General features: G+C 59.2%; 46 protein-coding genes and 9 pseudogenes (1 of these 55 running past the window's edge). 17 read left to right on the forward strand and 38 right to left on the reverse strand.

From position 1 onward, the window contains the following. Window positions 1-575: 575 nt before the first annotated feature. Window positions 576-1,620, reverse strand: a pseudogene (locus AC1DZU_RS27195) (IS110 family RNA-guided transposase). Between the two features lie 223 nt (window positions 1,621-1,843). On the opposite strand from AC1DZU_RS27195, the pseudogene AC1DZU_RS27200 reads away from it, so the two are divergent. Continuing rightward, window positions 1,844-1,942, forward strand: a pseudogene (locus tag AC1DZU_RS27200) (ATP-binding protein); the annotation flags it as partial. 81 nt (window positions 1,943-2,023) lie between these two features. Here the strand turns inward: AC1DZU_RS27200 and AC1DZU_RS27205 are convergent. The 3 genes from AC1DZU_RS27205 to AC1DZU_RS27215 form a co-directional block, all read right to left on the reverse strand. Then, window positions 2,024-3,067, reverse strand: coding sequence for a C45 family autoproteolytic acyltransferase/hydolase (locus tag AC1DZU_RS27205; RefSeq protein WP_477289741.1), 1,044 nt, complete (start codon window positions 3,065-3,067; stop codon window positions 2,024-2,026). A gap of 449 nt (window positions 3,068-3,516) precedes the next feature. After that, the gene (locus AC1DZU_RS27210) at window positions 3,517-5,127 is read right to left on the reverse strand and encodes an acetolactate synthase large subunit (protein WP_477289742.1); all 1,611 of its coding nucleotides are present in this window, start codon (window positions 5,125-5,127) and stop codon (window positions 3,517-3,519) included. A 747-nt stretch (window positions 5,128-5,874) separates the two neighbouring features. After that, complete coding sequence (locus AC1DZU_RS27215) at window positions 5,875-6,129, reverse strand: hypothetical protein (RefSeq protein WP_477289743.1); 255 nt, start codon at window positions 6,127-6,129, stop codon at window positions 5,875-5,877. 336 nt (window positions 6,130-6,465) lie between these two features. On the opposite strand from AC1DZU_RS27215, the gene AC1DZU_RS27220 reads away from it, so the two are divergent. Both AC1DZU_RS27220 and AC1DZU_RS27225 read left to right on the forward strand, forming a co-directional pair. After that, window positions 6,466-6,660, forward strand: a complete 195-nt coding sequence (locus AC1DZU_RS27220) for an MmgE/PrpD family protein (protein WP_477289744.1) — start codon at window positions 6,466-6,468, stop codon at window positions 6,658-6,660. A 346-nt stretch (window positions 6,661-7,006) separates the two neighbouring features. Then, window positions 7,007-7,283: pseudogene (locus AC1DZU_RS27225) on the forward strand (IS110 family transposase); the annotation flags it as partial. Between the two features lie 217 nt (window positions 7,284-7,500). On the opposite strand, the gene AC1DZU_RS27230 reads toward AC1DZU_RS27225, so the two are convergent. From AC1DZU_RS27230 to AC1DZU_RS27240, 3 genes are all read right to left on the reverse strand, one after another. After that, window positions 7,501-7,968, reverse strand: coding sequence for a recombinase family protein (locus AC1DZU_RS27230; protein ID WP_477289745.1), 468 nt, complete (start codon window positions 7,966-7,968; stop codon window positions 7,501-7,503). Next, window positions 7,958-8,155, reverse strand: coding sequence for a hypothetical protein (locus tag AC1DZU_RS27235; protein WP_477289746.1), 198 nt, complete (start codon window positions 8,153-8,155; stop codon window positions 7,958-7,960). The genes AC1DZU_RS27230 and AC1DZU_RS27235 overlap by 11 nt, the downstream gene beginning before the upstream one ends. Before the next feature lie 261 nt (window positions 8,156-8,416). Beyond that, window positions 8,417-8,653, reverse strand: a complete 237-nt coding sequence (locus AC1DZU_RS27240; RefSeq protein ID WP_477289747.1) for a hypothetical protein — start codon at window positions 8,651-8,653, stop codon at window positions 8,417-8,419. A 216-nt stretch (window positions 8,654-8,869) separates the two neighbouring features. On the opposite strand from AC1DZU_RS27240, the pseudogene AC1DZU_RS27245 reads away from it, so the two are divergent. Both AC1DZU_RS27245 and AC1DZU_RS27250 read left to right on the forward strand, forming a co-directional pair. Beyond that, a pseudogene (locus AC1DZU_RS27245) lies at window positions 8,870-9,706 on the forward strand (IS110 family RNA-guided transposase); the annotation flags it as partial. A 314-nt stretch (window positions 9,707-10,020) separates the two neighbouring features. Further along, window positions 10,021-10,631, forward strand: a pseudogene (locus tag AC1DZU_RS27250) (ISNCY family transposase); the annotation flags it as partial. A 214-nt stretch (window positions 10,632-10,845) separates the two neighbouring features. Here the strand turns inward: AC1DZU_RS27250 and ltrA are convergent. After that, a pseudogene (gene ltrA / locus AC1DZU_RS27255) lies at window positions 10,846-12,036 on the reverse strand (group II intron reverse transcriptase/maturase). Between the two features lie 752 nt (window positions 12,037-12,788). Continuing rightward, window positions 12,789-13,922 carry a hypothetical protein gene (locus AC1DZU_RS27260; RefSeq protein ID WP_477289748.1) on the reverse strand — a complete coding sequence of 378 codons (1,134 nt, stop codon included), beginning with the start codon at window positions 13,920-13,922 and terminating at the stop codon, window positions 12,789-12,791. Window positions 13,923-14,231: 309 nt separating this feature from the next. Here AC1DZU_RS27260 and alr point away from each other — a divergent pair, with 309 nt between their 5' ends. Continuing rightward, the gene (alr, locus tag AC1DZU_RS27265) at window positions 14,232-15,326 is read left to right on the forward strand and encodes an alanine racemase (protein WP_477289749.1); all 1,095 of its coding nucleotides are present in this window, start codon (window positions 14,232-14,234) and stop codon (window positions 15,324-15,326) included. Window positions 15,327-15,862: 536 nt separating this feature from the next. Here alr and AC1DZU_RS27270 read toward each other — a convergent pair. Further along, a pseudogene (locus AC1DZU_RS27270) lies at window positions 15,863-15,955 on the reverse strand (Mu transposase domain-containing protein); the annotation flags it as partial. 214 nt (window positions 15,956-16,169) lie between these two features. On the opposite strand from AC1DZU_RS27270, the pseudogene istB reads away from it, so the two are divergent. Continuing rightward, window positions 16,170-16,955, forward strand: a pseudogene (istB, locus tag AC1DZU_RS27275) (IS21-like element helper ATPase IstB); the annotation flags it as partial. A gap of 274 nt (window positions 16,956-17,229) precedes the next feature. Next, window positions 17,230-17,391, forward strand: a complete 162-nt coding sequence (locus AC1DZU_RS27280) for a hypothetical protein (RefSeq protein WP_477289750.1) — start codon at window positions 17,230-17,232, stop codon at window positions 17,389-17,391. A gap of 35 nt (window positions 17,392-17,426) precedes the next feature. Here AC1DZU_RS27280 and AC1DZU_RS27285 read toward each other — a convergent pair. The 3 genes and pseudogenes from AC1DZU_RS27285 to ectB all read right to left on the reverse strand — a co-directional run. Then, window positions 17,427-18,059 (reverse strand): annotated as a pseudogene (locus AC1DZU_RS27285) (prephenate dehydrogenase/arogenate dehydrogenase family protein); the annotation flags it as partial. A 745-nt stretch (window positions 18,060-18,804) separates the two neighbouring features. Further along, complete coding sequence (locus tag AC1DZU_RS27290) at window positions 18,805-19,647, reverse strand: 2OG-Fe(II)-dependent halogenase WelO5 family protein (RefSeq protein WP_477289751.1); 843 nt, start codon at window positions 19,645-19,647, stop codon at window positions 18,805-18,807. Beyond that, complete coding sequence (ectB, locus tag AC1DZU_RS27295) at window positions 19,637-20,896, reverse strand: diaminobutyrate--2-oxoglutarate transaminase (RefSeq protein ID WP_477289809.1); 1,260 nt, start codon at window positions 20,894-20,896, stop codon at window positions 19,637-19,639. The genes AC1DZU_RS27290 and ectB overlap by 11 nt, the downstream gene beginning before the upstream one ends. A 1,008-nt stretch (window positions 20,897-21,904) precedes the next feature. On the opposite strand from ectB, the gene AC1DZU_RS27300 reads away from it, so the two are divergent. From AC1DZU_RS27300 to AC1DZU_RS27325, 6 genes are all read left to right on the forward strand, one after another. Beyond that, window positions 21,905-22,225, forward strand: a complete 321-nt coding sequence (locus tag AC1DZU_RS27300; protein ID WP_477289752.1) for a HesB/IscA family protein — start codon at window positions 21,905-21,907, stop codon at window positions 22,223-22,225. A 26-nt stretch (window positions 22,226-22,251) separates the two neighbouring features. Further along, window positions 22,252-22,686 carry an iron-sulfur cluster assembly scaffold protein gene (locus AC1DZU_RS27305; protein WP_477289753.1) on the forward strand — a complete coding sequence of 145 codons (435 nt, stop codon included), beginning with the start codon at window positions 22,252-22,254 and terminating at the stop codon, window positions 22,684-22,686. A 236-nt stretch (window positions 22,687-22,922) separates the two neighbouring features. After that, complete coding sequence (queE, locus tag AC1DZU_RS27310; RefSeq protein ID WP_477289754.1) at window positions 22,923-23,558, forward strand: 7-carboxy-7-deazaguanine synthase; 636 nt, start codon at window positions 22,923-22,925, stop codon at window positions 23,556-23,558. Continuing rightward, the gene (gene queD / locus AC1DZU_RS27315; protein ID WP_477289755.1) at window positions 23,555-23,908 is read left to right on the forward strand and encodes a 6-carboxytetrahydropterin synthase QueD; all 354 of its coding nucleotides are present in this window, start codon (window positions 23,555-23,557) and stop codon (window positions 23,906-23,908) included. Before queE ends, queD begins: the two co-directional genes overlap by 4 nt. A 4-nt stretch (window positions 23,909-23,912) precedes the next feature. Further along, window positions 23,913-24,650 (forward strand): 7-cyano-7-deazaguanine synthase QueC, encoded by a 738-nt coding sequence (queC, locus tag AC1DZU_RS27320; protein WP_477289756.1) that lies wholly within the window; start codon window positions 23,913-23,915, stop codon window positions 24,648-24,650. 365 nt (window positions 24,651-25,015) lie between these two features. Then, entirely contained in the window at window positions 25,016-25,291 is a 276-nt protein-coding gene (locus AC1DZU_RS27325; protein WP_477289757.1) for a hypothetical protein, read from the forward strand. An 83-nt stretch (window positions 25,292-25,374) separates the two neighbouring features. Here the strand turns inward: AC1DZU_RS27325 and AC1DZU_RS27330 are convergent, their stop codons facing one another. After that, window positions 25,375-25,578 carry a hypothetical protein gene (locus AC1DZU_RS27330; RefSeq protein ID WP_477289758.1) on the reverse strand — a complete coding sequence of 68 codons (204 nt, stop codon included), beginning with the start codon at window positions 25,576-25,578 and terminating at the stop codon, window positions 25,375-25,377. Between the two features lie 98 nt (window positions 25,579-25,676). Here AC1DZU_RS27330 and AC1DZU_RS27335 point away from each other — a divergent pair, with 98 nt between their 5' ends. Then, window positions 25,677-26,717, forward strand: a complete 1,041-nt coding sequence (locus AC1DZU_RS27335) for a LacI family DNA-binding transcriptional regulator (RefSeq protein ID WP_477289759.1) — start codon at window positions 25,677-25,679, stop codon at window positions 26,715-26,717. 350 nt (window positions 26,718-27,067) lie between these two features. Here AC1DZU_RS27335 and AC1DZU_RS27340 read toward each other — a convergent pair whose 3' ends face one another. The 19 genes from AC1DZU_RS27340 to nifH form a co-directional block, all read right to left on the reverse strand. After that, window positions 27,068-27,217, reverse strand: coding sequence for an XRE family transcriptional regulator (locus AC1DZU_RS27340; protein ID WP_477289760.1), 150 nt, complete (start codon window positions 27,215-27,217; stop codon window positions 27,068-27,070). 1,830 nt (window positions 27,218-29,047) lie between these two features. Continuing rightward, complete coding sequence (locus tag AC1DZU_RS27345; RefSeq protein WP_477289761.1) at window positions 29,048-30,061, reverse strand: 1-aminocyclopropane-1-carboxylate deaminase; 1,014 nt, start codon at window positions 30,059-30,061, stop codon at window positions 29,048-29,050. Between the two features lie 1,259 nt (window positions 30,062-31,320). Continuing rightward, window positions 31,321-31,635: an exopolysaccharide production repressor protein gene (locus AC1DZU_RS27350; RefSeq protein ID WP_477289810.1), complete on the reverse strand. Its 315-nt coding sequence runs from the start codon at window positions 31,633-31,635 to the stop codon at window positions 31,321-31,323. 46 nt (window positions 31,636-31,681) lie between these two features. After that, window positions 31,682-31,999, reverse strand: coding sequence for a ferredoxin III, nif-specific (gene fdxB, locus AC1DZU_RS27355; protein ID WP_436258105.1), 318 nt, complete (start codon window positions 31,997-31,999; stop codon window positions 31,682-31,684). Then, on the reverse strand, window positions 31,996-32,199 hold the full coding sequence (locus tag AC1DZU_RS27360; RefSeq protein WP_027033222.1) for a CCE_0567 family metalloprotein: 204 nt from the start codon (window positions 32,197-32,199) through the stop codon (window positions 31,996-31,998). The genes fdxB and AC1DZU_RS27360 overlap by 4 nt, the downstream gene beginning before the upstream one ends. 25 nt (window positions 32,200-32,224) lie before the next feature. Continuing rightward, window positions 32,225-32,494 carry a hypothetical protein gene (locus AC1DZU_RS27365; protein ID WP_436258104.1) on the reverse strand — a complete coding sequence of 90 codons (270 nt, stop codon included), beginning with the start codon at window positions 32,492-32,494 and terminating at the stop codon, window positions 32,225-32,227. Window positions 32,495-33,621: 1,127 nt separating this feature from the next. Then, on the reverse strand, window positions 33,622-35,622 hold the full coding sequence (locus AC1DZU_RS27370) for a class I tRNA ligase family protein (protein WP_477289762.1): 2,001 nt from the start codon (window positions 35,620-35,622) through the stop codon (window positions 33,622-33,624). A 311-nt stretch (window positions 35,623-35,933) separates the two neighbouring features. Further along, window positions 35,934-36,713, reverse strand: a complete 780-nt coding sequence (locus AC1DZU_RS27375; protein WP_477289763.1) for a phytanoyl-CoA dioxygenase family protein — start codon at window positions 36,711-36,713, stop codon at window positions 35,934-35,936. A 762-nt stretch (window positions 36,714-37,475) separates the two neighbouring features. Next, window positions 37,476-38,780: a lysine N(6)-hydroxylase/L-ornithine N(5)-oxygenase family protein gene (locus AC1DZU_RS27380; protein ID WP_477289811.1), complete on the reverse strand. Its 1,305-nt coding sequence runs from the start codon at window positions 38,778-38,780 to the stop codon at window positions 37,476-37,478. Window positions 38,781-39,379: 599 nt separating this feature from the next. Further along, window positions 39,380-40,222, reverse strand: coding sequence for a radical SAM/SPASM domain-containing protein (locus AC1DZU_RS27385; RefSeq protein WP_477289764.1), 843 nt, complete (start codon window positions 40,220-40,222; stop codon window positions 39,380-39,382). Window positions 40,223-41,285: 1,063 nt separating this feature from the next. Next, window positions 41,286-42,173: a universal stress protein gene (locus tag AC1DZU_RS27390; protein ID WP_477289765.1), complete on the reverse strand. Its 888-nt coding sequence runs from the start codon at window positions 42,171-42,173 to the stop codon at window positions 41,286-41,288. Between the two features lie 99 nt (window positions 42,174-42,272). Continuing rightward, window positions 42,273-43,058 carry a response regulator transcription factor gene (locus AC1DZU_RS27395; RefSeq protein WP_477289766.1) on the reverse strand — a complete coding sequence of 262 codons (786 nt, stop codon included), beginning with the start codon at window positions 43,056-43,058 and terminating at the stop codon, window positions 42,273-42,275. Window positions 43,059-43,082: 24 nt separating this feature from the next. After that, window positions 43,083-43,562 (reverse strand): NifX-associated nitrogen fixation protein, encoded by a 480-nt coding sequence (locus AC1DZU_RS27400; RefSeq protein WP_477289767.1) that lies wholly within the window; start codon window positions 43,560-43,562, stop codon window positions 43,083-43,085. Between the two features lie 17 nt (window positions 43,563-43,579). Next, the gene (nifX, locus tag AC1DZU_RS27405) at window positions 43,580-44,077 is read right to left on the reverse strand and encodes a nitrogen fixation protein NifX (RefSeq protein WP_214392458.1); all 498 of its coding nucleotides are present in this window, start codon (window positions 44,075-44,077) and stop codon (window positions 43,580-43,582) included. Continuing rightward, entirely contained in the window at window positions 44,043-45,425 is a 1,383-nt protein-coding gene (nifN, locus tag AC1DZU_RS27410) for a nitrogenase iron-molybdenum cofactor biosynthesis protein NifN (protein WP_477289768.1), read from the reverse strand. Before nifN ends, nifX begins: the two co-directional genes overlap by 35 nt. Window positions 45,426-45,434: 9 nt before the next feature. Further along, entirely contained in the window at window positions 45,435-46,925 is a 1,491-nt protein-coding gene (gene nifE, locus AC1DZU_RS27415; protein ID WP_477289769.1) for a nitrogenase iron-molybdenum cofactor biosynthesis protein NifE, read from the reverse strand. A gap of 60 nt (window positions 46,926-46,985) precedes the next feature. Continuing rightward, the gene (gene nifK / locus AC1DZU_RS27420) at window positions 46,986-48,527 is read right to left on the reverse strand and encodes a nitrogenase molybdenum-iron protein subunit beta (protein ID WP_477289770.1); all 1,542 of its coding nucleotides are present in this window, start codon (window positions 48,525-48,527) and stop codon (window positions 46,986-46,988) included. A 127-nt stretch (window positions 48,528-48,654) separates the two neighbouring features. Continuing rightward, window positions 48,655-50,160: a nitrogenase molybdenum-iron protein alpha chain gene (nifD, locus tag AC1DZU_RS27425; RefSeq protein WP_477289771.1), complete on the reverse strand. Its 1,506-nt coding sequence runs from the start codon at window positions 50,158-50,160 to the stop codon at window positions 48,655-48,657. Window positions 50,161-50,263: 103 nt separating this feature from the next. After that, window positions 50,264-51,157 carry a nitrogenase iron protein gene (gene nifH / locus AC1DZU_RS27430; protein ID WP_006331760.1) on the reverse strand — a complete coding sequence of 298 codons (894 nt, stop codon included), beginning with the start codon at window positions 51,155-51,157 and terminating at the stop codon, window positions 50,264-50,266. A gap of 592 nt (window positions 51,158-51,749) precedes the next feature. Between nifH and AC1DZU_RS27435 the strand changes: the two genes are divergently transcribed. Both AC1DZU_RS27435 and dgt read left to right on the forward strand, forming a co-directional pair. Further along, the gene (locus AC1DZU_RS27435; protein WP_214392454.1) at window positions 51,750-51,971 is read left to right on the forward strand and encodes a hypothetical protein; all 222 of its coding nucleotides are present in this window, start codon (window positions 51,750-51,752) and stop codon (window positions 51,969-51,971) included. Window positions 51,972-51,978: 7 nt separating this feature from the next. After that, complete coding sequence (gene dgt / locus AC1DZU_RS27440; protein ID WP_477289772.1) at window positions 51,979-53,277, forward strand: dGTP triphosphohydrolase; 1,299 nt, start codon at window positions 51,979-51,981, stop codon at window positions 53,275-53,277. A 75-nt stretch (window positions 53,278-53,352) separates the two neighbouring features. Here dgt and AC1DZU_RS27445 read toward each other — a convergent pair whose 3' ends face one another. The 5 genes in view from AC1DZU_RS27445 to AC1DZU_RS27465 are tightly spaced (at most 5 nt apart) and all read right to left on the reverse strand, a layout consistent with a single transcriptional unit that may run on beyond the window. Beyond that, entirely contained in the window at window positions 53,353-54,213 is an 861-nt protein-coding gene (locus tag AC1DZU_RS27445; RefSeq protein ID WP_136617674.1) for an ABC transporter permease, read from the reverse strand. Beyond that, the gene (locus AC1DZU_RS27450) at window positions 54,210-55,151 is read right to left on the reverse strand and encodes an ABC transporter permease (RefSeq protein ID WP_172352467.1); all 942 of its coding nucleotides are present in this window, start codon (window positions 55,149-55,151) and stop codon (window positions 54,210-54,212) included. The genes AC1DZU_RS27445 and AC1DZU_RS27450 overlap by 4 nt, the downstream gene beginning before the upstream one ends. Next, complete coding sequence (locus tag AC1DZU_RS27455) at window positions 55,151-56,110, reverse strand: ABC transporter ATP-binding protein (protein ID WP_477289773.1); 960 nt, start codon at window positions 56,108-56,110, stop codon at window positions 55,151-55,153. The genes AC1DZU_RS27450 and AC1DZU_RS27455 overlap by 1 nt, the downstream gene beginning before the upstream one ends. Beyond that, window positions 56,107-57,138 carry an ABC transporter ATP-binding protein gene (locus AC1DZU_RS27460; RefSeq protein WP_172352468.1) on the reverse strand — a complete coding sequence of 344 codons (1,032 nt, stop codon included), beginning with the start codon at window positions 57,136-57,138 and terminating at the stop codon, window positions 56,107-56,109. The genes AC1DZU_RS27455 and AC1DZU_RS27460 overlap by 4 nt, the downstream gene beginning before the upstream one ends. 5 nt (window positions 57,139-57,143) lie before the next feature. Next, window positions 57,144-57,671 carry the end of an ABC transporter substrate-binding protein gene (locus AC1DZU_RS27465; protein WP_172352469.1) on the reverse strand. The gene runs 1,035 nt beyond the window's last position, so the window shows 528 of its 1,563 coding nt (coding positions 1,036-1,563); the start codon falls outside the window, past its right edge; it ends in the stop codon at window positions 57,144-57,146.

The following is a 57,671-nucleotide window of genomic DNA, read 5'->3' on the forward strand; positions in this document are numbered from 1 at the left end:
TATGCCGAGGTCACCACTATGCCGAGGTCACCACCGCAACCGGCTCCGACGCTGCGCTGATCGAAGGCTCCGCGCCTCCGCCGGTTGCTCAACCCGCGCCAAGAGGCGTAACAGAAACGGCCAAGGCTCTAATCGCCGCTGGATGAATGTTCAGTGGCAGGTCAGACGGGCGTCGGGCGATTGGCTCCGCCACATAACTCTTATGACCGTGGTCAAGAATGATGGATGACATTTTTTCGCCCCATGTCTTTTGCCACAGATTTTGTTTGCCATTGATGAGGCAGCACGGAGACGGGATGGGGCCTTGAGACGACGGTTGATCCAGCTCTTATCCGCGGGTTGGTTACCGCACTTCCGTAATCCATCCTGGGCTATCCCTGTCTAGTGTCGGGCGTTGGGCTGATGCCGGCCACATAGTTAGGACGGGAGTTCCCCACCGTGGCCACATCCCGTCACCGTGCTGCCCGGTTTTTCCGCCGGGAGATCCGGCGCGGGCAGAGCCTTCAATCCGGCGGCGCCCGCGCCGGGGCGCGCTTGTCGGGATCCTGATCTTCGATGAAGAAGCGTACTGCATCTCAACGCACCGGTTCGACCTGGTGGCCGATGGCCCACAGGAACGCCGCCATCTCGCGCGCGATCGTTGCAACGACGATGAGTTTGTTCTTGCCCGCAGCCAGCAGGCGCCGGTAGCGGGCGCAAAGCCGAGTTTGCGCCCTCCAGGCGATCTCGCGCACCGCCTTCGGCAGACCCTCGCGCCTGACGCGAATGGGCTCCCTCACCCTGGCGGGATAGCGCTAGGCCTAGGCGCCTTCGATTAGGACGCGGCGGGCGCGGCGATTGCCGGCCAACGTCAGGCCGCCGCGCTTTACCGTGTCATCGGTCGAGCGCTCCGAGGGCACCAGGCCGAGAAAGGCCATCAGCTGCCGCGGAGTGTCGAACCGGCGGATATCGCCGACTTCGCTGACGAAAGTGACGGCGACGATGAAGGACACACCACGCAGCGCCTGATAGGCCGCCACCACCGGCGGCATCGACCAGCTCCAGTTGCGCATCCAGCCGCTCCAGCCGGTCCTGCGCGTCGGTGATCACGTCCGCCAGCCAGCGGGCATGGGTCCGGGTCCAGTTCTTGCGTCCGGTAAAGACCCGGCCATGACGCAGCAGGAACTACAGAAGCTGCTGGCACTTCTTGCGCAGATCCTCGCTCGCCGCGGAGGCACCCGCACCAGATCGCGCCACTTCATGCACCGCGTCTGGAACTCAGAGTCCCTTCAATTCTCCGGCCCGCAGCAGCCGCGCCAGACTGACCGCATCGCGCCGGTTCGTCTTGACGCGCTCGCCCGGGCGCTTGGGGATCAGCGAGGGCGCACGACATCGCAGCGCTGGCCGAACTCGACGACCTGCCGGTAGAGCCCGTAGCCGGTCGGGCCGGCTTCGTAACAGAAATGCAGGCGAGGATGCCTTTTTTCTCCAGCTTGCGCACGAAGCGCTCGACCGCCGCTGGCCTAGCCTCCATCTTTCCGAAATACCCGACCTCCTCATGCGGCCACCCTCGGCAACCGCATTGGCGTGCTTCGCCTGCGACACATCGATACCGACGTACAAAACGCTATCTTGCTTCATGGCCAGTCCTTTCTTCGCTTGGGGCTCGGCTCAGGCACTCCCCGAGCAATCCCCGTTTGCTTAACAGCTGCAAAGACTATGGGCGGGCCGCCGCTCAGACCTGGTCATAACGTCTATGGACGGCAGTTCAACCACCGGGGTCCCACCCCCCGGCCCTGTGCAGCGGGTGGGGTCTAGACTCGTCTATGACGGCGTGACCTCCCGGCCGATGCCCCACCGAATGGGGCACGGTCTTGGCGACCCTGTTGTCGCAACCGCACTCCTCGATCGCCTGCTTCATCACGCGGTCGACGTCCAGATCGAAGGATCGAGCTACCGGCTTCCGGGGCCAGAATCGTTCGCCGATCGCCCGGAGTTAGCAGCGCAACTGGGAACACATCGTGGCAACCAGTCCTTCAATATTTCAGGAAACTGTCGGCAGGACGATTTTCCGATAGCTATTGACGGAGGGCTTACCGGAGGCCAGATGCATTTCCCCTTGAGCGCAGTCCATAATAATTGAAAACGCTGTCTCGGTTGGTTCGTCCGCCGACGCAGTCTTGCAGATTGCATTGGGCGCTCCCGATTTGTCGCAGAGCACCCGCTTCAGCCCTCCCACACTCAACTCCTCACGAGCGAGGGCACGGTTGAGCGCCTCAAGTCGTGCAGCCGACGATGGATAGATGTGGTTCAGGGCGTTCTGATTTTCCTGACTCCGCACTTTGGGTAGCAACGAATTGTTGGTGTGCAGATAGGTATCTGCCGACGGGAGGAAGGTTGCACCGCTCTTCGCCGACACTTCCGCGGCGACGATCTTCCCCCTGCGGTCGCCGATCACGTAGGAGCGGCCACCCATATGCGGGAGAGCCGTGAGCACATCAGCGGCGGATTTGACGTCGGGCGTCGCCAACACTATTCGGCGGACCATTTGGCTTGGAATGCCGTCCCCGTACCCGTTGAGCACGAGGTCACTGTTGACCAGCGCAAGACCATGCCGGTTCATCCCAACCCAGCCAAGGCCACCGAATGAGGCGACAACGGCGAACTCGAAGCCGTTGAGGGAGAAATGCACAAAGAGGCCAAGTTCCGAGTGCTTCTGAACGGGCGAATCCCAGTTCTGAGCAGCAATCGCGCCCGTTTTCGTCTTCAGTGCGACAGTACTACATCCACTGTCACTGTTTCGCTTGAAGATTTCGAACCCACTACGCAGCACAAGATTGGACACAGTCTGACCAGAACCCTTGGCGATGCCTATTATCTCCTCGGCTGTGTTAGGCGATGCGGCCCGAACTGCCTCAAATGCCATGACGGCACCTCTACCCGCCGCGGCTCGCACGGGTGCCGGTAGCGTGCCGACGTCCCGCGCAAGGACACTAGCGATTTCATTTTGGAACCGCGCTCCATGGGCGACGCCTCGCTCATAGGGCGTGCCGACCAGGATCACTATTGGTATCTCCATTTTCTGCATCTCCAAACGTGATCCGCATGGACGACGCACAGGACACACAACAAGGTCCACGGTTGCCAGAGGACGACCAGACTGTCGTACGGCCTGAATTGATACTCAAACGAGTACATCGAGTGCTTAACGTCCGTCCAGTTTGGTCGTCGGTGGGCCCGTTGGTCCAGCGCCCACCACAACGACTGCAGCGTCGCAGCGAACCGCCACCTAAACAAGCATATTGCCATCGAACAATGTCTAACAGGCACGCACCCGCACATCGATTTCCTCCCTACACAGCGGACAGAAGCCGGGATGATAATCGTCGCCACATTCGAATTCACGCGTCCTTGTGGGCTTTGTCAGAGATGCAGTCAGACGAGTATCGCTGGCTAATGACATCGTGGAGTGAGCATCCACGTGCACCGAACAGTTGGCCGTACATCGTCCCTAGACACATTAGCCGTCTCGCATCGTCATCTAACATCTGTTTTGTCCGAATAGTGTACCGGTGTGCTAACGAGATGGACACCGCCGCTGGCGAATGCCGCTTCGAGTGTCGGCACGAGGTCGTCCGGGCACTCGATCCGCCTGCCTTCGATGCCGTAGGCCTTGGCATAGGTAACGAAGTCGGGATTGTCGAAGGTCGTGCCGAAATCATTGTACCCTTGTGCGGCCTGCTTACAACGGATCATCCCATAAGCATTGTCCTGCAGGATGAGCACGACCAGATTGAGACCGAGGCGGACCGCAGTCTCGAGTTCCTGCGAGTTCATCATAAACCCGCCATCGCCGCATACCGCGAGGACGCGGCGCTCCGGATAGAGCATTGCAGCCACAATCGCCGAGGGTAGCCCCGCGCCCATCGTGGCGAGTGCATTGTCGAGCAGCAACGTATTGGCGACGTGGGTGCGGTAGTGGCGGGCGAACCAGATCTTGTACATGCCGTTGTCGAGGCAGACGATGCCATCCTCGGGCATAACCTGACGCACATCATGGACGATCCGCTGTGGTGTGGGCGGGTAACGGCTTTCATCCGCCCGGTCGGCGATCTTGGCCAGAATCCCCTCGCCTAGTCCGAGAAGCGCATCAGCGTTGGGCAGCCTTCCTTCGATACGGTCGGCGATCAATCTCAGGCTCGGTCCGACATCGCCCACCACTTCGGCATGCGGGAAGAATACCTCCTCGACGGTCGCTGGCAGATAGCCCACATGGAGTACGACCGGCCCATTCGGCCCCATTAGGAAGGGCGGCTTTTCCATCGTGTCGTGACCGATCGAGACGATGAGGTCGGCGCGATCGATCGCTCGATGGACGTAATCCCGCTCCGACAGCGCGGCCGTGCCAATAAACAGTCCGGACCCTTCCGATACCGCGCCCTTTCCCATCTGTGTATTGAAGAATGGGATCTGTAGGCGCCTAACGAAATCTGACAGCACGTCGGTCAGGCGCGGCCGGCTCGCAGCCGCACCCAACATGACCAGTGGCCGCTCGGCCTTAAAGATCAGCTCGGCGGCGCGGTCTAGCGCTTCTTGGGGCGCCACCGGCAGATCGATCGGATGAGGCAATACTGTTGATGGAACCGCCGCCACAGGCTCGGCTGCGACATCCTTTGGAAGCTCGAGATAGATCGGGCCCGGCCGTTCCTGCTGCGCCACACGAAACGCTTCGCGCACGATCGTCGGGATTGTCGCGGGGCTGACGATCTGGCGCGCCATCTTGGTCAGCGGCGCCATTGTCGAGACCATGTCCACGATCTGGAATCGTCCCTCCTTCCTGCTTAGGATCGCCTTCTGCCCGGTGACCATGATCATGGGCGTTGCGCCGAGCAGGGCGTAACCTGCCCCCGTAGTGAGATTTAGCGCACCGGGACCGAGCGTAGACAAGCACACGCCGGGCCTGCCGGTAAGCCGTCCCTGCGTTGCCGCCATGAATGCTGCCGCTTGCTCGTGGCGCGTCACCACAAATTTGATTGAGGAACGCCGCAAGGCTTCAACGAAATCGAGAATGTCTTCTCCTGGCACCCCGAAGATCTGCTGTACGTTCTCGTTCTCCAATGAGGACACAAGCAGTTCGGCTCCGTTCATTGGTGTCGTCCTCTTTTGATGCTTACCATGCTCTCGATCAGGACTGCCGGAGTGGTTTGCGATTGTTGATGCGTACCGCTCTCGCATAACGACTTTTGCGTCCGCTACGACTGCTGGCTGTCGGTCAGCCTGCGTTTCAGAAGCCGATTGAAAGTACGCGCGGATCCAATTTGATGGCCGTCTCTTTCTCGAGCCAGAGAGGCCGAAGTGAGAAACGGTGACCGGTTTCTGCCGGCGGGTACGCTGACGTGCGGGAAGGGCCGATTACTGCCTCCGCGTCCTCGAAACGTGGCCCTAGGAGAGCGCCTTTGGCTGCTTCGCGACAAGGGCCAATGGAGCCTACCCGTCCATACTCCTCGCGTTTTTCCAGGCCACTATTGTGCCAACGCCTTTCGTCACCTCACGACAGTGTGCTGACCTCCCGCGGATGGCTCTGGTCGCCTGGAAGCAGACATTGTTCAGAGCAACTCCGGAGGCACAAGCAATCATAGGCATTTGCATTTGATTTCCTTCTGGTAATCGAAAAATTTACGCTGCTCCGCTCAGCTGCTCGTGTTCCATTCACGTTTGATATGACGCACATGATGAAGGACCTGGATTGTCATTCCGCCTTGTCACCGGATCCCAGTGCAAAAGTCCGCCTGCTGGCTACATACGCCTGGGTTGCGAATGCGGCTGCCTCAAAATTGGTCCCGAAGCGGATGAGCTAGTGCACCGAAGCGTGTGGGTGTCGCATCCTCCATCTCGCTAATTGCGGCGATGCTCATTGGTCCGTTTGTGCCGTCGGATAGGTTTCGGCCCGCTTGCCAGATCGCATCTGGACAACAACAACAGCTCCTCGACCGTCGCGTCGAGTTCGTTTGCGTTCGGCAGCATGCCCGCCACTTCCCGCGAATCGTACGAGACTGACGATTCGCTGAAGGCCGTGCCATGGCTTTTTGCTGAAGGCCGTGCCGTGGCTTTTGAAAACCTTCGACCGCTATCGTTCGTGTCATCAGACATTCCTCGTTTTCGCGCATTCGCCGTGGGGCGGGAAGCCCCGTTGCGTTTAGGCAACAAAGTCTGGTCTCGATACCTTCACCGGAGAAGCAAGGAGGAGGCCAAATCGCTAACCGTTGAAAAAAAAGAGGAAAATTCCTGCTGCTACGTGAAGCGTACCCGCTTTGGTGCAAATCAACATCGAGGTGGGTGAAATCGGCCCATCGGTGTCGCGGATGGTACAATGCCTCCCCTGCTTCCGCCCATTCGGCAGCCGATGGGAGAAATGTTCTGAAACGTAACCGATCTTGTCGGCGCCTCCTGAGCCCGCGCCGAGGTGGCTGCCGCAACTCGGGCAACATGCCGAAGTCTCTCCACGTCCCGCAACGGCGTTGTACCAGTGAACGGCTTACACCCGGTGCGGCGGCGTTCGCCAACAGCTCGGCTGCCGCAGCATTTGACATCGATAATGGACATCGGCGTGCGATCGGCCACTTGGCGCTTCCAAACATTCCGGCCATGATTGCTGAAGCGAAGGCCAGCGGTACTACGTAAGTTGGCCGGCTACTTCACCGTCCTGCTTGAAAAAACCGGCGATCCGCTGAAATGACCAGTCGCATGCTCGTGGCCGACGCGTCGCCTTCGCCGAAGAAGCGAACTTCTCCTCCCGACCCCGCAATCGCGTTTCTCCTTCGGAATATCGATTCCGACAAATGCTTCTCTAAAGTCTGCCACAGTTCGTCCTCCTTTGATGAGGATCGGCTCGGTCCATCCGAGCAATCCTCAGACGCGCAGTGGTCAAGCCGCCTCACCGACAGAGGGGGACATGCGGATAGCGACCTGCTCTGTGACAAAGTGAGGCCGCTGAATCAACACCTTGCCCTGAAGGCAAGCATGCCCGTTGCAACTCACCAATCCGAAGCGCCGACCGCTCCGTGCCGATCTTGGCGCAATCTTCGTCTCATTGGAACTGAGGCGAGAAATGGTGGATCACCTCGCTGTCGCGTGGTAGTGGTGAGAAGACGTCGAAGCATTCGGTGGTGGCCGGCGACGGCGCCGGACTGCTGGCGCGATTTGCCGAGCTCAAGAGGAAGGCGCAGGCGCGGACTAGGCAGTGCTTTCCGATCATCGTGATCAAGGAGGCCGGGCTCGATTGCTTCTGGATCCATCGCATGTTGTGTTTGGACTGGGGATATCGCGAACAGCGGTGCGAGGACATCGCGAACAGTTTTGCGCATTGTGCGCGAGGGGGTTCGGGATGCCGTTCAAGGACAGAAGCGCGATGGACCAGAAGTTGGAGTTCGTGAGGCTGGCCTCGGCGGAGGGGTCGAATGTGAGCGCGTTGTGTCGGCGCTTCGGCATCGGACGGACGTGCGGCCACAAGCTGCTTTCGCGCTACCGGAGCGAGGCGAGGCAGGACTGGCCGAGCAGTCGTGGCGGCCGAGATCGAGCCCGGCCTAGTGCGCGCCGGAGGTGGAAACGGCTGCGCTTTCGGTGCGTGCAGCGCATCCGGCTTGGGGTGGACGCAAGATCGCGCGCGTCATCGCCCGCGACGGCATCGGCACGCCCGCGGCCTCGACGGTGACCGGCATCCTGCGCCGCGACCGCACCGACCTTGCCGAGGCAGACTTCGGCTACCATTCGGTCGAATCCGGCACGTGTGACGCCGCCTGCGGCAGAGCGGCCGAGATCGTCATCGACCGTCTCGATGCAAGACCAGCCGAGTGCCACCAGGCGATCGCGCATCGCATACTGCAGGGCGCGGCTCTCACGATTGTGCAGAACCTGATGGGCCGAGGATTGCCGCACATACAGGATCGCCTTGCGCTCCAGATGGTGGGGCCGGATCTTCTCATGCATCATGGCGCGCCTCCTCCCGTGGAACGGCGCGCTCGCCGTCGACGTGGTCGAGGATCAGGCGCACCATCAGCGTTGTCAGCGTCAGGCGCGTCTCTTCCGGCAGCGCCTGCCATGGTGGCATCTGCGCGGTCGGCGCATCGTGCGGGTTGGAGAACAGATCGAACTGATATGTCGTGGGCTGGCGCGGCATGGACCTCTCCCCGATTCGCGTCGTGAGGACCCGATGCTGCACCCGAATCCTCCAATTGCGATGGGGTGTGGGAATTGGCCGTCGCGTCCTGCAGCAGTGTCACCAAGACGCCAAGCGTTCTGGGATCGACATGTGGGGCAGCGGCAATGCGCCACGCGGTGCAGACCGCGCGATCAAACATCCAGGCCGGAACCTCCAGCCACCGATCGGAGGCGTGGCCAGAGAGACTGCAGCGGAAAACCTCCCGGTCAACCTTCTCGATCACCTCATGAACGTGAACACGACGCCTGGCCCAGGGATGCCATGGATAAAGAAGCTCGCGTTCCTCGGTCCCGTGGGCGTTCTCTCGTCGTGTTGTTCAACACCGTGCGTCCGCACGACGCGCTTGGCGGCGCTGTGCCGCTCGACCGCTACCGCGTCTCGCAGCGCCAGTATCGCGAAACCGTCGAGCCGTTCGACTATGCCAAAGACGATCTCGTCCGCCGCGTTCAGCAGCATGGCTTCGTCTCCCTCCTGGCACACTATGCGCCTGTGCAGGGCCTTCGCCGGCAAATCCGGCGCCTTTCGCCCAACCGCTGCCGACGGCGTTTTCGACGCTTGGTTCAACCAGAAAATAGAACCATCGACCTCAATGCCCCTGGCTCGCTCGGATAGCAAACTGTTCGCGATGTCCCCAGTACAAACAATGTTGGAGACCGAAGGGATCGAAAGATAGTGGTCGATCCGGCGTCGATTGCGACTTCGCGCCGACGCCGCCGCGCAAAGACCGACAAGATCGACGGTGCGGCGCTGGTCCGCGCGTTGGCAGCCACGGGTGTGTGCGATGCTCCGGATGCCGGCGCCCGAGGAGGAGGAGGAGGAGGACCGTCGCCGCATCACGCGTGAGCGGATGGCCTTGACTAACGAGCGCGTGCGTCACGTCAACCGCATCAAAGGCCTGCCGTTCGCCTAGGCGTGTTCGGCTATGAGCCGCTGCGCCGCGACCGGCGCAAACGACTGGCGGCGCTCAAGACCGGCGACGGCCGACCCTTGCCGGCACATCTGCAGTCGGCCGGGAACTCGACAGGCTCGAACTGCTGCTGGAGCAGATCAAGGCTGTCGAGCTGCGCGCGATGCCCTGCTTGCTGCCCTGCCGGTCGTCTCGCCGGCACTGGCGATGCTGCTCGATCTGAGAGGGCATCGGGCCGGAGTGTGCCGCCGTCTTGTGAGTCGGAGGGGCTGTCGCGTCACTTCGGCAACGGACGACAGGTAGCCGCCTATGCGGGCCTCGCGCCGAGACCCTGGCAGAGCGGCTCGGTCGATCACGACCAGGGGGTAGCGGAAGCCGGCAATCCAAGGCTGGGAAACGACGCTGATCCGGACGGCCTGGCTGTGGCTGCGCCATCAACCGCGATCGGCGCTCACCTTGTGGTTCCAGGACCGGTCAAACACAACGGCGGCCGTCTGAAGAAGTCGACGATTGTTACGCTCGCCCGCAAGCTGCTCGTAGCGCTGTGGAAATACGTCAGCGCCGGCGTCATCATGGAGGGCGCAATCATGAAGACCGCCTGATGCGTTAGCCGAACTGAATTCTGCAAATCTTCCAGGACCCGATCAATCCTGGCCGATCCAGGTGGGACTAGCCGAGAATATGCATGGTCCTGAAATGGCCGCAAGCTAGAATGGTCTTGTCCTCCTGAGCCTTGCCCGCCGCAAGCGGGATGTTGGTGCCGCTGTCTCGAACAGCGACCGTATATAAGTTGGATCTGGTTTGGCAACGAGCCGCGTCTTGCAATCGGGCTCAGACCGTGGATGCCGCAACAGCCGAGGGAAAGCAAAGATGTCACCCTGACAACAGTTCCGAATTGACGCTCCTCATATAAGCGGATGAGCACCACGATCTGCCTGGCTTGGTAGCGCGAGACTTGGTTCGGTTCGGTGTCAAGGCTACCGGACGGCAAGGCTACCTGCCGACGCGGTCTTACGTTGCGCGCTTCTCTAGCAATACCGCCACTTGAGCTATCAGGATCCATATCGAGGTTCACCGTTATTTCGTGCCTTTGCGCGGTTGCCGTGGTCCTGGAGCCCACAGAAGTCGATGCTGCAAAAGACGATCAGCGCGAACCGGCCCGAGACCTGGGAGCAGATCAATCGGGTGTTGATGTCCGGCGCGCAGCAGGCGAAGCTCGAAGACGGCGCGGTCGTGCGGCTGGACAGCACCGTGACTTCGGCACTCATGCACGAGCCGAGCGACAGCAGCCTGCTTTGGGATCCGGTACGCGTCATGGTGCGCCTGCTGAAGCGAGCCGATGCCTTGGCCGGCGGCGCCGGCTTGGGGAATGGCGCGATCACCGCCGAGCGGCCAAAAAGCGCGCCCGCAAGATCCAGTTCACGGGCGATCGACCCAATCGGGTCCACTCTATCGTGAGTTGATCGCTATCACCCCGCGACCTTGGCCTATCTGAAGCAGGCGACTGAGCGCGTCGCACCGGCAACAGCCGGCTCGTGGGCGTGCGCGGGTTCGCGCCAACAAACACCTTTCCGACGAAACCACCGGCCAACGTCCTGCCCATACCGCTCGAACGCCCATCAACGGCCAACAAGCCATCGCAAACGCTCGCAAAAAGAAGCGGTTGGCGAGTAGCGGAGACGCTTGCGCGCCTCCGCTCTCTCAGAACCGTGCGTGAACCTCTCAGCTCACACGGCTCCCATCAGGCAAACGTGCCGATCAGACCGAGTTGCCAGTGCACGAAGAGATCGGTGCGCTGCTTGACGATCCGTTGTAAGAACCGACTTGCCCGAGCCTTACCCCTGCCAAAGCGTTTGAACTTCCGCCTTGCCCACGCAAGCACCCTGAGGAGCGGACTGATCAGCCGGGCGATGTCGTCCAACGAGAGCTGCGTCTGTCGGCGGATGTGCAAGTCCCTGATCTTTTCCCGCATCGCTTTCAGCGCCGAGGAACTGACCGCTGGTGTGAAGCCGCAAAACAGTCGCCCGCTTTGCGTTCCCCATACCGCGCGCGGTCGGAAACAATATCCGAGGAAGTCGAACGTCACGTTCGGATGTTGCCCTCTGCGTTTGGAGTCTCTGCAGTAGACGATCTTGGTCTTCGTCGGGTGCAGTTCCAGTTGGCATTCCGCCAACCTCGCCTGAAGCGCAGCCTTGACGGCTTCTGCCTCCTGCTCGGTCCGGCAGTGCACCAGCCCGTCATCCGCATACCGACACCATGGGAGGTCGGGATGTGTCCGTTTCATCCACAGATCAAACGCATAGTGCAGAAAAAGATTTGAAAGAATCGGCGAAACTACGCCCCCTTGCGGAGTCCCGCAGTTCCGTTCAATCCTCTGTCCATCCTTTTCCATGGGCGCTGTCAGCCATCTCTCGATGTATAGTAATGCCCATTTGCTCTTTACGTGCCTGCGAACTGCCGTGAGCAAAGCTCGTGCGAGGTGTTGTCAAACAGTCCTTTAATGTCGAATTCTAAAACCCAGTCATATTTCCAGCACCGCTGACGCGTCACCCCCACCGCATCCAGCGCCGATTTTGCCGGTCTGTAGCCGTAGGAATCTGGCAGGAATATCTGATCGAGCTCCGGTTCGATGAGCTGCTTGACCACCATCTGCGCGATCCTGTCGCTCACGGTGGGCATACCCAAAATCCGCTGGCCCCCACCACTCTTTTTCGGAACGGGGACGGCACGCACCCGGTGGCGGAAAGTAGCTTCCCGAGCTCATCCTGTTCCAAATCCTGTAGAGATTCCTCCCCAGGTCGGCTTCGAATGCCTCGATCGTTTGCCCGTCCACGCCAGCCGCACCACCATTGGATTTGACCGCTTTGTAGGCTTCGTACACCAACCGCTTATCGATCATAAACGGCTTGTCTGTCGCATCTGTCGTTGTCATCCTGTTGCCAGTTGCTTCGAAAATACGACCACCTGACCCGCCCCCTTCGCTCCGGCCCCATTACAGGGCTTTCAACGCTACTACGGGGCGATCCGTCCCAGTTCCCTGCATCGGTACTCTCGCCTCACGGTGGTGTGCCGCTTGTGCTTCTCCCTTGGCATCAGAAAGCTGGTTCCTGCAGTTCCGCACAAAAGCCTGCATCCGGCTCATGCCCCCTATACGCCGTCCACTGTCCGCCCAGTCATCAGGCTCCCGACGGACTTGTCCAGAGAGATCCACATGCCCTCGGTTTTAGTGGTATTAAAGAGTTCTAACGACGCGTCATCGAAGGGTTTGCTTGCGCTCATCTTCCGGATGCCTACCTGCCCCGGATCATGTCCGCGGCTTTTGACCCAACGCTAACCACCACGGCTCTTCTACCACAGCAGCTTGGGCTGGTTTGAGACCCGCTCCTGAAAGCCGATCCCGAGGGGCCTACCCTCATCTTTCACGCAGCTTCTCAGCATCTTGTCAGTTCACCATCGAACCTCCTTCTGCTTGCTGCAGCACACTGTGGATGGAAACTAGGCTAGTCGCGCAACACAGGCGCAATTGCCGCGATCACCTACTCGAAACCCACAATACCGGCAAGCCAAGTGTCAGATCGGAACAGAATCGAAACTGAATCAACACATCATCAGTCTCCACAGGCGCCAGCTCGCCACCGCGACCGCCTGGTTGTCTCACCAGTAAGATGCTTCGAAGGGTTCCGGTTACTCGAGGCGACGATGGTATTCGGCATATTTCCCTGCCAGTTCCTCCGCACGGTCCTCGCACTCCTCAAGCGTTACTGCGTCGCAATCGTAGCCCAGCAGCTTGCGCATGATTTCTGCCGATTCCGGCGTGAAGCGCACGGTCCCGTCGCTTTCGACGGCTTCAATTCCGTCGAATTTCTGACATCTCTTGTTGATCGCAACCGCTTCGTCCAATGATAGCCCTTCAGGCAAATCGATCGAAATGCCTGCTGGAGCAATCCTAACGGGATAGCCCCCTACGAGACCCAATGGGCCCGGCGCATGTACGACGCGCTCCACGCGATCGGCGAGCGCGCGCAGAACGGCTGTCGCCGACGATGCCGTAACCAATTGTCCCGTAAGGTCTCCCGTCCGGCGAAATTGTCCAGCAACATGGGCGAAAATCTCATCGTGGCCCAATTCCTCAGGCCTGATTCTCCGGCCTTCCCGATATATGGCCAGATGGTAGGGCGCTCCGTCCGTGGTTCCGGTGCTCGGCATACGATAGCTGACATAGTGTTGGGCAAAGAACCGCACGTCTACCGCTTTCACGTCGCAACCCAGAAGATGTGCGGCCGCCAACCGGATACCCGGCACGGCATTAGCGACGTTTCCGATGCCGATCGCTGGCGCGAGACCCTCGGCCGCAAGGGCTGCGTTTGTTACATCGGAGTAGGATGCGTTTACGACAAGGCTCTCAAGTCCGACCTCTCGCACAGCTTTCATCAGGCGTCTCACGAGAACGAGGTGCATCGGCGTCCATACCCCGCCGCGCGCTTGATCGATCTGCTGATAAGCATCGGGCGGCAATTGCCTTATGATCCACCATGAATGCAATGTCGTCGCATTGAAAATGATATCTGGACGGAGAGCCGCCAGCCGCTCTGCTGTAGCCGCAATATTCATTAGTTCCATAGGCACCACTTCGATGGTCGGATCATGGCCGAGGTTTAAGGCCGCGTATCTCGCCACATTGGCCCTCAAAGAGGCCTGCTGCACATTTCTTGCCCCAATGTGCAGATCGTACGGTCTGCCGCTTTGACTGAGAAGATCAAGGACGGCACCACCAAGCACGCCGTGCCCAATTATGAGAATCTTTACCCGTTCCTTCATCCGACATCTCCAAAACAGGAATAATAAGTTATCAAACAAAACCGTGCTCTCTGAGCAATCATGCCGAAATTACGCGGAAAGTGAAGGCTATAATTGTGAAATTCGACCTGCACATCTTAAGTTTTCATTGCAAAAAACTTACGAAATTTTTCACATTCAATAGTCAATAAGTTAGCTACTGTGTCGAACTTGGAACAATGCTTACAAAAATCTGCGACTCGCAACGGGCTGAGCTTTATCGCATGATGGCTTGCGGGCTGCGTAGCAAAGCTAGAGGACGGGCCTCCAGGCACTGTAGGAGCGCAGAAGATGTCGCCTGCCGACGTGGTTCTGGAAATAAATCTAGGGGCGATTCAGGCGAACTTCCGGACCATATCGGCCCTCGTTGGGCCACACGTAAGGGTAGCCGCTGTCATTAAAAGCGACGCCTACGGCCTTGGTCTTGTAGAGGTTGCAAGGGCGCTCATTGACGCCGGCTGCGATTTGCTTTTCGTCGCCAATCTGAGCGAGGCGCTGCTTCTGAGGTCTTCACATATAGAGGCTGCAGTAGCCGTCTTTTGCGATCAGTTTGCGAGGTATAGCCAATGCTATCGATCCAACAATCTCATTCCTGTTGTGAACAATTGCGCTGAGTTGGATTCCATTAGCGCGGCAGGTGAGCCGCAAACATATTTTCTCAACGTGGAAACGGGATTTTCCCGCCTTGGGCTCGATTTTGCCGATGTGCGGAGCAGGTATCTATATGGCACGTTCGAAAGGCATCCGCCGTCTGTCGTACTCAGCCACCTCGCGTGCAGCGAATGCGTTGCGGACGCGACAAATGTGCTGCAAAGGAACCGGTTTCGGGCAATCTACAATCTGCTTAAGCCCGCCCGCGGTAGCCTCGCGGCTTCCGCCGGTGTATGGCTTGGCAAATCCTACCACTTCGATATGGTGCGGGTGGGCTCAGCGCTGTACGGGCTCAACAACGCTGGCATTCAATCAACTCCGTTACAGCCCGTTACTCGACTCCGAGCGAAAATTCTCGACGTGCGCACTGTGCCGAGGCGGGAGGTTGTTGGATATGGCGCGACATTTCGTACGGTCAGAGCCAGCCGCGTAGCGATAGCCGGGATCGGCTACAGGCATGGTCTTCCCTGGAGCAGCGCGAACAAGATATCTGTTCGGATTGCTGGGCATTCGGCTCCGCTAATTGGAAAAATTTCCATGGAATACATAACGATAGATGTGACAGACCTTCCTAAGGCGCTTTGCGGTCAAGGTGCTTTTGTGGAACTGCTGAGCGAAGATTTCACCGTCGGTGATCTTGCAGCGACCGCTGGCGTTATTCCACAGGAGGTGCTGACGCGCCTTGGTGCTGGTTGCAACAGACAGTATCTGAATTCTCCGTCTCCATCGACCTGACCCGCTCGCTCTAGAGTAAGGATGCGATCAAAAAACTGCCTTTACGACGCCTCGGCTGCGGAGCCAAGGCCGTGTCGAATGTCGCCGCGAACGGCCGGTCCTTCTCTCCGCGTGTTCGCGCGACTAGCGAACGCCACTCGGTCCATGTGTTGATGCCGAGTTTTAGCTTTGACCGTAAGACCGTATGTCCGCCACGGCTGTGATCGGTTAAGGCGATACCGGTGGCATCGTCTACAACCGTGCTCTCGTCGATCTTGCCCGCCACTATGGTTTTCATCCCAAGGCGTGTCGGCCTTACCGCGCCAAAACGAAAGGCAGGGTCGAGCGGCCGTTCCGCTACATTCGCGAGGACTTCTTCCTGGCCCGGTCCTTTCGCAATCTCGAAGACCTGAACGCCTAGTTGCGTCACTGGCTGGACACGGTCGCAAACCCGAGGGTTCACGCCACCATAAGGCATGTCGTCAACGAAGCTTTCGCCGAGGAGCGGGCAGCGCTGCGGCCGCTGCCACTGGCTCCGTTCCGGTCGGTCCTGACGTGTGTACCTCAACGACACGGCGCGTGGTGGCGTCGGGCACGCTGTAGAAATTGCCGCCGACGTTGACCATGCCCTCCCGGCCGATGCGTCGCTCACGCTGGCCGAAGAGGTTCGCATCTTCGAGGACGGCGCGCTCATTGCCCACCCATCCCATCCTCGAAGGCCGACACCAGCGTCATGTCGAGCCGGGTCATCGCAACATCCACGTCCACAAGAGCCGACAAAGACTGAGGAACGATGAGGTCATCCTTCATGGCTCGGGCGACAGGGTCGCTCAGCGCCCGTTGGCCTTCTCCGACGCCGTCGCCCCGCGGGCGCTCGAAGCGCTCGATCATGTCGTACGCCGGCTCGAGCAAGGCGAGATCGCCGCCCTCGAAGCCATGAACATCCTCCTCTCGGAAGAGTTGACCCTGCGCGAGAACAGCCGGATCAAGACGGCACTGCGCATGGGGCGCCTGGCCACGATCAAGACGCTCGCCGGCTTCGACTTCTCCCTCCAGCCCTCGCTCGACCGCGATCGAATCATCACGCTCTCCCAACTCGGCTTCGTCGCCCTCTGCGAGGTCGTCCACTTCCTCGGCCCGCCGGGGCAGGCAAGAGCCATCTGGCCATTGCGCTTGCCGTCGAGGCCGCGAAGACTCGGAAGAGCGTCTATTTCTGCACCATCGCCGAACTCATCGCCGCGCTGGCAAGGGCCGAACGCGAAGGCCGCCTGCAGGAACGCATCCGCTTCTTCTGCCGGCCAGCTCTCCTCGTCGTCGACGAGATCGGCTATCTGCCCGTCATCCACGGTGGTGGCAATCTGTTCTTCCAATTCGTCAACGCCCGCTATGAAAAGGGCGCAATGATTCTCACCTCAAAGAATGGGCGAGGTCTTCGGCGACCCTGTCGTCGCAACCGCACTTCTCGATCGCCTGCTTCACGATGCGGTCGTCGTCCAGATCGAGGGATCGAACTATCGGCTCCGTCAGCACGCCGAAATCATGCCCGAACACCTGCGATTAAAAACCTCCATCACTCCGCCGACACTAAATGCACCATCGCGGCCGCGAGGCCGGCCACCGAAAAATGGTCACCCATCCGCGACAGCCTGAGCGGCGAAACTGGGGAATTTTACTTCGGCACTTTTGAGGAAAATTGACACCCCTGACAACGAACGTTCTGCGGCCATTGCACCCGCAACAGCGCAGGTGACGCCAGATAAGAGGTGATCGTCGCAACGTTGGTGAAACGAGAGCAGGAGAGGGACGCGTTTTTTTGACGGGATCGTCAGCCTGGACAAGCTGAAGCCAGTCGCCCTACTCACCAAATTGCTGAAAAACTAGTCACGTCGAAATCCTTGTTTGAAAAGATCGCCTTGGTCGGCATTTGATCGGCTCTTCGCTGGCGCGCATCAGCGCCGAGACTCTGAAGCGCGCCGAGGAGCTGAAGCTCGGCGACGGCTACACGAACGACGCGAATGAGGCGGTGCGCGGGGCCGACCTCGTCATCGTCTCAGTGCCCGTCGGTACCTCCGGCGCCATGGCCTGAGGAGATCGCACCGGCGCTTAAGAAGCGCGCCACCCTCACCGATGTGGGCTCCACCAAAGCCTTCGTGATCGATGCCCGACAGCCTGGCGGCCGAAATCGGGCACATCGACATCCTGCCCGCCTCGATGATCCAGCGGCGGATGGCGCGCGTGCGGGTGAAGAGATCGAACAGCTTGTCGCCTTCGCCCCAGCGGATCGCCCGCTGCAGCGAGGTGAGATCCTCCGAAAAGCGCGCAAGTATTTCGAGGATGCGTCGCGGTTGTGCTGGCCCATGTGGCACCACGTTGTGGGGCCGGAAGCGGCGAGGCGAATGAAATCGCGGAAGCCGGAGGCCGAATATTTGATAACCTTTGCTTTTGTGACCGCCTCTAGTCGTCCGCCGTCCCAACTATGTTGTAGGCGACGATGGGCGGCTCGTGCGAGACGATCGCCAGCGTCATGTCGTGATGCTGGGGGTCCATCGTGCCGACGTTGGAGCCGTAGCGGCGCCAGAATTGGGAGAGCTCCTCCAGCGCAGCGGGGTCGGTGCGTTCCAGCGGCGTGAAGATGCACCAGCGGTTCTGGAACAGATTGGCAAAACCCGCATCAGGGCCTGAGCTCTCCATGTTGGCCAGCGGATGTCCGGGGAGGAAGTGTACGCCCTCCAGCACGAAGGGCTGCATCTGAGCGGATCTGATAGAGCTTTGCCGGCCTGCCGGGGAAGGCGCGCAGAGCCCGCAGCCTGTAGACCTCAGTTCTGTCCACCAGTGACTGGCGCAGATTGCTGCGGGGCAGAGACTATTGAGCGCTCGCCTATGGCTGTGGTCGCTCAACTTGAAGGATTAGCTATCAGAGTGATCCATCAGTTTTATTTGGTCCCGTCGATGCATTTTCCCGGCGGCTGTGACCGATTTCTCGACCAGACTGATGACGTTGCTCATATTCGAGCGGTTGTTCGACTGATGTCTCCTTTGCCCTGAAACTGGATTGCCCGAATGCCGTGACCTGTCACGGAACTTGTATCCGGCGATTAGGAGCCTCGGCGATATTGGTTTAACCTGCATCTTTGGGCTGCATACGTCGGCCGGATCGAGAAAGATTGAAAGAAAATAGCGGTAAGCGTCCCAATTATCTGCGATCTCCCGAAACTGCTCTTGTTGTCCCACTGTCTTTCTCTTGGCCGAACTGTTTCCGAGAATGAATGTCCGGCACAGGACGAGTAGCGACTCCCTTTAGATTTCGGATTGGGCTGACGTCCCACCGCATGACAACACTCGAGCTGAAGGGTACACGGCGCCGGTCTGCTTTAAACATTCCACAACGCTCTCGTGAAGATCCTTGGCCTCCACAAGCAGTGGCTGGGGTCCCCCGTTACGAAAGTTGTTGACGCCCTTAACTGCCAGCGGAAGCCGGTCAGTCGCTACGACATCCATCTCAGGTCCACCAGAGAACAAGATCCGGCCGCGCAAACCCGAAAAAGCTGTTCAGCAGCACGCGACGCTTTCCGTTGCCTGATTGACCGGTGACCCCATGAACGAAACCGCCATCAAGTAGGGCGATATCCCCAGCCTTGAGCTGGATTTCGCGACTAGGCACGGCCTCGAGATAAGCTGCGGAGTAGGGATATCCCGTGGTCTCCACACCCTGCGACTTTCGATCCGCGACTGTTGGCTTGTGACTCCAGAGCCTCAAGTTTCCACCTTCCTCAGGCATGCTGGGATAAAAGTTGAGTGCTGCGACGGTGTTGTGCGCCACCGCAGAAAGCTCGTAATCGTTCCCAGCACGTAACACTTGAGCGACATCGTCGTGGGGATCCAAGGAAAATGCACCGCTTCCGGTCCAACTGAGAGCGCGACAAACGTTAGCCTGACCGTGTTCTGAGCGCGCCAGCCGCAATTCTATGCCTTGTTTGTGAAGCTCGCGCTTCAACGCGTCGAAGAGGGCTCGGACCGGATCAACTAAATTGCCAAAAAGAGCGTCAACGTGCGGCCGCGCAGTTTCTGCCTCCGCGAAATAGGTGGCTGCATCCTTCCTGTAGTGGGATGCGCCCACATATTGTCCGGGGACGCCGTCTTTACGCTCCCTGAGACCGGGACTGCTAAAAAACTTCGCGGTGATCTCCTCGGCTATTTCGGTGCTGAAAGCTTGGCTGATGTGCAGAGCCGTGATCTCACCTTTTAGGACCGAGATGATCTCCGCAGTGCTGATCGAGCCGGCTCGTTCCTCGATCGTAAGAGGCGAGATGGCCGGCGTTTGAGGTGCTTGGTTAGTCGCCATTTGTTTTCTCCTGTAGTGCCTGATCGAGGATGGCAATGCCGTGATCAAGTTCGTCATCTGAGATTGTTATCGGCGGAAGGACTTTGATGACGTCGCGATTTGGCCCCGAGGATTCGATCAGCAGGCCGTTTTCGAACGCGACATCATGCACACGGCCAACAACGGCCTGTGAACGGCACTTGAGGCCGGCCATCAGACCTCGGCCCCGCTTTTGTTCGATGCACTTGGGGAATTTCGCAACGAGGCGATCAAGGTGTTCTTGCAGTTTGACGGCCGTCCGCTCGACGGCTGTAGTAAACTGCTTATCGGACCACATTGAGCACATGGCCGCGGAAGTCACAAAGGCGAGGTTATTGCCTCTAAAGGTCCCGCTATGTTCTCCCGGTTTCCATATGTCCATGTCGGGGCGAATCAGAACTATAGACAACGGATTACCTGAACCGCTTAGCGATTTCGAAAGACACACGATGTCAGGCTCGATTTTCGCGAACTCGAACGAGAAGAAATTGCCAGTTCGTCCCGAACCTGCCTGAATGTCATCGACGATGAAAACAACGTCGTGCTTACGGGAAATGCGCTGAATTTCTGAGAGCCATGGTGCGGATGCTGTGTTCATGCCGCCTTCTGCCTGGATGGGCTCCAGGATGATTGCGGCCGGCTTTTCTATGCCGCTGCCTGGGTCGCCCAACACGTGATCGATGTAACTCGCGGAATCGAAAGTTTGGTTCGGATAGTTCTCGTAAGGGACACGGATCACATCGTGGCGAGCAACGCCGCCAAGCTGTCTGGTTGACGCTGAACCCGACACCGCCAAAGAGCCGAGCGACATGCCATGGTACGAATTTGTGAAGGCCATGACACTCGAACGGCCGGTATATTTACGCGCCAGCGCCAACGCCGCTTCGTTAGCGTTTGTCCCGGTCGGCCCAGGAAACTGTATCTTGTAGGAAAGGCCCCGGGGCTTCAGGATTGACTCGACAAACACTTCGATGAATTCACGCTTTGCAGCTGTATACATATCAAGCGACAAAACAATATTTTTATCCGCGAGATATTGAATTGCCGGCGAAATAATATCCGGGTTGTTATGGCCGTAATTGAGCGCGCCGGACCCTACAAGGAAATCAATATATGGTTTTCCGGACTCATCCCAGATTGTCGCCCCAAGTGACTTTGTAAAGACTGTTGGAAACGATCGCCCATAGCGACGAACGTTAGACTCATAAGCTTCGAAAATGTCAATATCCATCAAACGGCCTTTCTGTATGCGGCTCGCGATTAACGCTGCAGGTTCCATGTCCAGCGCATTCCAAATCATCGATTTCGACGATTAGCTACGGCCAATCTCTGACTTAAAGCGAACGTATCATGGTCAGCGACTTGCATTCGCAAAGACTCTGTAAATTTGTTTGACGAATCTGTTGCAGCGCTTTGGGTATCGATAGCATGGCACTCATTACTCCGCCTTTGACGGCAACGCTATCGGTTGGGATGTTGGCGACGGCGACTGATACAACCGCACCGGATTTTTTCCACCATGACTGGAACCACGATGCTTTGGTATTTCTCTACGTCGGCCGTGACGGGATCCTTGCCGACGAGTAGCTGCGGCAGATAGCGATTTCTCTCCTTCGATGTGACGGCGAGACCGGTCCTTTATCGAGTTTCGTTTGGAACGCGGACGAGCCAGACCGCGAATTGGCGACAGAACTGAACTGACCGCGGCCTCTAATCGTGGCCATGGCGGCCCTGGCGGTGATTGCGCTGTTCCCTGGGCGGCGCGTTGGCCCACCTCCTGGCTTCACGGCATATAATGCCTCAGTCGGGCCTCGCGAGGTGGCGGCCGCGCTACAGGCCACGGGCCGAGCATGCGAGTGGTGTTCGGCACCCACGACCGACGCAAAATCGACGGCGCCCCCTTCGAGAAGGCGCGATCGATGCGGCTATCGACCACCCGGTGTTCGCCATCGCACTGCGTGGTGACGATGGCGCGGCTTTTGGAGCGCAGCACGACTTAAGAGTTCCCACCCTTACACCGGTCAACATTCATATGATAGAAAACGCTGGCTCAGGCGACGACACTAGCGATGTGTCCAATGCCGATTCTGTACGCAAGGTTTCACTCTGTCCGACATCCGACAATTGTTGGATGTGAACAGGGCGTCAAATTCTTCAACCACTTGTTTTAATTGAATTTTACCTTCTGGCACATTCTCTGCAGTGTGGCTTACGAACGCATCAGCAAGAAAATAGTCCCATGATCACACTCACTGAAAACGCCGTCGCCGCGGTCAAGGCCGCGCTTTCCCGCGCCGACGAACCGGCGGAAGGCTTTCGCATCATGGTCGAGGCGGGCGGCTGCGCCGGTCTCAAATACCTGATGGGTCTGGAAAGCGTCTTGCGCGAGGGGGATGCCGTCATGGAGACGAACGGGGTCAAGGTGTTCGTCGACGCAAGCTCCCAGCCCCATCTCGCCGGCATGACCGTTGACTTCGTCACGGACCTGGAGTCCTCGGGTTTTGTCTTCGACAACCCCAACGCGCGGGACAAATGCGCCTGCGGCAAGTCCTTCGGCTAACCACCATCACAATATGGGTCCGCGCCATGTGGGACTACAGTGAATACTTCTTCAGCCCGAACAATATCGGCGCTTTGGAAACCCCCAACGCGGCCGGCGAGGTCGGCGCCGTCGCCTGCGGCGATGGGCTCAAATTGATGATGGGTTTCGACCGTAAGACGCAGACGATCACCGCCGCAACGTTCCAGACCTTCGGCCGCGGCTCGGCCATAACCGCTTCCTCGACATTTACCGAATTCATCGTCGGCAAGACCATCGATGAAGCTCTTCAGATCACCAATCAGGACATAGCGGATTTTCTCGGCGCCCTGCCGCCGCACACGCCATACTCATTGCTCGACCGCCTCATCCTGGAGCGCGGCTTGCGGCTGATGTGCGAGTTCTTCGGTGCTGTGAGGCAGGCCTTCGAGGAGACGCCAGGATTCTCACGTCTCGTCCTCGTCAAGGCATCATCGCCATGAGTGAGGTGATAGAGGCGGCTCTCGAGGTGATAGGCTTCGATGAGCGAGAGGCCCTTCCCAGCAGCCTTCCCCCGCTGAAACCCAATTCTGCGCGGACTTCGAGCGAGTGGGTTTTCGGCAACGAGCCTCGGCGGTGGAACGAGCTGCAAGACGTGCAGTGGGACATTTCCCACCTTTTGCCGCGTCTCGTAAGCCAGCAGAGATGCTCCCTTGCTCAGTCGAAGGCCGCGTAAGCAATGCCATATGCGGTCAAGGAAATTTTCTACACCCTTCAAGGTGAAGGACGAAATGCCGGGCGGGCCGCCGTATTTTGTCGTTTCGCCGGCTGTAACCTTTGGACGGGACGTGAAGGCGACCGGGCAAGAGCATTCTGCGGATTCTGCGACACTGATTTCGTTGGGGTAGATGGCCCCGGTGGCGGACATTTTGACACCGCACGGGAGCTTGCGTTGGCGGTCGAACAAGCCTGGCGCGGGTCGGGAACTGGGCAGCGTCTTGTCGTGCTCACCGGAGGGGAACCCCTCCTCCAGATCGATGAAGAACTCCTGGAAGCGCTGCATTCCTTGGCGTTTGAAATTGCCGTGGAGACCAACGGCACCATCCCCACACCCGCCGGCATCGACTGGCTGTGCGTCAGTCCGAAATGGAATACACGCCTCGTGGTCATGGCAGGGGACGAGCTAAAGCTTGTATATCCTCAGATTGGCGCGGAGCCCGAACATTTCGAAGTTCTCGCGTTTGAGCACCTTTTGCTTCAGCCAATGGACGGGCCCGAGCGCGAGGCGAATAAGGCCGCCGCAGTAGCCTATTGTCTTGCCAACCCACGTTGGCGCTTGAGCCTGCAAACCCACAAGTTTCTCGGGATCCCATGAAAATTACGCAAGCTTTTACCTTCGAGGCAGCGCACTGTCTTCCGCGCGTGCCAGAAACCCATCGCTGTCACCGAATGCATGGCCACTCATACCGTGTGGAACTGCGTCTGGAAGGGCCCCTCGATCCAGATACGGGCTTCGTCATCGATTTCTTCGATGTCGAGGCTGTGTTCGGACCGCTTCTGCAACGTCTCGACCATCAGCATCTGAATGAGATTGAAGGTCTCGACAATCCGACAGCGGAAAACATTGCGGTCTGGATCTGGAACCAGACCAAGCCGCTTCTTGGCCAAATGTGCTCGGTAACAGTCTATGAGACACCGCTTTGCTGGGCTGAATACGAGGGTTGACCCGGTGCAACGAGATCCGGGAACCGCACTCGTCCTTTTCTCCGGCGGCCAGGATTCGACAACCTGCCTGGCCTGGGCGCTGGAGAACTTCGAGCGCGTCGAGACAATCGGCTTCGACTATGGGCAGCGGCATCGGATCGAGCTCGATGTGCGGCCTTACCTGCTCGAGCGCATTCGAACAGACTTTCCGGCCTGGCGTGGTCGATTAGGCGAGGACCACATGATTGACATCGCCGTGCTCGGTCAAATCAGCGATACCGCGCTCACGCGTGACGTCGAGGTCGCACTGAACGCGAACGGTCTAACAAATACCTTCGTGCCTGGCCGCAACCTTCTGTTCCTCGGCTTTGCGGCCGCGATAGCTTACCGGATGGGCGCGAAACACCTCGTGATCGGCGTGTCCGAGGCGGATTGTTCCGGCTACCCGGACTGTCGGGATGACGCAGTCAAAGCAATGCAACTCGCCCTGAACCTTGGAATGGAGACGCGTTTTGTCATTCACACACCCCTCATACGGCGCGACAAGGCGCAGACCTGGGCGCTGGCGGATTGGCTGGGCGGCGAGGCGCTGGTGAAGCTCATCTGCGAGGGAAGCCACACCTGCTATAGCGGAGACCGCGAGCATAGACATAGCTGGGGTTTCGGTTGCGGGACCTGCATAGAGTGTAATCTTCGCGCAACGGGATGGGAGCAATTCCGATCCTGCAAAGAGGCACCGGTGGCCGCCAATGAAATGACCTGAGCGCCCAGATCCAGGCCGACGGTGGCAATCTGTTCCAAAGATCGTTTCCTTCTTGTGGTGTTCAGCACGACCAGGGTAGGCGCTTTCGATGCCGTTTCGAAGGGCTGTTCCATACATCGACCTTGATGATCTTTGCCGTTCGCGTGGTGCTGTTTGGTAGGGGGGGTTCAGCACCATGGACGAGCAGGCTGCGGTTGTTATCCTTGATCCAGGTCGGATTGATCGTGGAGCGTACTGCCAAGAAAAAGGAGAGGTTGTGGTTTCGACGAGAGGCGGTTGATGGCCAAGCCTGCCCTTATGTGGAGGATCGTCCATGCACGTCCATAACCAGCATGGCCGCACCATCGGCATCATTGAAGCGACGAATGACGACCTCATCGGCAATCGATGCCGGCGCCTGCGTAAGCCGGCACGGGCGCAGGCGCCTGCGGCGACGCGATGTTGCGGATATCCCTCCCCTGGCCTACCTCGGCCCAGTCAAAGGATTCCTGATAAGCGCCTTCGATCTGGCAATGCTCGTGTGTCCAGTGAATGCGCGTGCCCCCTTGATGGCGATCGTCACAGCCTCAGTTTCGATGTTTGACGAAATGGATCTGCTCAAGCGCCGGAAGACAATCGAGCAGGTAATTCAGCAAGGTTGATCTCATGTGCTGTCGGATTGAAAAGGCGGTTGCCGTCATGAAGGATACACGCGACCGCATCAAGCGCCGGGGGAAGGCTATCCCTATGAATCAGAAATGGCGAAAGTGTTGTCGAGGTCCAGAAAGCACTGTCCGTTGACGTCAGCCAGATTGGCGCCTTCGCATTGCAGCGCGCCGCGCGGCTTCGGATCGCACAGCCGCAGCGCGCGTGGTGCCATCGGACGGGCGGCCGCGGGCGAACAATCTTGCCGATTGGCGTCAGGCGACGCGGAGATTTCGTGCAACATGTCAGGCCTCCTCGAAGTATCCGGAGAGCTACGCGTCTTTCGCCGCTGACATGGCCTTTGCACTTGGTAGACGTCATTCACGAAATGGGAGGCGGCTCATGAACAGGCCAACGATCGCCGATCTGGCGAAAGCCGCGGGCGTAAGTGTTTCCACCGTCAATAGGCTCTTGCACGGAACTGGCGCACTGCGATCGCAGACGGCCGACCTCATCTTGAGCGCAGCGCAGCAGATCGGCTTCCGCAGTCCGGGGCCGCTGCACGAACGCAGGCGGGACAATCTCCCGCATCGGCACTTGAGCTTTCTCATGCAGCAATCGCATCGGCCGCTCTGCCGGATCTGGGTCGAGGCGCTTCTCAGTGCCTGCGCGCGAAGCACAGATGCGGTTATTGAGCCAGACGTGCTCTTCGAGGACGACCCTTCCCCCGAAGCGGTTGCTGCCAATCTGCTCAAGATAGGCGGAAGCGCCGATGCAATCGCGGTGATCTCGGCCGATCACCCATTCGTCGGCCAGGCGATTGATGAGTTGCGCGTCAAAGGCGTTCCAGTGATCGCCTACGTCACTGACCTGTCCGCCGCCAGCCGGGCCGGCTTTGTGGGAACCGACAACTGGAAGGCCGGCCGCACCGCAGCATGGTTTATCAGCCAGACGTCCGGTCGGCCCGGCAAGGTCTTTCCTCTCATCGGCAGCAACCGTTATCAGTTCCAAGACATCTCGGATGCGAGCTTTCGCTCCTACATGCGCGAGCACGCGCCCGAGTTCCATGTCAGCGAAACCCTCCTGACCCATGAGGCGCCGAATAACGCCTATGCAATCGTTCGCAGGCTGATAGTGGAGGAGCCGGAGCTCAGGGGCATCTTCGTTAATGGCGGCGGCATTTCCGGCGTCCTGCGTGCTATGCGCGAGCTCGCTGCGGAGCAGCAGTGCAAAATCCGGGTCGTCTGCCGCGACATCGGGCCCGAGGCACGCAAGGGATTGAGCGAAGGCTTGATTACTGCTTCCTTGTGCCATCCCGTCGACAGGATGCCTGAAGAACTCATCGACGTGATGCTGCGAATGATCGAACACACGGACACACGGCTAATCGAACAGCGGATTGTTCCGTTCGAGATCCTCACACCAGAGAGCATTTGGACTTAAGAATCGGAAGAGCCATCGTCGTCCGGAAAAGGTCATCCGTGCCGCTGCGAAGCGAACCGCTTCGTGGAGTAAAACTGGCCGCAAAGGGCAGCTCGGCACTCATGATCCTCGTAACAACCGAAATAGGCCAGGAGGACGAGGAGATGGAAATCTCCGAGGAAGCCTATCTTGTCGAGAGCTGGACCCCACGCTTCCGCCAATGATTAGGCTGCATCGGCCGTCGGCGCCGATTTGCGCGGCTTGTGGCGCACCACAACGTCCATCTCATAAGCGCCTCGATCGAGGCAGCGCATCGGGCGATCTATAGAGAACTTGCCCTGTTCGCCCATGACTACGGCGGATATGTCGGGCTATTTCATAGCAAGCAATTGCGCTGATTTGGCTTGAGCGAGGCGCCGACGCATAATGATGGCACGGATCTCACGGGCGAGCTTGGCTTTCCGCAATTCCTCTTCGGAATTGTCAAAGCCCAAATCCGCAAATACGTTGCCGCTGGTCATTTCGCCGGTGATTCTTCAGTCATGACTTTGTTCCTTTCCCTAGTTTTCGCGATACCGCGTCTCGGCCGCCTTCAATCGCGCCTTAACGAGATCGATTTCGCACTTGGGCATCCCTGCCTTTCTTCTGGAAGCAAGGATGTAGATCACGCCAGCGAAGCGACGGCATGGACAGCGCGATAAGTATCCCCGTCTAAGTCGTCGACCACCGCAAGGATTCGGCCGCCAAATCCCTTGAGGGCATTGACCGCCAGATGCTGCTCGCCATTTGGGCACCGTTGATTGCAACACCCATGACGATGCAGACATCGACCAATCTGACTCCGCTCAGCCACTGCAAGAAAGCTTCGGGTCAAACAGCCGTTTTCGCCAAGTGATCCTATTTTCCTATGAACGCATTTTGGACTGCACGGACCGTTCCAGCTCGGCGCAAAACCCTCTCAGATACCCGTCAATCCGCTCTGCAAATGCACACAGTAGAGCACTTTGGCGGTGCTACATCGATAATGAGCCCAGTTTTGCTTTTTTTGAGAAGATGTCCCTCTTGCTTGGCCGCAGCGAATATCCCGGTAAAAATTGGCGGCAGCGCATCGCGTTTAGCGCTCGCCGAGCGGAGCTGGTTCGGGTTGCGAAGCCCGGCGAGCGCGGATCGTCTTGGGCGATGTGTTGATCAGGCGCGGTTCTTGGAGCGCCAGGATTCATGTCCGATTTCGATGATCTCGCAAGATGCGTGAGAGGATCGAGCATTGCAGTCGTTGTTCCGTCGAAGTAGCCGCGCCCGCTGTCGCGGATGAGCGCCCGGGCGATGGCAATGGCCAGATGCGACTTCCCGTTCCGGGCCACCAATCAACACGCCATTGGACAATGCCATCAAGGGCATCTCACCGCCGGGCGGCGGCGAACAACAAGGAGAGGAAGACATGGAACGCAGACTTGATGACGTGATCGCAGCCCTCCCTGAGGAGCGTCGGGAGCGTATCGACGCACGTTTCGAAGAGTTAAAGGGCGGAGGTCGAACGGCGAGCTGCGCCGTGCGGCTGGGAAGGCCCAGGCGGAGATTGCTTTGTCCCTCAAGATCAACCAGCCCTCTGTCTCGAAGATCGAGCAACAAGCCGATATGTCTCTGTCGACACCTAGAGCTACCAAGAGGCGACCGGGGCACAACTCGACCTCATCGTCGCCTCGCCTCGCGCGCGCCCCCCCGTATAGAGCGGCTAAGCGACGTCGTAGCTCCCAACCCCCTTCCGCCCGTGGTGCTAAAAGAGCGCAAGGTGGACGAACCCGCCCAAAGGCAACGCGCCGGCTGAATGCGCCGTTTCGGTCAAAATTGCCGAAGGGACGACAGTCTCGTCGACGCTCGCAATAGGTATGAGCAAGCCCTCGTTAAGCCGGATACCGACTGCCCGCTGTCACGTTGCGGGGGACGCCTCTTCCCTCCCCCCATGCTGGCCCAGTTCACCGCCGCGCTGGGGGTGTCCTGCGATGTGCTCGCCGACGACGACCCGCTCGAGCACGATTGGTCACAGCTTCCATACCTGCTCAAGTAGATACCACGCGTTGGCGGATATCTTCGGTGGCTTACAATTTATGAAATTTGCGGCGATTATCGCCGCACCGCAAAATGACAAAAAAGTCAAACGGCCATGTCTTCTCCCTTCTTATGCGGCTTCAGGACACATTGAGCACAGGCAAATGCTGCCAAGCATGCCAGCGCCACGACCCCACGTCGTGGCGGCAGTTAACAGTTGCCCGCTGAGGTTTGCCAACGGGCCTTCGGTCAAACTTGGCGCAGCGCTGTTACGGCAGGTACAGCACGTGGAGATCTGTCGAGCATCAGCCATTGCGAAAGGTGTAGCCATAACCGTTGATGGCCGGCGCGCCGCCGAGATGCGCGTAGAGTATCCTCGAGCCCTCTGGAAAAAAGCCTTTTTGAACGAGGTCAATCATCCCTTGCATCGATTTGCCCTCATAGACGGGATCGGTAATCATACCCTCAAGCCGCGCACACAGACGGATCGCCTCCTTGGTTTGCTCGGATGGAATGCCGTACCGCGGGTGCGCGTAGTCCTCGAGCAAAACCACGTCATCCTCGACAACTTCCGATCCGAGCTCGACGAGGGTCGCTGTATGTCGGGCAATGCTTAGCACCTGCGCCTTGGTCTTGGCCGGGGTAGCAGAGGCATCGATACCGATCACGTTGCGCTGCCGACCATCCTTGGCGAATCCGACGAGCATGCCGGCATGCGTTGAACCGGTGACCGTGCAAACGACCATGTAGTCGAAGGCAAACCCAAGCTGTTCCTCCTGGGCGCGCACTTCCTCCGCGAACCCCACATAGCCGAGGCCTCCATTCGGGTGAACAGACGCCCCGGCCGGTATCGCATAGGGCCGGCCGCCCCTTGCCTTGACCTCATAGAGCGCTTTTTCCCAGCTGCGGCGGATACCGATGTCAAAGCCATCGTCGACCAGACGCACCTCTGCGCCCAAGATGCGGCTCAAGAGAATGTTGCCGACCCGGTCGTAGACGACATCCTCATGTGGAACCCAGCTCTCCTGGACCAGGAGACATTTCATGCCGATCTTGGCGGCAACGGCGGCGACCATGCGCGTGTGGTTGGACTGCACGCCGCCGACGGTGACAAGGGTATCGGCATCTGACGCGATCGCGTCGGGGATGATGTATTCGAGCTTGCGGAGCTTGTTGCCGCCGAACGCCAGACCGGAGTTGCAGTCCTCGCGTTTGGCGTAGATTTCGACCTTGCCACCCAGATGCTTGCCGAGCCGGTCGAGCTTCTCGATGGGTGTGGGTCCAAAGGTGAGCGGGTAACGCTCGAATTTTTCCAGCATATTCTCTCCGGCGATGATCATTCAGCTGAAATAGCCACGCAAAACTCGTTCCATAAGCGCTGCTTGGATTGGTCGGCCGCGCTCTTCGACCTCCCATCAGAGCTTTGGGGATTTCCACGCTCTCCTTGCGATTGAGACGAAGCGATCTACATGTCGGCATGCTGCGATGAGGCCACCATGCCAGCCAGACCGCCAAACCAACAGACTTCGACAAAAACGCAGTGGCTCTTGTTTGCGATTGGACCGGCAGGAACTGCACGGTTGCCGAGCCGAATTCCGCGAGACGATTTTTGTGGCGCTCAACGCCTCACAGAGGTTTCAGCTGCTCGATCGAAGTGCTCGTCTACCTGATCGAAACGGGTGCCAATGCCCTCCAAAGGCTGGCCTCGCCGCGGCCGTAAGTCGTCGGATTGTAGTTGACGAGCGTGTCGGTCCTAGCGGTATCCAGCAACTGATTAGTAATCTGTGTCGGTGTTGCTGACGTGAACTTGCTGCTGTTCTGAACGCGAGTCGTCTGAAAAGGCATGCCCGGCAGAGACGGAGTTCCCTGCCGGGCCGGGTTCGCCTTGGGAGGTGGCGTGAGCTAGCGACTTTCGTGGCGGCGGGACCACTCAATCCGTGCGTTTTGCGCAATAACGAGCATGTACCGTGCCAAGCCAAAAAGCATTTAAAAAACACCCAAGAGTCAGCTTCCTCTACGTTGCATAGCCGACATTGTCGGTTATCGGACAATGCCGAACGTGCCTCTCGGCATCGACCTACGCCTGAACCCGAGCGCCCCCGCAAGGTCGTTCGCTCCATTTCGACCTGGCGAACTGGTGGTGACCGGGTTTTAGCTCCGACTGTTCTCCGGCTGACGGACGGGGCGGATGTCGCTTTTAAAAGAGGAAACTGTCTGTACCTTCAATTCAAGAGGGCGCGGCCACGAGAGACGGCGCGGCGAATGCGGTCGCCCAGATGATCGCGAGGATCAACACATCCGGCAGACGGGCAAAACCGCAGCCTGATCAGTGTCCACCCCTAGGGCGCTCTCCAACCGGGGGTCAAAATTGGACGCCGATTCCCCGCCTCAGGTGTCAAAATCGCACGCCGAAACACAGGACCGTCGTCGGCGAATCCGCCCGGAGAACCGAAACTGCATTCCCCTGGCGTTAGAACGATGAGAATGCCGTCGCCTTCGATCATACCAGGGGACAATGACCTCAATAATCAAACTTGAACAAAGCGATGAATCTGAGCTCAGATCTTGTTACGGCGCCTCAAGGGAGGAGCAGCGATATGCCGAGCGTTTGACTGCGCTGGGCCCGATCTTGAGTTTCATTCCTACCCTCATCATCGTCGGGCGACTGGTACCGAACTTCCTGGGACCTATCGACAAGCTCAGTTTCTTGCCCGGCTTTGCCAGCGCGGCTGGATCGCCAAATCAGAAAGAGCACACTTGCGAAATAAACCATCTGGAGCAGCAGCGAGCAGGCCAGCGTGGCGACGACGGTTAGACGGATCGACTGCGAAGCGAAGTAAACGGTAGCAGCGGTGCCGCACAAGAGCAGCGCCAGGAGCCGACAAAAGATCATGAAGTTCAACGCCGTTCTCCTGGTTTGTCTCGTCAAATCATGCAGCTCATGCTGCGATCTGGTCGGCCGCGACATGAGTCTGGCAGTTCTTTGGGCAGACGCGGCCGCAGGCTCCGCAGCCAATGCAGCGGCCCGCATTGTCGACAACCATGATCATACGATTGAGCTCACCGTCGAAATCGTCGTCATCGGCGTCGCAGGCGCCGAGGATTTCACCCGCGTCATCGACGCCGTAAAGATGCATGACCTCGCGCGAGCAGACTTTGAAGCAGCGGCCGCAGCCGATACAGATCTTGCCATCGATAGCGATCAGATATTCCGGCACCCATATGGAGCCGTCGCGGCTGAGGAATTTGCTCCTCATCGCAAAGTCTTCATTTTGGCAAGCTCTCTCCTGGCCCCATCCAACTCGGCATAAACGGCATGCGTTTTCTCGGCGACTTCCTCTATCTCAATCCATTTGACCGGGAGACCCTCGGCAAGGTCGCGCAAGTTCGTCTTGGCAATTGCCGCGCGCAGTTGAAGCTTTCGGACTTTCTTCGCCATCTCATCCAGGTTTGACATGATCCTTCCTCGAAAATGGGTTTCTTCACGCCCGCGCCACTTCGGGATAGGCAATAGCTGCAGTCACATCGCCGACCAGTTTCGCGCCGGTATCCGCGAGTTTCCGGAGAGTCTGGATATTCCGGCGCAGTTCCTCGGTGATAATGAAATCGGCCAGCAGCCCGCTGTCCGATTTCCGTTCGCATGGGCCGTGGAAATCCTGAGCACGGATCAGCCGCAGAAGGCATTTGACGAACGGGCGGGCAAGGGCCTCGCCATCCTTGTTGACGGCAGGGCCAAGCGCTGCGTGAGACATTTCGTTTCCTCAATTTCAGGTCTCGTCCTCAACGGAGGATTTCTGCTTTCGGTTACGCCGACTTCGGGCTCGCTTACGCAGCCGACGTCCGGCCTCGCCAGGCCGATTCCACGTAAATGCTGCCCCTGTGGCCGACCTTGAACAGGTCCTGGACTGTGACGTCTTCAACGACGGGCCAAATTCGCGACGAATATCGCCGCCGCGGCTATTCGGTTGGAAGTCTAAGGTCCGAGCCCTGACCTCGAGCAAACCGTCGACCCTGTGCTCCATGGACACAGTTACTGCGGGCGCGCCGCAGAAAATGGGCGAATTGATCAGGGTTCCATTCCACTTGTCATCCCGACACCTTGCCGGGCTGAAAGTTCGTGAGAGGTTTGCCACGCAGCCAGTCGTCCACTTTGATCAGAGGAGCCGGGGACTCTCTACGCAACATGTTGTTCTCCATTCCCACACCTTTCCTGACGTTTATGCGCGAGCTGGTTCTCTCAGAACGGAACACACCGGTTAGGAGACCATCAAAGTCTTGCGTGTTCTCATGCGATCAGCCCTCACTCAGTATTGCCGATCTCAACCAGCAAACGTCATGCCAGCGCTTTGCCCGCAGTAAATGCATGATTCTGCCTCGAAACCTCACAAGCCCAAGACGGCCGGTTGTTTTGAACCCGACATGTCTTCTGCCGCGTCAGCTTTTGGACACGCATCATGCGTCAGACGCTTGAGGGCGAGAGCGGCTTGGCTGTCTGCCCTGCGGTAATGTTGGCGTCGGCTCATCTAGCATCATTCGACGCCAGCGATGCGCGGGCGCGCTAGGCCGACCCAGCGCCCCGAACCGCATGACCTTCTTGATCGGCTGGCTACAGGTCGGCAATTCCGCGATTCCGAAAAAGTTGGTCAGCGCAGTGCAGCCCGCTCGGCATTTGCCGCACGAATGGCAAGCGCCCGAAAGCTGTCAACCGAGCGATCCTCCAAGGCGCGGGCCCGCGTCTCGACGATATGTTGGTTAAGGCCGGCCAGTGTTTGTACCTATGGTCTGGGAGTGGCCTTCGGGCAGCCAGTGGTAGCGAGTAAAGCTTCGGCATCCTCGACTTTGATTGCCGCCCAAATCTGGTCGAAATCACGATAGGCTATTATGCCTCCTCCTCATTGAGAACAGGAAGCTCTGCTCTGGCGTAGAAGCCTAGCACGGGTCCGAGATCAAAGGTCGTTCCTGGCGCAAGGCGCCGGACGGACGTGGGCCATGTTTCGGTCGAGACGCCATCGATACCTCGCGCCAGCGTGCTGGCGAATCGGGGGATCAGCGGTGCGAGTGTCTGCGCCAGGATCGCAGCGGCCGTCGTCTGAAGGGCGAGCGAAGTGCGGGTGCGGGCGGGATAGAGACGTCGCGCCGCTTCATAGTCTTGCGCCTGTCGGTAGACTACACAATCGCTCACGAAATCGCAGGCCTGCGTGGCCGCCCGCCGGACCGAGAAGCCATCGTCCGAATAGGCGCGTTCCATCGCCGCGCGATGGATCTCTATCCGAGCAAAGAAAGCGCGATCGGTGGGAGCCCAGTCGCCTGCATCGGGCACACAGCCGCCAAAGTTCAGCTTGATTTCCCGGTGCAGCGCATCAAGCCAATTCAGCCAGATCCCGTGGAACACCTCGTTCTCGGTGCGGCGTAGCGCGTCCAGCGTGAAGTTCGTTCGCTCACCTTCCGGGCGTGTCAGGCCCAAATGAAGACGGACGACATCGACTGTCTTTGGGCCCAGAACCTCTTTGCCCCAGACCGCATGACCGCGGCTGGTCGAGAACTTCTGGCCGTCGAGCAGGTAGAACTCGTTCACATGATACCGGATGCGCGGGGTCCAGTGGGAGAAGACCTCAGCATAAAGCGCCGGATAAAGCAGGGCGTGATAGAAGGAATTATCGAAGCCGAAGAAATGGACAATCTGCCAGTCATTGCTGGGCAGGGCCGCGTTCCAGTCTCGACCGAGCGATGTAGCTAGCGCCTGGATGTTGTAAAGAAAACCAAACGCCATCTCTGGCCAGACCCAGATCACCTGCCCCGGGAGCCCCTCGGCCGGCAGGCCCCAGTCCGAGGGGTGGGTGATGGGCACGGAAAAGTCGCCACGTTGGCGTAGACGCGCGAAGAGGTCCATGATCCGAACGGGGGCGCCCGACCCCCTTAAATGCCGGTCGATATTGTCGTAGCAACGTTCCAGCGCAAGTTCGGGACGGCGCACGGAGCCGACCACCGGCGCCTCGGCCGAGTGCCGCGACCGGACTGCATCTAGGTCGTGGCATAGGTTCGGTGCGCCGCATTCCTCGCAGATGTTGCCACCAGCGGAGCTGCCGCAATCGGGGCAGAGGCCGCTTACATCCGGCTCGTAAAGGTAGTCGCCTGTCACAGCATCGAAGAGCGCAGGGCTCTGGCGCAGATCTACCGCCGTGCTGCTCAGAAGACTACGGAAACACGCGGCTTGAAACTCTGCATAAGCGCTATCGCCCAAAGTCGGGAGGAAGCTGTGGACCTCACAGTCGAGAAGCGCAAGCGTGGCTCGAATCTCATGGGCGTAGTGGCGCGCCACCTTTGCAGGCGTCGATTGCTCGGCATCGGCTCGCGTGGCCACGTAGCTCTGGCAATCGTCGCTTCCAGTCAGGTGATAGGCTTCGACCCCTTTCATGCGCAGGAAACGCGTGTAGACATCGGCGCCAAGATAAGGGCCAGAAAGATGCCCCAGATGCAGATCGCCATTAGGCGTCGGCGGCGTGGAGAAGACGAAGATCGGCCCGCGGGGAATCGCGACCTGTGCAGCAGCTTCGAGGGCGGCCTTGCCGTCGCGCCAGTAGACATCGACGAAGTTTAGGTTTTCGACCCCATCGTTGTGCAGCACATGCGCTTCAAAAGGATGGAACAGAACGACATCGCCGGCTGCGACCGAGATTTCCCCAAGGTCGGTCCTGACCTTGCCCACTCCAGACAGGACCACGAAGGCCTCGATTTCGTCGTGCCGATGGGGCTCGGATGTGACGCCCGGTGCCACCTTGCCAAATGAAAACCCGGTGCCCGCGCTTCCCGTCCCAAGCGCAGCCATGTCGATACCGAACGCCCGCGACAGCTGCGTTCGAGAAAACGTGGATTTCCGCATGACGAACCTCAGCTGTCGAAACAGTGGTCTCTTCGGCTGCCGACGCAACAGCCTCTGCTGCAAGTTGCGAAGAGAGGGGCAGCCCGACACGTTGGCCCCCGTCCGAATAATCCGGCTCTGGGCCCCAGGCGGGCGAAACTACGGGCGCCAAGAGGGCTTTAGGCGTCACAGCAGAGCGCCTGGCGACACCTCCACATCGACATACCGAAGGGTCGTGACGGACTGCAGGCGATGCTCCAGTAGCCGGCAATCAAAACCATGCTCTCCGCGCATTCTTTTGGCGGCCTGCGTTCCCGCCTGGTTCCGTGAGCTCAATCGCGATAGAAAATGCCGTTTGGGAGCTTGAGGTTGTCGAGATCAGCCACTTTGCCCTCTGGCGGATTAAGGGCGCGCTTAAGCACGTTATATTCAGCGCGGGTCGGTCCACCGGTTGAAGCACGCTGGAACACCAAGTAGAGCGTCCGCCGCGAACGATTGCTTTTATTCGGCTTCGAGTAATGCGGTGCATAATCGTCGAAGATGAAGATGTCGCCAGCCTTCCATACTACGGGTTCCCAAGAGAATGTTTCGGCAACCTCAGGATCAATCACCCCGCCGGCATCCATGGGAAATACCCCCTTCTTGTGGTTGCCGGGGCTGAAGAAAAGGCCACCATTGTCCGGGTCGGAATCGTCAATGCCTATGGCAACGATCGCATGGACCATCCGGTCGGGCAGCCTGTGTGGAATGTGATAAATGTCCTGATGCGGGCGATAACCGCCGCTATCGGGATAGTGGAAGATCAGCAACTCCTTGAGTCTGCGCGAATCTTCGCCAAGCAAATCCTCGACCGCAGAGTTTATGCGCTGATCTTCTAAGAGGAGAAGACGCAATGGGTCATGGAAGTCCAGAAAATTCTCGGCCTTAGAGGTGATCTTTCGATCATCAGTCGTCTTCTCGAACCACATGAGCCATTTATCATCGCTAACATCCCAGCGTGATACGTCTTCAACAAAGCTTGAAATCCGTTCCACGGCCGCGGGATCGAAGAACCTTTCGAGCCTGATGTATCCGTCTTTCTCCCACTTTTCTCTTTGTGCATCAGTCAACATGCGAAAGGCCTCCTGTTGGAAAGAGTGGTGGTCAAACATTCCGGTTAGGGCAGTAGGGCGCTGTCAGGGTGCGGGCCCACGAGACGATACTCCACGGCATGCAGACGGCGACGCAAAGTGCGTTCCGCTCCGGGTGGATTGCGAGGCTTTGTTGTCCCTCCTCAATGGAGAGATCGCCCAGGCCCGTAAAGATCTGTCGATCCGGTACGTCTGCATAGTAGTCACGGCCGAGCATGCTGTTGATGGTGCGACTGCCCGATAAGACGACCTTTCGTGCAGCCTGACGCAACGCAAGTCGTGCGCCGCGCAAATCTTTGCGACAAGTTCCCGTTCGGGTCGGGCGATCAGGGAGGCACGTCGCTGGCATCGGGTCCATCGATGCTCCAAAAACCGAGTATTGTCCGCACAAGTTCGGCGCTAGACTGCCCATCCGAGGCCAAGCCGGGTCCTCGGGTTCCCTAAGCTGGTCCCGATCACTTACCTCACCCGGTCCAGCCACCACACGCATCGCTACGGGCGGGAGGCCTCCGCTGACCGCCGACGCAGCCATGGCCGTTAGGGCCACTGGGCACTTTCGAGTGAGCGACCTTGTACGGTTTCGACGACCGTGGGGCAAATTCTCGCCCGCAGAATTAAGCGATGTGCCCATAGGTCCAAGGGCATGTTCAGTCACGATGAGTTCGGAGCGGGCTCCGAACTGCGCCGCAGCGGAGGCGGACATCATTCCTTGGATGCCACCGCCGATCATCAGTAGTCGCTGAGTCATATCCCGCTGCCCATTTCTTCGGCTACCGGGTCGGGCCAGCTCTCGACGGTGGTACGGCTGATAAAGCCAGGATGCTCAGGGTTCGCGCACGGCGCGCGCTGTAGAAGGCTGTCAAGAATGCGGCGAGCTCGCCAGGCCAGCAGGCTTAGGTTCGGATCGGCCAGCCCGCGCTGCCCGGGATTGGCGTTCTGTACGAAGATGCGTCTGTCACGCGGTCCGTCCCAGCACACCGAAAAATCCTCGTTGATGACCAACTCATTGTCGGTCTGTTGCAGCCGATCCGCCATCGGTTCCAAAAAGCTTGGCACGGCGTTCTCGTAACCGGTGGCCAGGATGACGATGTCGGCCGTGACTTCTTCGACGTCGCCCAAGCCGCGCTGCAGCGTCAAGTTATGACCCGCGCCGGCGTTGATGCAGCGCGAAACGTTGCAACCCGGCCGCAGTGCGATGTCACATAGGTCTGGCTCAAGAAATTCGTGGCGATACAGCGCCTGGTAGACGGCGCGCAAAGTGCGATCCGAAATACCATCCGAGGCGAGCACGAAACGCCGCAGGAACAGCTTGCGCTGCGGCTCGCTCATTGCCGCGAAACGATCCGAAAAACAGGGCATGAACAACTCGTTTGTGAACGGGCTGTTGTCGAGGGGCAGGTAGTTTTCGCGCTGCGAGACCCAGGTGATCGAGGCAGGCCGCCGTTCTCTTGGCCCACCGACCAAATGCAACAGCACCTCGGCTCCCGACTGGCCTCCACCAACGATGCAAACATGTTTATGGCGCACCTCAGGATGGATGTGTAGCAAATCGGATGAATGGAACAGGTTGCGTCCGATCCAGCCCTGAAATTGAGGTGGAATCCGCGCTTGCTTACCGATGCCGACCACTAGGTCTCTGGCACTGAGAACTGTATCGTCCGTCCGCACCCGAAACTCGCCGTCATAGCGTATTTCGCGGACGGTCTCGCCGCCGCGGACAAGTGGGTTCCTGCGGAACGCCCAGTTCAGGTATTGTTCGAACTCAGCCCTGAACACAGAATCGAACTGTGCATTCAGAAAGTGGTATAGACGCCCATTCTCGTGCAGAAAATTTATGAAAGTGTAGGCTGACTGCGGATCCACCAGCGTGACCAGATCCTTGATGTGGCTGACCTGGAGTTCTGAGGACTCGAATGCGCTGCCTGGATGCCAGCGGAAGTCGACTTGCCGATCCAAGAACAGTGCCCCGTGCCCAACCTGCTCATGGATCTGACACGCGAGGCTCAAATTGGACGGGCCAGCACCGATCCCAATGCAAGAGAGCTCCAGGTGCCTTGCTCCTGCTGACGCCTCCCAATCAGGCGCTGTACGCGGCGAATGTCGGCCATAGCCGTTGGGCTTGCCCTCCCCGCACGCATCATCGACACCACAGGACTTGCAACAGCTTGTCCGCCCGTTCGTAGTATCGGGTGTGACGCCCGAGGATGCCGGCTCCGTGATGAAATCGGTACTCATGCCGACGACCTGTTGCGCGTGGCTGGCATCAAGACTCCCGCCTCGATGACCCGGAGTGGTCAGTGATATGCTTTCGCAGCCTATCCCTTATTGCAATTGGGCTCGGTTGCCCGCCTCGACCGTGATGAGCCGACCTTCGGCCTGCTTGGCGACCAGCGAGGGCACGGTCATGAGTGCGGCGACAGCATTTTTCCGTGGGTCTGATCATAGAAGACATCCGCTGCTACGTTCGGGAGGTCCCTGCATCGAACGTGCCAGAGCAAAACATCAGCAAAAGCAACGGAAGGCAGGTTTGCGATCCTGTCGAGTATCCGACATTGAGGCCGAAACCTTGCACTGGCGCCGATTTTGCATGTGCATCTTGCCGTTCCAGGGCCGCCCGCATCAGGCCCGCCGCGGTCAGCCGGAATCAGTCAGGTCCTGTCGTTTGGATCGGCAAATTCACACATCCTGCAAAGCAGAAAACCAGCCGCTCCATTCATGCGATCGACGATTTCGCAAAAAACTTGGCTCTCAAATAGGTCGGAGTAATCAATCTGTAGAAGGTTCCCCAATACGTGACGTCGCTCAAAATCCATGGAGCAGAGGGTGACGTCGCCATTTGGAAGAAGAACATTCCGATACTGTCGTTGGTCCACGCAGGTCAGCGCTCCGACGACGGGCTGCCGTGGCTCAACGATCTTGGGGTCGACGCTTCCACCCCTGCTGCTCACGGGTCGCGCGCGAATGAGTATTTCGGCAGGAATAATGTCGGCTACATCTGGGTGGGGCTCGCCCAAAACCACGAATCGGATCGAGGGGATGTCCGCGTGGACGAGTTGACGAACCAGACCGAGATACTTGTCTCCGACTAGGCGGCTATTCATGTGGGTGCCGTCATCGAAAACATGGACAACGAATACGCCTAAACGCAGTGCTTGCAAGCGTTGCAGATCCTGGCCATTCATTCCCACCAGCGTCGTGAAAATCCTGATGTCATGGCCTTTGGCGAAAGCGTGCTCCACCATTTCGGTGCAGTCCCGATTGAGCCAAGGCTCGGAGTACCCCGCAAAACCAATGTCGACAGAGGTTGGTACGCGCGCCAGACACCGCTTAAGATCTTCAAGACTTAGATGCTTCGCATGAGATACCGCACGTTGGCGGTCCGCGAACTTGTCCTGCGGACAATATGAACATCCCACGATGCATCCCGAGGTGGTCGTTATCTCCAAAACCCTGCCGGCTGGGATTGCTGAGCGAAGTTCCGGCAAAATCACTGGTAATCACTCCCACCTAATGCGGACGCTTTGGCAGCCTCAGCACCCGGCTTCCACGAATTTCTAGCGCATCGGCCAGAGACCGCATCGTATCTGTCCCGCCTTAGCCAACGCGAAACATATTGCCATAACCGTTGATCGCGGGTCTGCCGCAGAGATGCGCAACAGCACCCTCGGAGTAGGGCATTCTCCCGGAGTCTTCAGCACCCGACGCGAATTTGGCAAGGACTCCTGTCGGCGCTCGCGAGCCTCGGCGACTGCCCGGAGATGATCGATGGCTTTGGCAGGTAATGTCGCGAAGTGGACAGTTTCGGCGGGGCGCGCGCATCGCACTTTTGGGCATTGCTCTACGGCTCCTCTGGCACTGAGCAAGCCAAACGCTGAGTTTCCCTGCGCCTGAATCTCGCTTTTCTAGTGAAGCGCGACGTACAAATACACCTGAAAATTACAACATTTTGCAATCTTAGCATATAACGCGGCCGCTATGGATACCATACTTGGTTAATAGTTGTTACGATTGTGACAAGTCGTTCTAATATTTTTAAGCCGTGGTTCACATCATGTGAAAATTTTTGAAACGTCATGAGTTTCGTTATAGCGGAAGCGATCTGAACATGCCGCCGCAAGCCCCACTCCCTGAAAAAACCTTCCGTACGAGACGGCGAATGGCGCCGCACATTCAGCCGCGCGGCAACTCCTGCGAGTAGCCGGCCGAACTGGGTACGGATAACGCTGCAGAGAGGCCTTCTTCAGGGCCTTCCTGCTATATAGACCTTGAGTGTCCAGCCGATAGACGGGTTAGATTGAACCGGATGCTGTGCGTGCGATAAGTCACCATGGGCTTCCATCCTTCGAAAGCCCGGCTTCCAAGTCAATTCTGCTTGTTCAGTCTGTCCGGTCCGAGGGGCGCACTCCACACATAGGTAACAGTTCCCCCGCTTATGATGGGTTCGCCGCAGCGCCAAGCGGTGGGGTTGGCGTTGCGCTGCGGCGAACCAGTTTCATGTGCTTGTGGTCGATGAAGCCAAGCGGGTGGGGCATAGAGACGGGACTTCCGCAACCGTCATCGAGCCAAAAACAGGGGCAATGTCGGCTTTTCAAAGATCCATCTGGTCACACCGCCAAAGAGCCGCTCACGCAGCCGGCGGCTGCCATAGGCGCCCATGACTATCATGTCGGCAGAAATGTCGATTGCGTGCTGCGCAAGCACCGTGGCCGCCGATTTGCCGGCACTTGGCAGGAGGTCAACCGACACCCGAGCGCCGTGCCGAGTGAGATAGGCAGCGATGTCGGCTCCAGGCTCCGCGCCGTTCCCGTTGTAGTTGGCCTTCGGATCGACCAGGGCGACACGAACTTCCTCAGCAACGCATAGGAGGCCCAGCGCTTCTCGAACCGCACGGGACGCCTCGACTCGCGAATCCCAACCGACCAGGACGCGCCGTGGCCACAGCGTCGCCTCAGCCCCCTTCGGCACAACGAGCACCGGCTTTCCCGTATCGAACAAGCAGCCGTTGACCACAGGAGGTCCGAGATTCTCGTCGTTGAGGAGCCCCGGTCCGATGATCGTGAGGTCGGCGCAGAGCGCCCGCTGTCGTGCCACTTCACCGAGGCTGGCCGGATCGTAATAGTCGGTGTCAACGTCATAGGCGAGCGACATAGATTCCAGCAGTTTCTGAATATCTCTGGAGCGTTTTTCCAGTCTGACCGCGTTCTGTGTAAATCGATCGATTTGCCGAAACCGATCGTTCAATCTGGCAATTGCCTGTCCACGTGCTACCGGCCACTCTGGGACACCATCTCCGATCCGCCGATGCGACATAAGGAGCATCGGAGGGGGTATAATCAGTACGGAAAGGTGCGCGCCGATCTCCGCACACAAGCCGGCAGCAGTTCTGACGTCCCGATCGGAATGGTCAGCGCCGGTCGAACAGAGTACCGTTTTAAAGCCCATTTTCCTGCTTCTTCCTGAGTGTTCGATGAGGGCGTTTCAGGCCGCAAGACCGGCTCACAGCGCGAGGAAAAGGGAGTGGCACCAGACCCGGCACTCGATTCAGCCGTCCAGCTTCTCGAGCGAGTAGCCGGCCGACCTGACGGTACGAATGACGATACCGGTCGAGGCCGTCTCCAGTGCCTTTCTGAGCCGACTGATATGGACATCGACTGTGCGTAAACCGACATGGATATTGGCCGGCCAGGCCCCGCCGATCAGCTCGTCCCGGCTGAAGACCTTGCCGGGAGCCTCCAGCAAATGCCGCAGCACGTTGAACTCGATCGGTCCGAGATGGATGTCATGGCCATTGCCGCAAACCCGGTGGGCATCGAGCTTCATCTCAAGGCTGCCAAAGGAAAGCCAGCTGTCGTTTTCAATCCCGTTTGAACCCGGCTTCGGCAGCGCCAGCCTCGTCCGCAGATAATCGAGCAGCTTGGCCGGCGCCATTGGCCGCACAAAGCTCTCGTCAATGCCGGCCTTCAACAGATCAAGGTGCTGGTTCTCGGCGCCGGGCGCGATCAGGGCAATGATGGGCAGGCCGCCGGTCCGGGGTTCCCGCTTGAGCCGGGCGCAGATTGCGGACCCGGTAAGGCTCGTTGGACCGCAGTCCAGCACCACGGCCTGGAATTCCCGTTCGTCGGCCTTTGCAAGTGCTTCCTTGGCGCCGCCTGCCGGCTCACTGACGAAGCCGTCCACCTCCAGTATGTGGCTGAGGAACAGATAGAACTCCGCATCTTGCGAACAGATCAGGACGAGTGGCTTCATCAGCGCTACCCCGAGAACCACATTGGCCTCGACCGCGTCGGCCGCGTGGGCTGGCCATCGCGGCTCCTCAAGGCCTGACATGATCCTCTTGCTCGAAAATTGGTTTCATGCCCGTGCCACCTCGGGATAGGCGTCGATGGCTGCGATGGCATCGTCGACCAGTTTCGTACCGGCGGCGGCGAGTTTGCAGAACGTCTCGAAGCCGAACCGATGGACGTCGCGCACGGTCTTGGACAAAACGACCAGCCGCCCGGCGGTGAAAAGCACGCGCCCGAACCCCTCATAGCTCATTTCGATCATCGGCGATGCCATCAGGCCGGAGCGCTCCTCGATCGCAAGGGCGACGGCAGTGTAAAACTTGTCGAGCCTCCACAGCACGTCCGGATCGGGATCGCCGATGATTGGGATCGTACGACGCCGTTCCTTGCTGACGATGAAGTCGGCCAGCAACTCGGCGTCCGCTTTGCCGTCCCACGACCCGTGGGAATCTTGAGCAAGGATCAGCCGCACGAGGCATTTGACGAACGGGCTGGCAAGGGCCGCCTCGTCATCGTTGACAGCAGGGCTGATCGCGACTTCAAACATTTTGCTCTTTCCTTGTTTCAGTCCTCATCCTCGAAGGAGGGTTTCTTTTCGGCGACACCAGCTTCGGCCAGCACCTTGCGCAGCCAGGGCGGAGGGCACGTTCTCAGCATCATCTGCGTGCGCAACAGCACCTCTTGGATGGTTTGTGGCTGCGGCACCTTGATTGGATGGATTTTTGCCGAAATAACCTTGGCTGCCGAAGGCCCGCCGATGGCCAGACAAAACAGCAGATGGCAGCCCTTCAGCGCCTCCACCTTCGGCGTGACGCGGTCATCGCCCTCGGTCCGACGCTTCCCGCTCTCATCGGAAACGTCATCGAAGGCCACGGCTTCCACGAGATGCCACTCCTCGCGCGTCACGTCGTAGACAGCAAAGCGCTTGGCCGACCCGAAATGGGCATTGAGATTCGTCATGTCTTGCGTGGCGATGGCTACGCGCAATGCGCCTGCCCGTCGGTCCGTCATCAGTGCGTGAACCTCGTCAGTGACGAGTGAGAGGCGACGAACGGAGCTCATCTGGCATTTCTCGTTTCCGGAATGGATCAAGCGCCTCAGGCGTCGGCGCGTGCTGGTTGGCCTGGAAGATGTTGGCAACATCGAAGATCAGGTCGCGGGTCCCCCGATAGAGGATCCTGAGCTTGTGCTGGCTGCCGAGCCGATCGAAGATCGGGAAGCCGACGCGCATGAGCGGAATGCCAAGGCGTCGCGACGCCTGGCGACCGTGGGAATGTGTTACGAGAAGATCCGCGCCCGCTGCAAGAGCTTCCAAATCGCCGAGATCGCCGATCTGAACCCACTCCGCCGGTACTTTTTGCAGAATCTTCGACATATCGGTCGTCGTGACCGCCGCCGCGATGTCACAGCCCATGCCGGTGAAGAAGGTTGCGAGTTGATAGAGTTGGTCTGGTTCAGCAGCGATCGCAATTTTCTTGCCTCCGAAATGGAAATGTCCGTCGAGCAATGCATCCTCCAATTGCGCCCGGTGACGGCGAACGCGGGCCGGTACCGCCGCGCCCGAAACCGCCGACAGCAGCGAGATGAACCGGTCGGCAGCCCTCAATCCGGTCAGCGACTGGAACACCGCGAACGGCACGCCGGTTAACCCGTGCAGTACTTTCGCCGGGCGGCGCATGTGCTCGCCGATGACGATGCATTGCACGGCCGTGCCAAGCTCGCGGATCTCCTCGACGCTGGTGCCGCCATAGGTGGTCGTTACCCAGCGGTCAGGAACCGTGCCGTCGAGCGAGCCGGAGACGTCCGGCAGAATAACCGGCCTGAGACCAAAACTTTCAACCATGTCACGCAAATGTTCGACGTCAGCGACAGTGAGGTTGCATCCGGGCAGGATCGCGATCTTCTTCGGCTGCCGGGTCCGTGCGCCCGACCGTGTAATCCCTTCGATCATCGCCGCGACAGCCTTGGCCCAGCCTTCTTCGATCGCGCCGTCAAAATCCGGCGTGTTGGCCAGCACGACCTCCGTACCCGCGAGCTCTTCCACGTGCTTCAGCTTGACGTTGGCGATATCACTCGCGCAATCTTCGCCACGGGTTTCGACCAGGGCGGTCGTGCACACCCCTATCAGCTTTGGCTTTGTGCGGGTTTTGAGGTTGAGGATCGCCTCTTCCAGATGGTCCGCTCCGCCGAGTATGGTTGCCACCTCATCCATCGCCGTTGTCTGCAAGGGGATCGCTTCCTTGAAATGCCGCACGAAGAGCACGAGCGCGAAGCTGGTGCAGCCTTGGCTGCCATGGAACAGGGGCATCGCACCCTCGACTCCAAGAAAAGCGAAGGCGGCACCCAGCGGCTGCGACGACTTCAGCGGGTTGACCGCCGCTGATTTGATTTTGCGAAGGATGCGGACCATCGGATTTCCTCAACGGTCGCCGAAGTGGTGAGCCGTCGCGCCGGCGAATTCATTGAAAGCGTTCACAGTCGCGGTCCCGTTCTTCGTGCTCGCCGGATCGTCCTCCAAAGCAGGCTGGCAATCCCACGGCGCCGGCTCCCGTACCTGGCCCCAGATCGGGTTATGAATGGCGAGGTCGATCTGCCGGACAAGTTCCACCATGCCGTCATAGCCGGCATAAGGATGTTGGCGCTCCTGGTTGATATCGAGCCAGGGTGTCTTGGCCTTCAGCGCGATGAATTGCGTGCGCCCGCCCGACAGCATGATGTCGGCCTTGTGTTTTGAGAGCATGGCGTAAAGATCGCGCGCTGTCATCTGCTCGAACATGTGGTTCTCGTCCTTGAGGATCCGTTTGATCCGCTCCTTGTCTTCGACGGTGGATTTCTTGACCGAGGTGCCGACGATCTCCATGCCGATCTCCATCAGTGCGTGGACGACTGACCAGGACTTCACACCGCCCGTATTGAGCAGCACGCGCTTGCCTTGAAGCCGCCGGCGGTAGGCCTCGAGCTTCTTCCACGCAATCGCCTCCTGCTCAGCAATCAGCGTGTCTGTGCGATCGAGGATCTCCGCATCGGCGCCCTTTCTCACCAGCAGCTCAGCAATGTTGCGAAGTGCTTCGGAGGTATCTGTTATGCCGTAGAAGGAGCCCTCGAAGAACGGGATGTCCCAGCGCTCCTCCATCTTGCGGGCCAGATTGATGAGTGCGCTCGAGCACACCATCATAGCCGCCCGGGCGCGGTGCGCGGATGCAACGTCGAGGTAACGCGCATCGCCCGGAATGCAGGCGCGCACCCGGATGCCGAGCCGATCAAGCAGCGGCTTCACCAGCCAGAATTCGCCGGAGAGGTTGAATTCGCCAAGGATGTTGATGTCGTAGGGTCCGGCGTCGTCGGGTTCCACCGTGCCGATGACATGATCGAGCAACGCTTCGGCGGCCAGTTTGTTGCCGAGGTTCTTGGAGCCGGCCAAGCCCGGCGCATTGATCGGCACCACGGCCAAGCCGAATTTTTCGGCCGCGCGTTTGCACACGGCCTCGATGTCGTCGCCGATCAGCGCCGTCACGCAGGTCGAATAGACGAAGACTGCCGGCGGCGCATATGTTTCCTTGATCTCGCGGATCGCCCTGAACAGCTTCCGCTCGCCCTGCCCCATCACGACGTCGAGTTCGGTGAGGTCGGTTGTAAAGCTTGTCCGCCACAGCGTTGGCCCGGACGAAGCTGCGCCTCTGTTGTCCCAGGAATTGCCCTCGCAGGCGAGCGGCGCATGGACCAGGTGCGCAACGTCGGTAATCGGCTGCAGGACGATCTTGGCGCCGTCAAAGGCGCAGCCGCCGGCTGCCGCCCCGGGGGTCAGCGGCTTCGAGCAGCCCTCCTTGCGCGCTTTGGCATCCTTGCCGCGGTTGTTATCGCAGGCGGGCTCGTCGAAAACGTCCTGGATCTTGGCACTGAGCGAGGTCATTGCGTCAGTCTCCGAAGTCCATTGGGCAATGGACGGCCTCGACGAAAAGCCGGCACGGGCTTAGCGGGTGAGGTCATAGGAATAGTCCGTCACGCCCGTTTCGCTCGTCTCGCGATCGAGCTTGTCGAATATCTCGTCGAGGATCGTCGTCAGCACGCGTAATCCACCCTGGTAGCCCATGAGGGGAAAGCGATGGTGATGGTGCCGGTCGAAGATTGGAAACATCAGCCGGATCAGCGGCGTGCCGGTGTCGCGCTCCAGATACTTGCCATAGGAATTGCCGATCAGCAGGTCCACCGGCTCTGTAAACAGCAGCGAACGCATCGCCCAGAGATCCTTGCCCGCCCAGATCTGGGCATCCTGGCCGAAGGACGAGGATGCAAGCAATTCCTTCATCTCGGCCTCCCAGGCCGATGTGCCGTTGGTCGCGAGGCAATGTGTCGGCTCGCCGCCGGTCTCCATGACGAAGCGGGCCATGGCGTAGACGAAGTCGGGATCCCCATAGATTGCGTACTTCTTGCCGTGCAGCCATGACTGGCTGTCCGCCATGGCGTCAACCAGTCGGCCGCGCTCCATCCGGATTTTCTCGGGGATCTCCTGGCCGGAAATCGCCGAGATCTTCATCAGGAATTCGTCGGTCGCCTGGACACCCAGCGGATAGTGGAAGGATGCCGTCGCCTGCCCGACCTCGTTGCAATATTCCAGCGTCTTGCGGGTGTTGTAATGCTGCAGCGACAGTGTCGCCTCCGCGTTGAGTGCGCCTTTCACGTCTTCGATCTTGGTGCCACCGTCATACATGCGGTATTCGCCGTCCGACGGCGTGTCGAACTGGTCTGAGGCGTCCTGAATGACGGTATAAGTGACACCCATCAGGTCGAGGAGGCGCTTGAGTTCCCGGTTGTTTCCGACGCAGAATCCGTCGAAGCCTGGAATGATGTTGATGGTCCCAGCGGCTTGCGAGCGCTTGCTGCCCTTCCAGAAATGCTCCAGCACGCCCTTCACCATGCCGTCATAGCCATCGACATGGCTGCCGACGAAGGCAGGCGTATGAGCGAAAGGCACGTCGAAGTCGCTCGGGACCGAGCCTTCGTTCTTGGCGTTCTCTATGAAGCTCCGCAAGTCGTCGCCAATGACCTCGGCCATGCAGGTAGTCGAGACGGCGATCATCTTGGGGTCGTAGAGCTTGTATGTATTAGCGAGCCCGTCGACCATGTTCTTGAGGCCGCCAAACACTGCCGCGTCCTCGGTCATCGAGGAGGAAACCGCTGACGAAGGCTCCTTGAAATGTCGCGACAGATGCGAGCGGTAGTAGGCAACGCAGCCCTGGCTACCGTGGACGAACGACATGGTGCGCTCGAAGCCCGCGGCCGCGAACACCGCACCGAGCGGCTGGCAGGCCTTGGCGGGGTTTATGACAAGCGCCTCGCGAGCGAGGTTCTTTTCGCGGTATTCCCAAGTCTTGGTCAATTCGCGTTGGTCGGTGACGATCTGATCAGGGTGCGGACATTCGAAATTCAGTTTCTTCTCGGCAAGCATTTGTCTGTATTCCGGCTCGCGGAACAGGGGAGCATGGTCGAGAATTTTTTCGGCCGATTGCGGCATGGTAGTCACCTTTTCCATCTGGCCGCGGCAAGCGGCAGCACAGGGACATCGAAACTTTGAAGGGCCTCCGCGGATCGAGTGCCCCCGAGCATTTGTCGGCCTCCCTGACAGGGAGGGAGGCCAGTCCTCATTCGGCGGCGACCGCCCTCAGCGGTGCGTCCTTCATCTTCTTCCACGGCGCGCGGTAGAGACCCCAGACCGGGTTGTTGATGGCCAGATCCATGTCGCGGGCGAAAATGGCGAAGCCGTCATAACCGTGATACGGGCCGGAATAGTCCCAGGAGTGCATCTGGCGGAACGGGATGCCCATCTTCTGTACCGGGTACTTCTCCTTGATACCGGAGCCAACGAGATCCGGGCGGATGCCTTCGATGAACTTCTCCAGCTCATAACCGGTGACGTCGTCATAGAGGAGCGTGCCATTCTTCACGTAGTGGCCGGTGCGCTGATAGTCGTCGTTGTGGGCGAATTCGTAGCCGGTGCCAACGATCACCATAGCGAGGTCCTCGTAGGCAGTGATGACGTGACGAGGACGCAGCCCGCCGACATAGAGCATCACCGTCCTGCCTTCGAGGCGCGGTTGGTACTTGGCGATGACGGCATCGACCAAGGGCCGGTACTTGGCGATGACCTTTTCGGTCTTCTCCTCGATTTTCGGGCCGAAATGCTTGGCGATGTTGCGCAGGGAGGCCTCGATCTGGGAGGGGCCGAAGAAATTGTATTCCATCCAGGCGATGCCGTACTTTTCCTCCATGTGCCGGCAGATGTAGTTCATCGACCGGTAGCAGTGGATCAGGTTGAGCTTGGCCTTGGGCGCGCGCTCTATCTCGGCGAGCGTCGCGTCGCCCGACCAGTTGCCGACCACCCGAAGCCCAATCTCTTCGAGCAGGATTCGCGAGGCCCAGGCATCGCCGCCAATGTTGTAGTCGCCGACGACGTTGACGTCGTATGGGCCGGACTCGAACGCGACATCGTCCTTGTCGAAGACCCAATCGCGGATCGCATCATTGGCAATGTGGTGGCCGAGCGATTGTGAAACGCCGCGGAAACCTTCGCAGCGCACCGGTACAATCGTCTTTTTGTGCTCCTTGGCTTTCTTGCGCGACACGGCCTCGATATCGTCCCCGATCAGGCCGATCGGGCATTCGGACTGCACCGAGATGCCGCCACTGAGCGGAAATAGGTCCTCGATCTCGTCGATGATCTTTTCCAGCTTCTTGTCGCCGCCGAAAACGATGTCCTTCTCCTGGAAGTCGGAGGTGAACTGCATTGTCACGAACGTGTCGATACCCGTCGTGCCGACGTAATAGTTGCGGCGTTGCGACCAGGAATATTGCCCACAGCCGACTGGCCCGTGCGAGATGTGGACCATATCCTTGACCGGACCCCACACCACGCCCTTGGAGCCGGCATAGGCACAGCCGCGGATTGTCATCACGCCCGGAATGGATTTGATGTTCGATTTGACGTCGCATTCGGAAAGGCCCTTGTCCTCACCTCCAGCCTCGTCCTTGCTCGTTGCGACACTGAGGTGCTTCTTGCGACGCTTCGCCGCCTTGTCTGGATATTGGGACAGCACGTCTTCGATAAGCTTCGCATGCAAAGCGCCGTCATTCTCATAGTCGAGGCCCATGGGACCTGCCCCTTTCTAGGTTTGGGTAACGCCTCGCCAACGAGGCCTTGTTTCGTACAAAGGGGCGCCAGGTCAGGTCGGCGCCCCCTGTCGGTAGCGGCGGCTACTGAGCGACGGCCAATTTCGCTTCCTTGGCCTGAAGCTCGGCAAGCATTTGCTCGTCCGTCTTCATGATGCCGAAGTCGAGCAGCATGTCCTCGAGCTCCTCCATGGTGATTGGGGTCGGGATGGTGCCCTGGCCCGAATTGACATGGATCTTCTCGGCCAACGCGCGGTACTCCCCTGCCTGTTTGGAGTCCGGCGCATACTGGATTACCGTCATCTTTCTCAGTTCGGCGTGCTGGACGATGTTGTCGCGCGGCACGAAGTGGATGAGCTTGGAATTGAGTCTGGCGGCCAGCGCCTCGGAGAGGTCGAGCTCGCGGTCGGTCTGTCGCTCGTTGCAGATCAGCCCGCCGAGCCGCACGCCGCCCGAATGGGCGTATTTCAGGATACCCTTGGCGATGTTGTTGGCGGCATAGAGCGCCATCATCTCGCCGGACATGACGATGTAGATTTCCTGGGCCTTGTTTTCGCGGATCGGCATCGCAAAACCGCCGCACACCACGTCGCCCAGCACGTCGTAGGAGACATAGTCGACATTATCATAGGCGCCGTTCTCCTCGAGGAAGTTGATCGAGGTGATGACGCCGCGGCCGGCGCAGCCGACACCCGGCTCGGGGCCGCCGGACTCCACGCACTTGATGTCTTTGTAGCCGATCTTGAGCACGTCCTGGAGTTCAAGGTCTTCCACAGAACCTTCTTGGGCGGCGAGATGCAGAACGGTATCCTGCGCCTTTGCGTTCAGGATCAGCCGGGTGGAGTCGGCTTTGGGGTCGCAGCCGACGATCAGGATTTTCTGTCCGAGGTCGACCAGGGCGGCTAGCGTATTTTGAGAGGTGGTAGACTTGCCGATGCCTCCCTTTCCGTAGAATGCGATCTGACGCAGACCTGACATGTTGCTTTCCTTCCTTCTTCCATCCATAGCGGCTACCCGCTTCAATGCCGGTCGGCAGATCCCGCCGCCTCGCACCTATCGTTTCAAAACTCGTGCCAATTTGGCCGGCTGGATCGAAGAAGAAATTTTATGATTGCTTTTCAGCTGTTTAACATTTGGCAAAAATATTAAATTGGCTAAATAAACTTGTGTCGAGGACTCGACAAAGGCGACAGAAGATGTCGGAAGGCGTTGATTGAGACGTCGGCCTCGGAGACCGGAAAGGAGCTAGTTGCTTAGTAGCCGGCATGAACGGCCGGAGGTGACCGATAGTGTTGAAGAAGTCGGCGATTAAGCCGTGGGTCCATTCGTAGCGACCTCTTGATTAGGCGGGGTCAAGGGGGGCGGCGCAGGCGATATGGGCATGGCTGCTACGCGTGCGATATTGCTGACCTTAAAGTCAGTATTCTGGCTTCTGACTGAGGCGGGGAAGGATGTTCGGAACTGTCAGGAGTCTGATCGCCGTATTGTTGATGGCAGCCCTCTTGCAACCTAACTTGTTGTCAAAAATTTATGGTTATGAGACAACGGTGTGATCGAGGGAGACCGTCGCATGGAACAGCGAATCGCTGAAGCAAGAGATGCATTGCTGCGGCATATCCGCAGGGAAAACCGAGCCGTAGATCCCGAGCGGCTCGTGGGGCTTCTGACGGCGGACGGGTATTCGCGCCGTGAGATCCAAGCTGCGTTGCATCTAGCCATGAGCCGCAATCAGATCCGCATCGACAGAGAGATGCGTTTCTTTAGGCCGGGCAAAACTTTGCAGGCTGCCTAAATCGCGAATGGTATCGCGTGTATGGACGGATGCGGCTCGGAGGAAGCGCCTCCACAGCACACCTGAAAAAGACCAGCGGAAACCTTTTGAGGTTGACCGCGATAGGATTCAGTATTCTTCCGCGTTGCATCGTCTCGCCGGCGTCACCCAGATCGTTAGAGTAGGCGAAGCCGATGTGTTCCATACCCGGCAGCAACACACGTATAAGGTGGCCCAAGTTGGGCGAAGGCTCGCTCAGAATTGCATCGATGCCGATCCTAAGCTCGCGAAGAAACTCGGGGTTGACGTTGAGGTAGTGGAGGCGGCTTGCCTCGCCCACGACCTGGGTCATCCCCCGTTCGGGCATGCTGGAGAAAGCAAACTCAACGAGTTGTTGGAAGCTAGAGAAGACCCTGACGGATTCGAGGGCAATGCTCAAACTTTCCGAATTCTGACCAAGTTGGGCGTTCGATATCCGGACTGTCTCGGACTGGATTTGACCCGCGCTACGCTTGCGGCTTGCTTAAAGTACCCTTGGACTCGAGATCCAACAAAGCCAGAAAGGAGCAGTAAGTGGGGAGCCTACAAGGTCGATCAAGCCGACTTTGATTTTGCCAGGAGGTTCCAGGATCACGCGTTCCAAACTACAGAAGCCGCGCTGATGGACTGGGCAGATGACATTGCCTATTCAGTTCACGATTTGGAGGACTTCCATAGAGTCGGCGCTATTCCCTGGAATCATATTCTCAACGAAGGCTCGCAGGAAATCATCCGCAAGACCCATGAGGTCTGGTTCGGCGCCCCGAGCGATGCACGGGCTCACCTGAATGCCGCATTTGAGCGCTTGGCTTCGGTGCTCAATTCCGCGTTTAGCGTGCTTTTGAATACCTCCTACGAAGGCTCCCGAGAACAGCGGGTGGCGCTTCGGAGCCTGACTTCGTTCCTAATCGGGCGGTTCTTGACGGCTGCGAAGCTAACCGAGGAAGGAAACGGATTGCACATCCCCTTGGATACTCTGGCGGAGGTCAAACTCCTCAAACAGATTGCCAAGCAATATATTATTTCCAATCCTTCTTTGATCGCCCAGCAGCTAGGTCAAAAGAAAGTAATTTCTGAGCTTTTTGGAATATTGTGGGATAACTCTGAAAAAGGACCCCCAAAATTCCTGCCCGTTAGATTGAGGTACATCTGGGACGTTTGCGAACACAAAAGGGCAAGATTCTCAGCCGACTGCATCGCGAGCCTAACTGAGCACGAAGTGGTAGCATTGCATGCGAGATTGTGTGGCCTTTCAGGAGGTTCCGTCTTGGATCCAATCGTGAGGTAGGTTCGGCACCCCGTCCCGTGCAAGAGCGTAGCCGTCGACAAGTGTGGAGATCAGCTCCTTTGCATTGGGAAACCGTTATTTGAGGGTCGGGTCGAGCTTATCGCGCAACCAGTCGCCGAGGACGCTAACGGCAACGGCCGTGATGACAATGACGAGGCTTGGAGCGAGCAGCATCCAGGAGGCGCGGGTGATATACTCGCGGCCGGCCGCGACCATGACACCCAGGCTGGTCATCGGCGGTTGAACGCCGAGGCCGAGGAAGGAGAGTCCGCTTTCCACCAGGACGATTTCCGGAAAGGTCACCGTCGCCGCCACGAGAAGCGTCGCCGCGCTGTTGGGCAGGATATGCCGCAGATAGACACGCAGCGGATGGGCGCCGAGTTGGCGCGTTGCGCTCGCATAGCCCTGCGCGCTGGCGGTGATTGCCAGTCCTCGTGCCAACCGCGCATTCCGCTCCCAGCCATAAAGTCCCATCAGGGCGACGAACAGCGTCAGCGAATTACCGAAACAGGCGAGCATTGCCAGCGCCACGATTAGAAATGGTAGCGAAGCCTGTACGTCGATCATTAGCAGCAGGGCATGCTCGACGAGCCCGCGGAAATACGCGGCGATGAAGCCAATCCCGGTACCGACCAACACGCTGATCGCAGTGGCGCCGAAGGCGACCAGCAAGCTGGTGCGGATCGAGTAGAAAAGACGCGAGGCCACGTCACGGCCCAGATCGTCGGTCCCCAGGACGTGTAGCATCGTTCCGCCAAAGCCGACGGGCGGCGCCAGGCGATGGCGCAGGTCGATGGAAGTGATCTCATAGGGAGCCATCAGCGGCGCGGCGAGCGCCGTGAGGAGCATGAGGAGAACCCAGCCCACAGCAAGGAGTGTCGGCAGGTCCACCGAGCGAGGCGGCGGACGGTTGGTTTCTACAGTTGCCGTTTTCATTGCGATCCTGAGTTTGTTCCACGCAAGCGCGGATCGAACACGCCATAAAGCAGGTCCATCAGCAGGTTGGCCGACGTCATGGTCAGCGCCACGAGAAGGAGGATGACCTGCACCACGGCGAGATCACGGTTCGCAACCGAAACCACCAGCAATTGGCCGATGCCGGGCCAGCCGAAGACGCTTTCCACCAGTACGGCGCCCGCGACCTGGCCGCCGAGCATCAGGCCGAACAGCGTCAGCACAGGAATGATCGCATTCGGAAAGGCATGGTGGCGAACCACCTGCCGCCACGTCACGCCCTTGGCGCTGGCCGCCACGATGTAGAGCTGCGACAGAACTTCGATCATGGCGCTACGCGTGAAGCGCGCGATAATGGCCGCCCCGCCCAAACCAAGCGTGAGCACCGGCAGTACGAAGCTTTCCGGCCGATCCGCGCCGCCGGACGGGAACAGGCCGAGCGTCACGGAAAAGATCAGGATCAGCAATAGCCCGAGCACGAAGCTTGGCACGGTGAAGCCGAACACGGTCAGCATCATCACCGATCGGTCGACCCAGGTGTCGCGATGCATGGCGGCGTAGGCGCCGACCGGAATGCCGATTAGCATCGTGAGCGCCAGTGCCGGCAGCATCAGCGCCAATGTCAGGGGCGCGCGCTCGAACACAAGCTGCAGGGCCGGTTTTCCAGCCAGCATGGAATTCCCGAAATCGCAGTGAAGTGCCGCCAGGACATAGCGGACATATTGCACATACAGAGGCTGATCGAGCCCCCAATGCCGGCGAAACGCCTCAAGATCCGGGGCGCGGGCGCTGGGACCGAGTATCTGCAGCGCCGGGTCTCCAGAGGCCCGCAGCACCACGAATGTAAAGGTCACTACGATCAGGATCGACAGGCCCGCACGCAGGAGCTTGGGGCCGGCGAAACGAAACACCGCACTCATCAATGCCTCACCACATGGCAGGCGACCTGCCGTTCCGGTCCTAGCGGCAGGAGTTCGGGCAGGCTCTGGCGGCAGACATCGCGCGCAAGTGGACAGCGTGGATGAAACGGGCATCCGCAGGGCCGATCGGTGGGGCTCGGCGGCTCGCCTGGCAACGCCACATAATGATCGAAGCCGCCCGGAAGCCTCGGCATGGCCGAGACGAGCGCCTGCGTATAGGGATGGGCGGGTTGATCGATAATGGCGTCGGCGCGCCCCTGCTCGACGACGCGGCCAAGATACATGACGACGATCCGGTCGCTGACATGGCGAACGACCCGCAAGTCATGGCTGATGAACAAGAGGCCGATCCCGAGCTCCTGCTGAAGATCCATGAGCAGATTGACGATTTGCGCCTGGACGGACAGGTCGAGCGCCGAGACCGGCTCATCGCAAACCAGAAGCGAGGGTTTTGGCGCGAGCGCCCGGGCAAGCACGACGCGTTGGCGCTGGCCGCCGGAAAGCTGATGCGGATAGAGCCTGCCATGGTCTTCGCCGAGGCCGACGCCGTGGAGAAGCTCGGCCACACGTTGCTCGCGGCTTGCCGGATCGCCAATCCCGTGAATCGCCAGCGGCTCGGCGATGAGAGCGCTGACAGTCATTCGGCGGTCAAGCGCTGCCAAGGTGTCCTGAAAGACCAGCTGCATCTGGCGCCGCTGCGCGCGCCACTTTTTGCTGTCGATGCGCGGCAGCGGAAAACCCTGAAACAGCACACCTCCGCTGTCCGGCGGCTCCAGACCGAGCGCAATACGGCCGGTGGTGGACTTGCCGCATCCGGATTCGCCGACAATGCCGGTCGTCCGGCCCATCTCGACATCCAGCGACACGCCATCGACTGCGACAAGATATTTCCGCGGTCCGTAGAGTTGCGAGCCGAGGGGAAAGCGACGGGTGATGTTGTTGAGACGCAGCAGGGTCATTGATACGTGCCGGCGTCCAAACGAAGGCAACGCACCGAATGCCGCGCGGCGACCTGCCGCGGTTCCGGTCGGCTCGTGCGACATACCGCGATCGCGTGCCGGCAGCGTGGCGCATAGGCGCATCCCGGCGGCAGATTGCGTTGTGGCGGCGCGCCGGCAATGGCGGTCAACCGCATGCGCGGACCGTGCGAGGGCGGAATGGCACCGATCAGGTCGCGTGTATAGGGGTGCTCCGGCGCGGTCAGAAGCGTGTGTTTCGGCGCCGTTTCGACGATCTGGCCCGCATACATGACGCAGGCCCGGTCACAGACGGCCGCCACCGCGGCGAGATCATGGCTGATCATGACCAGCGCCATGCCTGTGTCGCGTTGAATATCTTTGAGCAGCAGCAGGATCTGCGCCTGCACGGTAGCGTCGAGCGCGGTCGTTGGCTCATCGGCGATCAGCAGTTCGGGCCGGCCGGCGAGCGCGATGGCAATCATCACCCGCTGGTTCTGGCCGCCCGACAGTTCGTGGGGGTACGCGTTGAGCCTGCTTGCCGCAGCGGCTATCCCGACCTGGTCGAGCAGGCGGCAGGCCTGGGCACGGGCGGCGGCACCGCTGAGGCCACGGTGCAGGCGAAGCGCTTCGGTGATCTGCGCGCCGATGCGATGCACCGGGTTCAGCGCGCTGGCCGGATCCTGGAAGATCATGGCAATGCGTCCGCCGCGCACCCGATCCAAAACGGATTGTCGTGCGCCCACAAGATCGAGATCACCAATCCTGGCCTCGCCCCCGATCTCGGCGGATTTCGGCAGCAGGCCAAGAACCGCCCGCCAAGTCACGGACTTGCCGCAGCCGGATTCGCCAACGATACCCAAGGCCTCGCCTTTGTTCACAGCGAGATCGACACCGTGCAGCACAGGCACATCGCCGAACGCCACCCTCAAGCCAGCAATGCTGATGGCAGGTTTGGTGGCGGAAGCCCCGATGCCATGAGCCGGCAACAGCGCGGCGCCCGCGCTGTTCTGGAAAGACTTATGCAGCATGGAACTCAGGCCACCGGCTCAGGCGGCATCTTCGGACCGAGATACATTTGCGGCAACGGGTTGGGCTGCCAGCTGACATCCGCCTGCTGCCCATAGATAAAGGGCATGGAATGCAGCGGCGTGATGCAAGGGTCCTCGATCTCGACAATGTCCTGCATCCGTTTGAAGGCCGCCTGGCGCTTGGCGAGATCGGTCGTCGTTTCAAGCTCGTGACCGCGCGCGTTAAACTCGGCATTGGTCCAGCCACCTGTTGACTGGAGGTCATTGGTCGGACCGATAATCTGCCACAGCATGGAAACGGGATCGGCGTAGAAGGCGCCGCCGGACGTGTCATTGATGCCGCCAATGTCGCCGACCTGCGTCCAGTTTTCACACATGATCAGCTTGACGTTGATTCCGGCAGCCTTCCACATCTCGACAAGCGCCTGGTTCTCGGCGAGCTGCATCGGATAATAGGTGCCGACGGAAGGGTATGGGATTTCCTCACCTCTGTAGGATGACTTGGCGAGCAGTTCCTTGACCTGCGCCGGATC

It is taken from the genome of Mesorhizobium sp. P2_A12 (assembly GCF_056405075.1).

Coding starts and splice junctions, on each gene's coding strand:
- AC1DZU_RS27205 (WP_477289741.1), bottom strand. CDS start 3,067: ATGCAGAAAATGGAGATACCAATAGTGATCCTGGTCGGCACGCCCTAT.
- AC1DZU_RS27210 (WP_477289742.1), bottom strand. CDS start 5,127: ATGAACGGAGCCGAACTGCTTGTGTCCTCATTGGAGAACGAGAACGTA.
- AC1DZU_RS27215 (WP_477289743.1), bottom strand. CDS start 6,129: ATGTCTGATGACACGAACGATAGCGGTCGAAGGTTTTCAAAAGCCACG.
- AC1DZU_RS27220 (WP_477289744.1), top strand. CDS start 6,466: ATGCCGAAGTCTCTCCACGTCCCGCAACGGCGTTGTACCAGTGAACGG.
- AC1DZU_RS27230 (WP_477289745.1), bottom strand. CDS start 7,968: ATGATGCATGAGAAGATCCGGCCCCACCATCTGGAGCGCAAGGCGATC.
- AC1DZU_RS27235 (WP_477289746.1), bottom strand. CDS start 8,155: ATGCCGCGCCAGCCCACGACATATCAGTTCGATCTGTTCTCCAACCCG.
- AC1DZU_RS27240 (WP_477289747.1), bottom strand. CDS start 8,653: ATGCTGCTGAACGCGGCGGACGAGATCGTCTTTGGCATAGTCGAACGG.
- AC1DZU_RS27260 (WP_477289748.1), bottom strand. CDS start 13,922: ATGAAGGAACGGGTAAAGATTCTCATAATTGGGCACGGCGTGCTTGGT.
- alr (WP_477289749.1), top strand. CDS start 14,232: ATGTCGCCTGCCGACGTGGTTCTGGAAATAAATCTAGGGGCGATTCAG.
- AC1DZU_RS27290 (WP_477289751.1), bottom strand. CDS start 19,647: ATGGCGACTAACCAAGCACCTCAAACGCCGGCCATCTCGCCTCTTACG.
- ectB (WP_477289809.1), bottom strand. CDS start 20,896: ATGGATATTGACATTTTCGAAGCTTATGAGTCTAACGTTCGTCGCTAT.
- AC1DZU_RS27300 (WP_477289752.1), top strand. CDS start 21,905: ATGATCACACTCACTGAAAACGCCGTCGCCGCGGTCAAGGCCGCGCTT.
- AC1DZU_RS27305 (WP_477289753.1), top strand. CDS start 22,252: ATGTGGGACTACAGTGAATACTTCTTCAGCCCGAACAATATCGGCGCT.
- queE (WP_477289754.1), top strand. CDS start 22,923: ATGCCATATGCGGTCAAGGAAATTTTCTACACCCTTCAAGGTGAAGGA.
- queD (WP_477289755.1), top strand. CDS start 23,555: ATGAAAATTACGCAAGCTTTTACCTTCGAGGCAGCGCACTGTCTTCCG.
- AC1DZU_RS27325 (WP_477289757.1), top strand. CDS start 25,016: ATGACGACCTCATCGGCAATCGATGCCGGCGCCTGCGTAAGCCGGCAC.
- AC1DZU_RS27330 (WP_477289758.1), bottom strand. CDS start 25,578: ATGTTGCACGAAATCTCCGCGTCGCCTGACGCCAATCGGCAAGATTGT.
- AC1DZU_RS27335 (WP_477289759.1), top strand. CDS start 25,677: ATGAACAGGCCAACGATCGCCGATCTGGCGAAAGCCGCGGGCGTAAGT.
- AC1DZU_RS27340 (WP_477289760.1), bottom strand. CDS start 27,217: ATGACCAGCGGCAACGTATTTGCGGATTTGGGCTTTGACAATTCCGAA.
- AC1DZU_RS27345 (WP_477289761.1), bottom strand. CDS start 30,061: ATGCTGGAAAAATTCGAGCGTTACCCGCTCACCTTTGGACCCACACCC.
- AC1DZU_RS27350 (WP_477289810.1), bottom strand. CDS start 31,635: ATGATCTTTTGTCGGCTCCTGGCGCTGCTCTTGTGCGGCACCGCTGCT.
- fdxB (WP_436258105.1), bottom strand. CDS start 31,999: ATGAGGAGCAAATTCCTCAGCCGCGACGGCTCCATATGGGTGCCGGAA.
- AC1DZU_RS27360 (WP_027033222.1), bottom strand. CDS start 32,199: ATGTCAAACCTGGATGAGATGGCGAAGAAAGTCCGAAAGCTTCAACTG.
- AC1DZU_RS27365 (WP_436258104.1), bottom strand. CDS start 32,494: ATGTCTCACGCAGCGCTTGGCCCTGCCGTCAACAAGGATGGCGAGGCC.
- AC1DZU_RS27370 (WP_477289762.1), bottom strand. CDS start 35,622: ATGCGGAAATCCACGTTTTCTCGAACGCAGCTGTCGCGGGCGTTCGGT.
- AC1DZU_RS27375 (WP_477289763.1), bottom strand. CDS start 36,713: ATGTTGACTGATGCACAAAGAGAAAAGTGGGAGAAAGACGGATACATC.
- AC1DZU_RS27390 (WP_477289765.1), bottom strand. CDS start 42,173: ATGGGCTTTAAAACGGTACTCTGTTCGACCGGCGCTGACCATTCCGAT.
- AC1DZU_RS27395 (WP_477289766.1), bottom strand. CDS start 43,058: ATGTCAGGCCTTGAGGAGCCGCGATGGCCAGCCCACGCGGCCGACGCG.
- AC1DZU_RS27400 (WP_477289767.1), bottom strand. CDS start 43,562: ATGTTTGAAGTCGCGATCAGCCCTGCTGTCAACGATGACGAGGCGGCC.
- nifX (WP_214392458.1), bottom strand. CDS start 44,077: ATGAGCTCCGTTCGTCGCCTCTCACTCGTCACTGACGAGGTTCACGCA.
- nifN (WP_477289768.1), bottom strand. CDS start 45,425: ATGGTCCGCATCCTTCGCAAAATCAAATCAGCGGCGGTCAACCCGCTG.
- nifE (WP_477289769.1), bottom strand. CDS start 46,925: ATGACCTCGCTCAGTGCCAAGATCCAGGACGTTTTCGACGAGCCCGCC.
- nifK (WP_477289770.1), bottom strand. CDS start 48,527: ATGCCGCAATCGGCCGAAAAAATTCTCGACCATGCTCCCCTGTTCCGC.
- nifD (WP_477289771.1), bottom strand. CDS start 50,160: ATGGGCCTCGACTATGAGAATGACGGCGCTTTGCATGCGAAGCTTATC.
- nifH (WP_006331760.1), bottom strand. CDS start 51,157: ATGTCAGGTCTGCGTCAGATCGCATTCTACGGAAAGGGAGGCATCGGC.
- AC1DZU_RS27435 (WP_214392454.1), top strand. CDS start 51,750: ATGGAACAGCGAATCGCTGAAGCAAGAGATGCATTGCTGCGGCATATC.
- dgt (WP_477289772.1), top strand. CDS start 51,979: ATGGTATCGCGTGTATGGACGGATGCGGCTCGGAGGAAGCGCCTCCAC.
- AC1DZU_RS27445 (WP_136617674.1), bottom strand. CDS start 54,213: ATGAAAACGGCAACTGTAGAAACCAACCGTCCGCCGCCTCGCTCGGTG.
- AC1DZU_RS27450 (WP_172352467.1), bottom strand. CDS start 55,151: ATGAGTGCGGTGTTTCGTTTCGCCGGCCCCAAGCTCCTGCGTGCGGGC.
- AC1DZU_RS27455 (WP_477289773.1), bottom strand. CDS start 56,110: ATGACCCTGCTGCGTCTCAACAACATCACCCGTCGCTTTCCCCTCGGC.
- AC1DZU_RS27460 (WP_172352468.1), bottom strand. CDS start 57,138: ATGCTGCATAAGTCTTTCCAGAACAGCGCGGGCGCCGCGCTGTTGCCG.